Here is a 55,499-nt window from a genome sequence, read left to right as displayed (position 1 = left end):
CATAAAGATGGTCTCAGCCCCGGCCACCATGACCGTCAGGGAAGCCGTTGAGGCTTTTCTCAGGGGAGAACTGACCACCGCGGTCTTCGGACCAGAGGGTGGAATGGGGCCAGGCATGGGACGCGGTATGGGCGGCGGATACGGTCGCGGCATGGGTAGAGGAATGGGCCGTGGCAGAGGCGGTGGTATGGGAAGAGGTCGCGGCATGGGTGGTGGCAGAGGAGATGGATGGGGCGGTTGGTGATGGCCGCCATTACCATCCTTTTTGAAAACCACGCCGGCTGGAGGAAGGGTCTGATCGGCTATCATGGCTTTTCTGCCCTCATAGAGCACAACGGCCAGAGGGTTCTCGTAGATGCTGGCACGGACGGGAGGGTGCTTCTCAACAACATGGACCAGCTCGGTGTCGATCCGGACTCGATAGATGCCCTCTTCATAACCCACGGCCACTACGACCACACCGGGGGAATGGCCGAGCTACTCAAGGCTAGGAGCGAGCCGCTTGATGTCTATGCTCATCCAGGAATCTTCGCGAGGAGAATAGCCCTAAAGCCGAGACGGAGGGAGATAGGGATTCCCTTCAGGAAGGAAGAACTTGAAAGCCTCGGGGCAGTATTTCACCTAAGTGAAAAGCCCTTCGAGTTCCTTCCGGGCTTTATCTCCTCCGGGGAGATAGAGAGGAGAACCTGGGACAGGGCCGTTGGATACCTTGTTGAAGACGGAAAAGAAGTCAAAGACCCCGTTAAAGATGATATCGCACTTATACTCGACCTTGGAGATAGTTTGGCAGTTATAACGGGCTGCGGACACAGCGGGATACTCAACATAGCCCGGCATGCTATAGAGATTACGGGAAAGCCGATAAAGGCTCTGATCGGCGGCTTTCACCTGAGGGGAGCGCCTGAGCACCTTCTCAAAGATGCCGTTGATGGGCTTAAAGAGCTCGGCGTGGAGTGCCTATACGCGGGTCACTGCACGGGAATATATGAGTACGCCTACCTCAAGGGACACTTTGAGCTTGCGGAGCCTCTCTTTGTTGGGAAGGAGATTAAGGTATAGCTTTTTTACCTTAATAGAGTTAATATTCCTGGTGATGCAGGTGCTTGGTATAGACCTCTCTGGAAAGCTGGCCTTCACGACAGCCTCAAGTAAGGGCATAGGCTTCGGCGTTGCGAGGGTTCTGGCGAAGGCAGGGGCAGATGTAATACTCCTCTCGCGGAGCGAGGAGAACCTGAAGAGGGCAAAGGAGAAAATAAAAGCCGAGAGCGACGTTGAGGTGAGCTACATTGTGGCAGACCTCACCAAGAGAGAGGATCTTGAGAGAACCGTGAGGGAGCTCGGGGACATCGGTGATCCAGACATCTTTTTCTTCTCCACCGGCGGGCCAAAGCCCGGCTACTTCATGGAGATGGACATGGAGGACTGGGAAGGGGCTGTTAAGCTTCTCCTCTATCCGGCGGTCTATCTCACGAGGGCACTCGTTCCGGCTATGGAGCGGAAGGGCTTCGGGAGGGTAGTCTACTCCACAAGCGTGGCAATAAAGGAGCCGATACCGAACATCGCCCTAAGCAACGTGGTCAGAATCTCAATGGCAGGCCTGGTGAGAACGCTCGCGAAAGAGCTCGGGCCGAAGGGAATAACAGTCAACGGCATAATGCCCGGCATAATCCGGACGGACCGTATGATACAGCTCGCAAAGGACAGGGCCCAGAGGGAAGGCAAGACCGTTGAGGAGGCGCTCCAGGAGTACGCGAAGCCGATACCGCTCGGAAGGCTAGGAGAACCAGAAGAGATAGGCTACCTCGTGGCATTCCTCGCGAGCGACCTCGGGAGCTACATAAACGGTTCAATGATTCCCGTTGACGGCGGAAGGCTCAACTCGGTGTTCTGAGCTTGTTTTCTTGCTACCTTTTTCAGATGCTCTCTTTATCTTTCGTATCCCCCCTTCGCGAACGTGCACTCCTTTACGCAGACCGAGTACCAGAGTGCAGCACCACTTTATCATTTTACTGGCTGAAGGGAGGATTCAAGATCTTATGAGGGGTTCTTATTGAGCAGCAGAAGGATTAACCTTACCAAATTCGAAACCCTAAAATACCTTCAGAGTGTAAAATGAATAGGTGCCGTCTCATGGTTCGTATGATGCCCGATCAGATAACGGTAAAGCGCTCCGAAATGCTTGCGAAGGAGAAGAACGAGAGGTATCAGCGTGAAGCTGGGGAAGTTGGGGACTATTCAAAGCTCGAAACTGCTATAGCCCTCCTGCTCGGGATAATCGTCATCGGCTTTGTAATATTTGTGCTGAGCCACTACCTGTGAGTGCGGCTCACAAGATTTTAATCAGGCCTATTCAACTATCTAAGGGTGGACATATGGCTATTATGAGACTGTGGCACGGGCGCGTGCCGAGGGAGAAAGGAGACACCTACGAGCGCTTTTTGATAGGGCGAGCGGTTCCGGACTACAGCTCCGTCGATGGCCTTTTGAAGCTCTACTTCACGAGGAGGAGAAGGAGGCCCACTTTCTGCTTGTGACGATATGGGACTCTTGGGAATCCATCAAGAAGTTCGCGGGAGAAAACCCCGAACTGGTCAAGTACTACCCGGAGGACGACGAGTTCCTGCTTGAGAAGGAGAAGTATGTCCAGCACTACGAGATATTCTACGAGAAGTGAGCAAGCTTTTAATTTTTGAGTTCTAACTCTCTTTGGTGATGCGAATGAAAAGGTCACAGTTGTTGGTCGGGTTGATAGCTCCGCTCGTTGCTTATTCCGGCATTCTCACGGCGATCTACGTGAATCGCTCGTGGTGGAAGTTAACCGACAACGCGATAAGCGACCTCGGCAAGATAGGTCTCCCCCACAACTGGCTCCTCAACGTGCCGCTCGTTATAACGGCGGTGCTGGCCATATACTATGCCCTCGGCCTCCTTGATATGGCAGGGAACAGCATTGAAAAGGCTGGAATCTGGGTTCTCATAGCGGGCTTTGTCTTCTTAGCTCTGATAGGCCTCTTTCCTGAGGGTACTTTGCCCCATTATTACGTCAGCTGGGGCTTTTTCCTGACGGCAGGCTTTGGGCTTCTGATAGCTGGCATCGGCATGGGGCTTTCGGGGAACAGAAAAATGCTGTATTTCACGGTGGTTCTGTTCGTTCTAGCATGGGTTCTTGCTATCTGGGCCATGAGAACTTTCAAGGGCGTTGCGATACCAGAGTTCATCGGAGCGCTGGCGGTTACGGTCTGGCACTACGCAGTCCTTTCAAAGATCTGGGACAAAACCCGGTGAGTTCCCTCTTCTTTGTTCTCGTCCAGGGAAATTCAAGAAGGGAGATAAAGGAAGAAAAAGTGTTGTAAACTCAGAGCTGGAGAACCATCTGGGCGGGGTCTCGTATAGCTGGCCCGAGGCCGAGAATGTAGATGGCCAGATACCAGAAGCGCCTTTCTTCTTCGTCCGTCACGAGCTCCTTCAGGGCGTAATAGACCACAACGAGGATCAGGGTTATCCACGGGTAGTAGATGTAAGCACCGAACCAGTTGACGAGGTAATTTTCAATCCAGTGGACTTCACGGTAGCCGTAGAAGTGTATTGCAACAACCGTTGAAGCTATATCGTAGAAGTGGGCCAGAACCGGATACAGATAAAGCCTGTCAAAGGGTCTCCACTTGTAATACGCCAGCACAACCCCCCAGCTGACTGCGGTGTGGAGTAAGGTAAGCTCGTAGGGTTCCCAGCTTTTGGCGTGGGTCACGAGGAGGTAGTTTGCCCAGAGCGCCAGTATTGTGCCCCATGCAACGGTTATCTTGGGATACATTCCAAGCTTTGAATCGGCGTAGATTGCAGGCAGTATCAGGAAGAACGCCGTGAAGAAGATTCCGGGAGTGAGGATGAGCGGATGCTGGGGTAGGACTCCGCCGTCCACAAGCGCCCTCACAGTTGCGCCGAAAACGACCATCGGTGTAACGGCCCAGAAGAGCCTCTCGTCCACGGGTATCTTCAGCGGTTTGATTATCCATTTGTATGTGTAGATAACTCCCAGACCGAAGAGGAGTGCATATACAAAGGTATTAACCGCGTTGTAGCCACTCCTCGTGAACATCGGTTCCCAGAAATACCTGTAAAAGAAGTCAATTACAGCCCCTTCAACGCTCATTCTAACCACCGGACTTTGTTGAACTGGTGCTTTAAAGGACTTTTGGGCGCAACCTATAAATAGAACTTCCACCTAGTTTGATTGATGCCGGGCTTTTTCCAGCCAGCGATTGAAACCAGCGGGGTAAAACCCTTCGAGGACTTCCCGATGGAGTTCTCCGAGGGGACCATATCGGGGGTCATTTCCACAGATGAGTTAGCCTCGGTTTTATTCGTCCACTACCTTGCCGCCGGCTGTCCCGACGATAAAAAGGTCTACGTCGTTGCCCCTGGCAGGTTAGTTTCTCCAAAGACTCTCTCACTGCTCGGAACCGACCCGTCGAAGCTCCTCATAGGTAGCGTTTACTCTCCCGATGAACTCATCTCGGCGCTGGAGCTCGTTGAGGAGGGTTCTCTCCTCATCGTCGGGAACTTCCCTGCACTAAACCCGTCTTCCGAGACCGTCCTAGGGATAAGGAAGGTTGTGGACGATAAGGGTCTGATAGCTGTTCTCCACCATTCTCCTGTGGCTTTCAACGAGCTTGATCATCCCGGTGAGTTCACGCGCCTGTTCAAGCTCCCCGAAGTTCTCGATGCGCTTTTGATCCTGAGAACGAACTCGTACCGCGGCCACTACAGGCTCAACATGACCATATCAAAAGCTCCCCCTGAGTGGGTAAGCTCCCTCGGCGACCATTCAATACCAATTGACGGCCTCGTCAAGCCCCTCCTTGGTAAAGGTTGACGTGCCCGAAGCCGAGGACGTAGCGGGTGTAGAGCGCGAGGGCAAACCCCACCAGAAGGAGCGCGAGAACCGCGTAGTCTCTGGGCTTCATCTCAAGGTCCCTTAGGAAAGTCCTCTTCTTGCTCGCTCCGAAGGCCCTGCTCTCAAGGGCGATGCTCAGCTCATGGGCAGTCTTTAGGGAAGCGACGATCAGCGGAATCAGGACGGCGGTAATCTTCCGCATCCTGACCAGCAGGTTTCCCTTGTCAAGTTCAAGTCCCCTGCTCCTCTGGGCGTCCATTATGGTTCTGGCCAGCCAGTAGAGGGTTGGGATGTAGCGGAGGGCTATGGTCAAGGTCAGACCCAGCTCGTAGGGAAGGCCGAGCCTGACGAAGCCCAGGACGAGCTCCTTCTGCGTGGTCGTCATGAGGAGGAGGAACGTAACGAGCGCAAAGCCGAGAAGTCTCGCTGAGTACGCGATTCCGATGAAGAACCCCTCAAGGCGTGGTTTGTATATCACCGGCCAGAGAGCGAGGGTTATCAGGACTATCGGGAGGAGAGGCTTCAGAAGCCTGAACTGGTAGGAAAAGTCCGCACCGGCAAGCACCTTTCCGAGGATGAGGAGACCGATAAATAGAGCGAGAAGCAGGGTGGGCTGATTGAAGAGCATAAGGGTGATTATCCCGAGGAGCATCCCGATTATCTTGACCCTCGGGTCGAGGGAGTGCATGAAGCTCTCCTTCCTGATGTAGAACTGCCCGATCACACTTCCCCCCCCAGTCTCGCGAGGATTTCTTTAATACTCCTCACGAAGCCAAGGCCGAGTCTCTCTCCCAACTCAACCACCTCAGGCCTCTCAAGGCCATACTTCTCAACGTCAAAGGCCGTGAAAAACTCCTCGACCGGGCCGTCGAAGAGCTTCCGTCCCCTGTGGAGAAGGACAACCCTCCCAGCCAGTCTCACGACGAGGTCCATATCGTGGGTTATCAGGAGTATTCCGTGGCCGTTCTCATGGAGGGAGCGGATAACGTTCACCACTTCTTCCTCTGCCCTCGCGTCAAGTCCAGTAGTCGGCTCGTCAAGGATGAGGTATTTCGGCTTCATCGCAAGGACGCAGGCTATGGCCAATCTCTGCTTTTCGCCGCCGCTAAGGGAGTATGGCGTTCTCTCTTCAAACCCACTAAGGCCGACAGACCTCAGCGCCCACCTCACCCTCTCCTCAACTTCTTCTTCACTCAGATCAAGGTTTCTCGGGCCGAAGGCGACTTCATTGAAAACCGTCTCCTCAAAGAACATGTGCTCTGGGTTCTGGAAGACGTAGCCAACGAGCCTGCTGAGCTCGGCAACGGTGTGCTCCCTCGTATCGAGGCCGTCCACGAGAATTCTTCCCTTGGAAGGCTTGAGAAGGCCGTTAAAGTGCTTTGCGAGTGTTGTCTTTCCGCTTCCGTTTGGCCCGACGAGTGCCACTATTTCCTGTCCCATCTCAAAGTCTATGCCCCTGAGGACTTCCTTCCCGTTGTAGGCGAAGTGGACGTTTTCTGCTTCGATCATCGGAATAGAATTGAAGGGAGCGTTAAAAAGCTTTCAGGTAAATGTGAAGTTTTTTTAACATCCCGAAAACTGTGAATTAGGTGGCTAAAAATGAACGCACGTGAAGTTGCCTATGCTGGGATCTTTATAGCTTTCATGGCGGTGAGCGCCCAGATAAGCGTGAGTCTCGGCCCGGTTCCGCTAACGTTTCAGGTCTTCGCGGTTCTTCTTACAGGCCTTCTCCTCGGCCCCAGACTCGGGCTCCTGAGCGTCCTCTCCTACGACATAGCTGGGGCAGTCGGTCTTCCCGTCTTCGCGGGTTTCAGTGGGGGCATAACGCACCTCTACGGCCCGACGGGGGGATACCTCCTTGCCTTTCCGATAGCGGCGTTCCTTGCGGGCTACATCACCGAGAAAAGCCGAGAAAGTGTCCTGGGGATGGCCATAGGTTCCCTGGCAGGGATAACCGTTATCTATCTCCTTGGCTGGCTCCGCCTCGGCCTCTTTATGGGTGGAGACTTTGAAAAGGCCTTCCAACTGGGAGTGCTCCTTTTTGTGCCCCTTGATATCCTAAAAGCAGCCATAGCCGTTGGAATTGCAAAAACTGTCAGAAGAATGATTGAAGTGGGGTGATGGCTCAGCGATCTGCCATCGCGTCCTCAAGTATTTTTATCGCCCGCTTCTGGTGAAGCGCGGCCATCCTGAGATCAAAAAAGACGTACATCCTCTGAAAGTTCGCTATAACCGGGCCGTACCGGCCTGCGTCCTCGTAGTATGCCGACGCGGTGTCGTTCTGCATGGCTGCCATCCCGAGAGTTTCGTTGTCAATCCCTCTCTCCACAGCCTTGCCATAGAGCGAGTTGTATTCCTTAAGGTCCCGCTGGTACTGGGTGTAGTAATAGAAGCTGTAACGCATTATGTTAAATCCCCCTGGGGAGGCAGGCTTTTGCGGGGCTACTGTTGAATAACCAAGATTCTTAAGCACCATTTCCCTGTAGAACTCCAGCCATTCGGGGCCGTTTCTGGCTATGCTGTACTCAATCGTCAGGCCTGTAACCGAGACGTGCCCCTTTCCCAGCGTGTACACTGCGGTGCTGGGTCTACTGTACTCGGGCGTGCCGGTGGGCGCTTGGACGGTTATTATCTCTGCATCAGCGGGCAGGTTTGCAAAGTATCCGTGGCTTGCGTAGTTGCTGTGGAGGGTAATGTTGTCTGGCACCACGTAGTCAATGCTTGAATAGCTCTGGACTATCGTTACGTTTCTCGGCAACGGGGTCGTCCATACTCCGCCTCCCCATCCCCAGTTCGCGGCGTGAATCTCAAGAACCCTGCCGGCCCTCACGTAGTCCTCCAGCTTTCCTATTTGTGTCCCTATATCGTCGTAGAAGCTCTGGGGCTGGTCGTTCACGATGATTATCATGTCATAGGTCTTTACAAGTTCGTCGGTGGTCACATTCCCGAGTTCTGAACTCCCCATAACCCTGTAGGTTATGTTCATGCCGTCAAGAGTGCTCACAACGGAGGGGGAACCCCATGCGTCGGTATTCTTCAAAACCAGAACGCTGTATTCGTCCATGGGCTTTGCAGAAACCGGGGCAGGTCCCACGATCGCCATGATGCTGAAAATAACGAGTAGCGACAACACCACTCCAAAGAATTTGCTCATGCTATCATCTCCTCAAATCTTGGCAGAAATCGGGCAAAAATATCCTTCTTCCCGCTCTTAATTATGTATAGTCTCCAGACTACTTAAACGTTGTCCAAGGATATTGAAAATCTTGCAGGAGTGTGGCCTAAGGCCCGCTCAGTGTTTGTTCCGCGACTCTCATGTCCCAAAGTTCTCCTCGGCGAAGGCTCTATCTAACGAACTCTTCACCTTGAAGAAGCTGAGGGAAACCTTCGGGTTTTTCTTTATCAGCTCTTCAACTGGCACCGGTTGGAAATCAATGAACTCGGTGATAGAGCTAAGGGTTCGGTGTCCCTCGCTGAGCGCAGCTTCTATGGCCCCGCTAAGTGAATCTGGTTCATAGACGGCATGTGTGACTTCTGCGGTTCCGTCCTTCCAGACTGGAATAACTGCCTCGGGCTCGTCTTCAAGGTAAAGGCCGATGAGGTAGTTCACGAGAAATGGCTGTATGAGCGGCATGTTGCCTTCAGCTAGGAAGAAAGGCTCGCCAGGCATAGCCTTGAGGAGGGCTTCCATTTTATTTCTGGCCGAAACCGGAACGGGATTGGAGACGTGGATCGAGTAAGTCCTGAGCTTGTCCCTCCGAACTATGGTCAGAACCTCGTCAATCCTCTTGCTCATTCTGAGCCGCATCTCGGTGAGCTTTACAACTGGCTCGTCCTTTATTGGCATCGTGTAGTTCTCTCGGGGTTTTTCTGGAAAAGCTAGAATTACTGCCTTCATGCCCCCTCCTTGGGGATGTTCTTTAAAAGTCAATCGCCCGGTTCCCGGCGAAAACTTTAAATACCAAAAGTTACTAAAATATCGCCGAGGAAGAACGTGAGGAGGTGAGAGCATGGCGGAGATGATAATACCCTACCCACAGCTCCAGAAGATTCTCGAGAGGACCTGCGAGCTCGCGGTTATTAAGCCAAGGGCCGAGGAGATGATGGACATCGTTGAGAAGAAGCTCGCGGATCTCTTCGAAGTGGCCTACGAGAACGCGAAGGCCGAGAACTCCGAGACCATAAAGATGCGCCACATACCGATAACCAAGGGCTTCAAGAACAGCATGAACCTCTTCAGGGCGGTCATTGAGGACGAGGGCGTTGAAATAGAGCCGATAAGAAAGTACGTCCTCAAGAAGATACCCGGTGACAGGCCGCTTGAGGAAGACGTTGTGAACGAGCTTCCAATCATAGCCGGAACGCTCTTCGTGCTCGTTGGAAGGGTCATCAAGGCCCTCCACCCGGAGATAAAGAACGTCTATCCTGAGCACATTGAAGAGGCCAAGAAGGTACTGGATTATACGCTTTGAAGGGATTTCAATACACTCTTGCTTCTTTTAGCTCTTCTTCCAATTCCTCAGGATGGGTGAACCCTTCGGTCCTTGCTATCCTCTCGATTGAAAACCCAAGAAAGCCACGAAAGATGGTTAATTATTCCAAATAAGGATTGAACTTCCCGCAACATCTGGTCTCTTTGTGAGATCTGAATCATTCTTTATCTGCTGAAAAAGCTGTCAAAGCTTTAAAAAATTTATCCATAGTTGTTGGCTGCGAAAAACTTTTAACTCAAGTAACTCCCAGCTTGAGGGAGGTTGAATATGAAGAAAGCTATCATGCTTATTTTTATAGGTGTTCTCATGCTTTTGCTTTCTCCAATAGTATCGGCGGTTAGCGTTAACTGTCCGTCGAGTGTCCTCTACGGTCAGGATCTGGAATGCAAGATTGAATATGGAAATGACACCTACGAAGTTATGATGTTTCTGAATGGAAGATATATCTACTCCCAGGAGTTGGTTCCTAAGGTTAATCCTATCTTTCCAATTTCCTCAGATTACCTGATCTCCCACAGGAGGGAGGCTCTTGGCCCTGCCATGGGGGCAATGCCAAACTGGATAACCGCCTCAAAACCCCTAAACGTCTCCATCACAATGGTGGGCTTTGAATCTAAGGAGGAGTACACCTTCACTCAGTCTGTTGTCGTTAAAGTTCCGCCGAAAAAGATTTTACTAACAATACTATGGATGCTCCTCTCGTTTCTGCTTCTCTTCATGGATGGGTTTATCAAACATAACTCCGGAGGGGATTTAGCGTCATCTATTGCCGCTTCCGTTTTAGTATTTAGGGGTATTCAACCCGTTTATCTTTCCATTCCCCTTGTCTACCTTGATCTCGCCGTTGGCTGGAACGGAGGACTTGACGGAAGCGCAAGAGAACTCGCCACAAATCTGGTTGTGACTGGGAACTTAATTTCTCTTCTACTGCTAGAAACGGCATTTGCGCTTGGTTTGGTATTCAGCAAATACCCAAAGATTTCCTTCTTCACGGGAATCGGATGGACGGCTGGAATCCCCTTGGCGGTGTACTTTTATTTTACCAGCGAGTTTATCTGGGTCTCCGTCGTTTCTTTCTTGCTCTTAATCCCCGTTCTGATATTTATATGGCACTACTCCGAGTTCCCTTACTCAAAGTGTAGGAAAGTTCTAAACCGCTTTGAAAGTGCGTTTTTACCAGTTAATTCTGCTCTGCTTATGTTCTTCTACGTTTTATATGTTTCAAAGACTCCTGGGTAGTTCAAGTGATATTTTTTGCAACAGTTGGACTTTTTGTATATTCTGGGAAGATGGCCTTTGAAAAGGTTAGGAAGGCCAAGATGATGTTTGATGAGGACATAGCAAGGATCGGCAGAAGGAGTTATTCTCCTGAAGGCAGATTTAGGGTAGAAATTTGAGAATGCAGTTATGTTTCTCTGGTTGGCTATGATAGTTCTCGCATGACTCTCCTCAAAGGCATATTGCTTCTCAACGGCTAAGGAGGTTTGGGGGAAAGACTTGAGGAAAGGTAAAGAAAAACGGGAGGGTTTTTAACCCTTCAACCACCTCTCCATCCATCCAGCTATAAGTTCAAGCCTCCTAACCCTGTGCTTCGGCTTTCCTGAGCGGCTGAGGTCGTGGTTCTCGCCCGGGAAGAGGGCGAGCTCGACGGTTTTGCCGAGGTATTTCAGAGCCGTGAAGAACTGCAGGGCCTCCGGGAGCCAGCAGCGGTAGTCCTCCATGCTGTGGATTATGAGGAGCGGCGTTTCCACGTTGGGCGCGTACTTCAGCGGGCTCTTCTCCCAGTAGCCTTCGGTATTGTTCCACGGGTCGTCGCCTATCTGATCGGGCGCGAAGAAGTAGCCGATGTCGGTCGTTCCGAAGAAGCTCGTCCAGTTGGAGATGGAGCGCTGGGTCACCGCGGCCTTGAAGCGGTTGGTGTGGCCGACTATCCAGTTCGTCATGAAGCCGCCGTAGGAGCCGCCGGTAACGCCTATCCTTTTGGGATCAATGAAGTCGAACCTCTTCACAGCTTCATCTACAACTTCCATTATGTCCTGGTAATCCCTCTCGCCGTAGTGCTCCCTTATATCGGCGAACTCTTCACCATAGCCGTCGCTTCCCCTCGGGTTGGAGAAGATGACGACAAAGCCCTTAGCCGTTAGAACATGGAACTCGTGCATGAAGGCGTAGCCGTAGGCAGTTTTCGGCCCGCCGTGGATTTCTAGAACGGCTGGATACTTCTTGCCCGGTTCAAAGTTGATTGGCTTCATTACCCAGGCGTCTATCTCAACGCCGTCGCTGGCCTTGACCTTGAAGTGCTCCGGCTTCGAGAGGCTGTACTCCCTTATCCAGCCGTTGAAGTCGGTGACCTTCCTCTCCTTCCCGTCGCGGAGGACGTAGAGCTCAAGCGGTGTAACCGCGTCCTGGGCAGTGAAGGCTATGTAGTCGCCGATGGCGAAGCTCTCGACGCTCCTGTCTCCGCCGATGACGCGCTCGATCTTACCGTCGAGGTTGACGCGGAAGAGGTTAGCCCTCGGGCCGTCTGTGGCTATGTAATAAACCCAGCCGTCCTTAAAGACGAGTTCTGCCCTCTGAGAACCCCTTACATCGCTGTTGAGGGAGTTGTAAGCGGATCTATCGAGGTCTTTTGTGAGCTTCCTCATTTCTCCCGTCTCTGGGTTGTAGTGGTAGATGTGAGTGTTCGTTGGTATTCCACGCTCGCGCGTGTTGGCCTTGAGGATGAAGGTTCCGTCGTCGAGCGGGATGAAATCTGAGATGCTCCACTTGCCCGGCGTCAGCCTCTTTGCTTTCCTGCCTTCAAGGACGTAGAGGTCGCTCACCATCGGCTTCCTCTCGCGGTCTTCCTGGGCGGTGAAGTAGAGTTTTCCTTTGTGGAAGCGGATCTGGCCGACATCGAGGTTCTTCGGGGTGAGGCGCTTCTTCTTCCCGCTCTCAACATCAACGAGATATACCACGCTCCTCTTTCCGTAAACCCAGCCGACGCCGTTAAACCAGAATGGGAGCTCCTTGATAATGTGGACGTCGTCCTTGGGCTTCTTCTCGATGTCTATAGGAGTAACAACCGCTATGTCCTTCCCGTCCTCTGTGAAGCGGAGGTTTTTAATTCCGTACTTGAACTTAGCTAAAAGCCTCGCCTCGCCGCCGTCCGTGGGGATGAGGTAGAGCTCTGCCTCTTTGCTCTCCTTATCGCGCTTCGAAGTGAAGGCAACGAGCTTGCCATCCGGCGAGAAGCGCGGACTGGCGTCTTTCTTCCCTGAGGTGAAGGGCTTAACCTTCCTGCCGTCGTAGAGGTAGAGCCTTGAGAAGTAGTCGTCCTTCTCGAGGCTTATCTCAGTCACCTGAAAAACGAGCTTTCTCCTGAAGGCGTCTATGTTGCCCACAAGTTTGAATTTTCCGAGGTCTTTCTCAGTCAGACCTTTCGCCATTAGAACCACCGAATAAAGTTGAGCTTTTTCGTATAAAAGCTTAGCGTTTCGATAAATATCGAGAGTAGTTTCTCCCAACCTTTTTAAATCCCCCGCATCCTCTTCTTCCGGGAGGTGGCGGCCGTGACCGTCAAGGTCCGCTTTGATAAGGAAGTGAGGGAGTACGCTAAAGGCGAGAAGGTTAAGGATTCGGTTCTCAAGATCACCGAGACCGCTCTGGCTCAGGCCTTGGAAAAGTTCCACAGGAGAATGATTGTAATTGAGGGCGACACGCTGAAGAAGGCCGAGTTGGCCGGAATTCTCGCCGGTGCTTCCGCGAGAGTTCTCTCGGATATAGTCAGCGAACTTATTGAAAAACGCCTTAGGGATGAGAGCGAGGATAAAATCGAGGTTCTCTACGCCACGGATGCCCTCGGCGAGGAAACCTTTGGGAGGAAGCGCTATGAAGCGTTTAGAAAGCACTTTGACATCCTAGCAGGTTCCGAGGTGAACGTTACAGCTGTTACCTTCAAGCATACGAGAGAAATCCTGGGGAGAACCTATGATCTCCTCGTTCTGGACATGAGCTACGACTACTCGCCCAACGATCTGGGAAGGATCATCGAGACCGTCCGTGGCGGCGGTCTGATATTTATCCTCGCCCACCCGTTCGAGAAATGGAAGGACATGTGGACGGGATTCCACAAAAGCCTCGTCACGCCGCCGTACACTATAGAGGACGTCAAGAAGCGCTTCAACAGGAGGCTCATAAGGAAGTTCACCCAGCACGACGGGATATACATCATCACCGAGAACGGAAAGGCGAAGAAGAAGCCCAAGAAGAGCAAGAGTCAGGCGAAGATAAGAGCCAGAAAAGGGGTTGAAATTCCAGAGGAGACCCTCTTCCCGAGGGAGCTGTACGAGATGGCCCTCACAAGGGGACAGGTGGAGGTTCTCGAGGCCTTCGAGGAGCTTGTTGATAAGGAGGGAATGCTCGTCCTCACGGCAGATAGGGGCAGGGGTAAGAGCGTTTCCGTGGGAATAGCAGCGGTAGGCCTCGCCGTTGCCCTGAAGAAGAGGACGAGGATAGTGGTCACCGCTCCGGAGCTTGAGAACGTCCAGTCCCTCTTCAGGTTCGCCAAGAGGACTCTGGAAAAGCTTGGCTTCAAGCCCTATGTCGTCGAGGAGAAGGGCCTCATAACGGAGCTATACGCAAGGAAGATTGGACTGCGCTATTACCCACCTGCTGAGGGCTACAAGAAGAACGCTGACCTCTACATCCTCGACGAAGCAGCGGGAATCCACGTGCCCATACTCCACAAGTACCTCAACAAGCCCCGCGTTGTATATTCCTCAACGATCCACGGCTACGAGGGCGCTGGAAGGGGCTTCTCAGTAAAGTTCCTCAAGAAAGCCAGGGAGAAGCGCTCTTTCAAGGAGCTCCACATGGACGAGCCCATAAGGTACGCCTACGGTGATCCAATAGAGAAGTGGCTCTTCGACGTTCTCCTGCTCGATGCAGAGCCGGCCGAGCTGACGGAAGAGGACTATGAACTGATAAAGCGGAAGGAGGTCTATCTGGAGGAGCCGGACCTCGACGACTGGTTCGAGAACGATAGAGAAGACTTGAGGAACTTCGTTGGCATCTACATTTTAGCTCACTACCGCAACAGGCCGAGCGATGTGGCTCTGCTTGCTGACGCCCCACACCACGAGGCGAGGGTTCTCCGCCTTAAGAACGGCAAGATAGTCACTGCCATCCAGATAGCGAAGGAAGGCGGGATTCCAAAGAACGTCATCGACAAGATGGCCAAGGGCTACAAACCGCGTGGGAACATCATTCCAGATATGATGGTCAAGCACCACTACCTCAAGGAGTTCGCCAGGCTGAAAGGTTATAGAATAGTCAGGATTGCGACACACCCGGATGCCATGGACATGGGGCTCGGAAGCAAGGCCCTTGAACTCCTTGAGAAGGAAGCGAGAGAGAGGGGCCTCGACTGGATAGGTTCTGGCTTTGGAGCGAGTGAAGAACTCGTCCGCTTCTGGGTCAGGAACGGCTTCGCTGTTGTCCACCTCAGCCCGGCCAGAAACCCGGTTAGCGGTGAGTTTACTGCCATAGTCCTCAAGCCGATAAGCAAGAAGGCAAAGGAGCTCATCAAGAAGGCCAACGATGAGTTCAGGATCAGGTTTACTGAGTGGCTGGGAGACACCCACAGGGAGCTTGAGCCAGAGATAGCGCGCTGGCTCTTCGAGACGCCCTTTGGAGAGGCCGTTGACTATCCAATCCACCTGACGGAGATTCAGAAGAAGCGCCTCGATGCCTTCACGGGGAAAGTCCTCACCTACGACACGGTGGTTGACGCTGTAAAGCCGGTGGTAAAGCTCTACTTCCTCGACGGTTGGATGAAGCCCTACCTCGATGAGAGGCAGATAAAGCTCCTCATATACCGCGTTCTTCAGGCCCACAGCTGGGAGGAAACGGCGAAGCTCATAGACAGGACCGAGATGTTCACTATGATCGAGGTTAGGGACGTCATCAGGGGCCTCTGGTACTACTACAAGAGGCTCCTCACCTGAGGGTTTTAGCAATTTTTTTAACCTCTTTTAACTACTCCCGTTGGTTTGAAAATTACGGCGGTGTCAGCGATGCCCAGTGGATGGGAGAAGATAATCTCGATGACGAAGAGCGGAATGAGGATCATCGGACAGATGAAGCGAAAGGTCTCGAGGGGAAAGAGGATAGCGCTTCTCATAGACGGGCCGAACATTCTTAGGAAGGAGCTTGGGGTAAAGCTCGAGGACATTGCGGAAGCGCTCAGCGGGATCGGTGATATAAGGGTTGCCAAGGTCATTCTCAACCAGTACGCGCCTCAGGGGCTTATTGAGGCAGTCTCAAATCAGGGCTTCGAGCCAATCATCGTCTCCGGCGAGACCGGTGTAAAGCTCGCCGTCGAGGCCATGAAGGAGATATACAACCCCCACATAGACGTCATAGCCCTAGCCACAAGGAACGCGGAGTTTTTGCCCGTCATCCTGAAGGCGAAGGAGAAAGGAAAAGAGACCGTTGTCATCGGTGTTGAACCGGGCTTTTCAGCAGCCTTAAAGCACGCGGCGGACTACACAATCATTCTCGGCGGTGAAGAAGAATGAAGGAGCGGTTCTTCAAGATTCTGAGGCGGGAAGACGAGAAAAAAGAGGAAGAAGTTCCTAAGAAGACGATAGGGCTGATCATCGACGGGCCGAACATTCTTAGGAAGGAGTTTGGGATAAAGCTTGAGGATATCCTTGAGGCCCTCAAGAGGATTGGAAACGTGAGGGTTGCCAAGGTCATTCTCAACCAGTACGCGCCTCAGGGGCTCATTGAGGCAGTTGTAAACCAGGGGCTAGAGCCGGTCATCGTTGCCGGAGACACTGACGTCCGCGTTGCCATAGAGGCGATGGAGCTGATCTACAACTCGGACGTTGACGTCATAGCCCTTGCCTCAAGGGACGCTGACTTTCTCCCGATAATCATTGAGGCTAAGAGGCGAGGCAAGGAGACCGTTGTCATCGGCGTTGATCCAGGCTTTTCTGTAGCCCTGCAGAACGCGGCTGACTACGTCATTAAGATGGAAGGGAGAAAAGCCAAGGAAAGCAAAGAAGGGCAGGATTCCTAACTCTTTTTGTCTTAAAGTTCCCACATCTGCCCACAAACTTTTTTAAACAGTTCTATTATCCGGTTATTGGAGATGACAACTTGTTAATCTCTGGGGGGTGAGTGAATGAGGAAACTGGGGACATTGTTCGTGCTTGGAGTGGTCTTGGTGTCTCTCTTCGCGGCCTCCTCACCGGTCTCGGCTGAGGAGACGCTTACAGTTTACTCCTACGACAGCATCGAGCCGTGGATGAAGGAGATAATCCCTATCTTTGAGCAGAAGTATAACGTCAAAGTCCGCCTCGTGCTTTTCGGAGACGCTGGTGAGGTTCTCAGCAGGCTGATAATGGAGAAGGACAACCCGCAGGCCGACGTGGTAGTTGGCATAGACAACAGCTACCTCCAGAAAGCTATAAACGCCGGAATCCTCGTCCCCTACAAGCCGGAAAACGCCAAGTACATTCCTGACTGGATAATCAAGGACTTTGATCCTGAATTTTATCTGACTCCCTATGACTACGGTGCGATAGCGATCGTCTATAAGAAGAACGAGCTTCCTAACCCACCCAAGACCTTTGAGGAGCTCACAAAGCCCGAGTGGAAGGGCAAGCTCATCGTTGAGAACCCGCTGACTAGCTCCACCGGAATGGCCTTCCTTCTCTGGACAATTGCGGTCTATGGTGATAAGTGGCCCTACTACTGGGAGGCCCTAAAGAAAAACGACGTCATCGTCGTCAAGGGCTGGTCGGCAGGATGGGAGATGTGGGACAAGGGACAGGCCCCGCTCTTCGTCAGCTACGCAACCGATCCAGCCTACGACGCCTGCAACTACAACGACACCAGCATTGGAGCTGTGTTTCTCAACAACACGGCCTACGTGCAGATAGAGGGCGCGGGTATCGTAAAGGGAACGAAGCACCTGGAACTTGCAAAGGCCTTCATCAACTTCCTGATAAGCAAGGAGGCCCAGGAGAAGCTCCCGCTCAACCAGTGGATGTATCCGGTGAACAGCGAGGTCGAGCTTCCAGAGTGCTTCAGCTACGCCCTCGACGTTAGTAAGGCGAAAGTTGTCTCGATTCCCGCCGAAGAGCTGGCCGAGAACACAGACAAGTGGCTCAAGGAGTGGAGGGCCATAATGGTCGAGGGCAAGAGTGCCTCCGAGATTTCACCGACGACCACCTCCCAGGAGAAGTCCCAAACGGCAACCTCCAGTGAAAAGTCCGGCGGAATCTGCGGTCCAGCGCTCATCGTAGGACTTGCAATCGTCCCGCTCCTCCTCAGGAGGAGAGAGTGAGCTCATTCTTCTCCCTTTTCCAGACTATTTTCCCGTTTACCATTGTCAGTGCAACATCACTTCCCCTGGCTGAGTACACGAGCAGAGAATAGGGGTTCTCCTTCGGTTGGAACCATGACTTTCTGGCGTCTATCAGAAGGAGGTCTGAGAGGTACCCTTCCCTTATGAGACCGGCTTTAATCCCCAGCGCCCGCGCGCCTCCGACGGTTGCCATCTCGAAAATTTTTCTTGCTGGAATGGAATGTGCCTTTCTCTCGAGGAGGTTTGCGGAGAGACCAGAAGTCCTCATCTCGAGGAACATGTCCATTATGCCAACAGGGTTTGGAGAGTCGTTACCGAGAGCTATGCTCATACCTGCCTGAAGGACTCTGGAAAGGTTTATCGTCGTTCCTTCAAGCTTCACGTTGCTGGTCGGGCAGTGGACGAGTGTTGAACCGGTCGAGGCGAACATTCCAATTTCTTCATCGGTTAGGTAGACGCCGTGAACCCCAATCAGACGGTCGTTTAACGCCCCAGTCCACTTTAGATACTCCACCGGTTTTAGGCCGTAGCGGCTCTTAACCTCTTTCACTTCGGCCCTGCTCTGGGCGAGGTGAACATGAATTCTGGCGTTTGTTTCTTTCGACAGCTCGACTATTTCCTTCATAAGCTCCAGACTGACCGTGTTGGTCGCGTGTGGAGCGAGGGTAGGCGTTACGAGTTCACTCTTTCCCTGCCAGCGCCTGAAGAATTTGAATCCCTTCCCAGGATCGGCGTGCGGGAAATCTACCAGATCCATCACAGTCTGCCCTATAAAAGCCCGTATCCCTATCTTCTCGGCTTCCCGAGCTATTTCGTCGGCGAAAAAGTAGTGGTCGTTTATTGCCGTCGAGCCGTTCATAAGGGCTTCCATGATACCTATTCTGGCCCACTCTCTGATTTCGCTGGCAGTCCATTCAAGCTCCATAGGCCAGATTATCTTTTCCAGCCACTCCTCTGTGGGCATGTCCTCGCCAAGTCCCCTAAACCTCGCCATCGCCACGTGGGTGTGGGCGTTTATCAGGCCCGGAATTACAAAGAAGCCGTTCCCGCCGTAGACTTTATCTGGGCCGAACTTCCGGAGTTTTTCGGCGGGAACTACGGCGCGGATAGTATTCCCCTCTACTAGAACAGCATGGTTTTGAAGCACTTTTTCGGCATCAATGACGTCTCCGATGAGCGCGATCATTCTCTCACCATTTGTATGTCTGACAGTCAAGTAATTAAGCCTTTTGCCGTTTTGACATCCAAATTTCCAAAGGGTTTAAATTTAGGAGAGAAAAGCTATCCCCATGCCGCATTTGATAGAGATAAATTCCCGGATCGTGGCGCTCTCGCTCTGGTTCAATTGACGCTCTTCTCCTTAGCTCGAATATTAGTTAGTATTATAAACCTGCTTTCAAAGCCTCTGGAGGTGGTTAAAGGTGATCGATAAGGTTTACTGTGCTGATGTCACACCCGAAATGGAAGGAAAGAAGGTTAAGCTCGCTGGATGGGTCTACAGAAAGAGGGAAGTCGGAAAGAAGGTCTTTATAGTCCTCCGCGACTCAAGTGGAATTGTCCAGGTTGTCTTTTCAAAGGATCTGAACGAGGAGGTTTATAGGGAGGCCAAGAAGGTCGGAATCGAGTCGAGCGTTATCATCGAGGGAACGGTTAAGGCCGACCCCCGCGCGCCGACCGCTGCCGAAGTCCAGGGAGAGAAGCTCCAGATAATCCAGAACGTTGACTTCTTCCCGATAACCAAGGATGCGAGCGACGAGTTCCTCCTCGACGTCAGGCACCTCCACCTGCGCTCCCCCAAGGTAGCCGCGATAATGAAGGTCAAGGGCACGCTCATGCAAGCAGCAAGAGAATGGCTCCTCCAGGACGGCTGGTACGAGGTCTTCCCGCCGATCCTCGTCACCGGAGCAGTGGAGGGCGGAGCGACGCTCTTCAAGCTCAAGTACTTCGACAGGTACGCCTACCTCAGCCAGTCAGCCCAGCTCTACCTTGAGGCGGCAATCTTCGGCCTTGAGAAGGTCTGGTCGCTTACTCCGAGCTTCAGGGCCGAGAAGAGCAGGACGAGGAGACATTTAACCGAGTTCTGGCACCTCGAGCTTGAGGCTGCTTGGATGGACCTCTGGGACATTATGAAGGTCGAGGAAGAGCTCGTGAGCTACATGGTGCAGAGGACGCTCGAGCTGAGGAAGAAGGAGATCGAGCTCTACCGCAAGGACGACATCAAGACCCTCAAGAACGCCGTTCCACCGTTCCCGAGGATAAGCTATGACGAGGCCATAGACATACTCCAGAGCAAGGGCGTGAACATCGAATGGGGCGAGGACATGGGTGCCGACGAGGAGAGAGTATTGACGGAGGAGTTCGAGAGCCCGTTCTTTGTCTACGGCTATCCAAAGCACATCAAGGCCTTCTACATGAAGGAAGATCCTGAGGACCCGAGAAAGGTTCTCGCCGCTGATATGCTCGCGCCAGAGGGGTACGGCGAGATAATCGGAGGCTCCCAGCGTGAGGACAACTACGACAAGCTCGTGCAGAGGATCCTTGAGGAAGGTATGGACCCCAAGGACTACGAGTGGTACCTTGACCTCAGGAAGTACGGCAGCGTTCCTCACAGCGGCTTCGGCCTCGGTCTTGAGAGATTGGTAGCGTGGGTGCTCAAGCTCGACCACGTCCGCTGGGCAACGCTCTTCCCGAGAACGCCGAGTAGATTGTACCCGTGAGTTTTCCGGTGAAGACCTTAGGAAAATCTTGTCTTCTTTTTTCTTGTTCTTGTAGAGAAATTTTGAAGATATCGAAAGAAGCTTTTTCAAAACTCCAGATGTCTTTGTGAGAATTAGCAGTGAAACAGGGGGATTCTTCTTTAACTAGTCAAGTACTTTGGGTTATTTTTAACACCTTCTGAGCGTTATGTTGTGTGCAAACCCTTTTGAAATTGCAAAATTGTAAAGACAAGGCATACTAGTCAAAAACTTCCCACAAGCGCTTGTGCAAGCAATATGTCTGGGGGCGCGGGGGCGTTAGCCCCCCAGTGGAGTAAGAAAAAGAGGGCTGTGGGGCGAAGCCCCACTTCGGGGGGTTTGAGAGTACAGGAAACTTTGCCTAGCAAAGTTTCATCAAAGTTTGTAGTTCTTGTTTGACGGGGGCATTTTGGGCGGATTTTCCTTTTGAATACTGTCATGGATTGTGAATTCCATTTTTATTTGCTCGCTCTTTGTGAGTTTGCTTTTTTAATCGACGCCCGTAGGGCGTCAAGATGTTAGAAACTCCTTTTCAACAGTTCAAAACTCAGAGAATTCACTAATACTAGCTTGTGTATCGTGAAAATCCTCGTAGAAGGGCAATTCTAAGAAGAACCACGAACCTTGATCAAACTTCACGAGGAAGCTTTTGGGAAAAGCTTCACCAAAAGCTTGAATGTCCTCTTAAAATTGGCTGAGAATTGGGATTCTCATGACAAACTTGCAGGTGAATAAGGGTTTTCCTTTCGTTTTAACGCCCGAAGGGCGTTATACTGTGAGTAAACCCTTGAGAATTGCCAATTGATGATTGAGAATCACTGAAAAAACAGGACACTCAAAAGGACATTCCACCTTTGATGGAACTTTGCTCTGCAAAGTTTCTGTGGTGGGCCCGCGGGGATTCGAACCCCGGACCTCCACCTTGTAAGAGTTGGCATTGCATGCCATTCGCGAATTTGAACTTTGAAAATCCGCAAATTAATGATTCGGATGTTTATGGATTAGTTTTGGGTTATTGGAGGTCGGTGGGTGGAGATTCGAGTTCCAATCATTCGGGTGATTCGAGTGAACCACATATCCGCATATCCGGATCCGTAAACCACCTCCCTATTTCTATGGAATTTATAGAATTAAAGGGTGTGGGTGATCCGGGTATGAGTGGTTCGGATTCGGATAATGGTGGTACGGGTGCGAACCGCATAACCTCTGCCCCATTTAAACATGTAAATCGTAAATCCGTATCATCCATTAACCGTAACCACCTTAATAACATTAAGGTGAATGAAGTGGATATGGTGGGGGAGGGTGTTAAGGGGGTAGGTGATGGTGGAGGGCCGCACCGCATAGAATCCGCCCCCGTATCATCTGTAATCCGTAAATCCGTATCCCTTGTATCATCTGTAAACAATTCACTTATTAATGTCAATAAGGTGAATACGGATTATACGGTTAATATGGTTGATAAGGTGGTTAATGGTGTGGATGGTGGAGGAGGGTTTTATTTTATAAATTCAGTAGATATGGTGGTGGATTATTGGAGTGTAAGGGAGGAGTTTAAGCGGTGGCTGGAGCGTCGGGTGAGTAGGGCGGTTGCGAGGGACTACATTAGTGCTTTGGATAGGTTTGTGGGTAAGCGGATTATTCGGAGTCCTGTTGAGGTTGTCGAGATTCTTGAGGCCACGAACCATAATAATCGGTTTGTCAATGGTTTCCGTAATTTACTGAGCTTTCTTGAGATGAGGGAGCGGATTAATGCGGAGTTGTTGGTTAAGTTGCGGAGGGTGTTGAAGGTGAAGAAGAGTGGCGTGGATTTGTACGTGCCGACTGACAAGGAGGTTCGGTTCTGGTTTTCGAAGGTGAAGGGTAGGGAGGATGTTTGCCTTGCCTTCTTATTGACTGCTTTTGGTGGGGTGAGGATTGCGGAGGCGGTTAAGGTTTTGCGGGAGTTTGATAGGAGAATGTTGAAGATTGAGGGGGTGAATGGGAAGGAAATCGCTTACTATGAGCTGAATTGGGTTCGTGGGTTTAAGAGGTCGAATGTGGTTTTCATGCCGGTTTGGTTGGCTCGGGGGTTGCGGAGGTTGGATACGAGTTATGATAGGGTGCGGTCGTATGCGGGTAAGCGTGGTGCTCCGATGAAGTATTTGCGGAAGTGGTTCATTAACAAGATGATGGAGTTTGGTGTGCCCGAGGTTGTCATCAAGTATATGGTTGGGCATAGTTTGCAGGGTGACATTATGGGGTTGCATTATTTGAATTTGCTTAATCAGGCGAAGCGGGAGTATGCGAGGGTTGTGAACAAGTTGGAGAGCACATTATTTCCGGGTGGGAGGCCAGAAATTTGATAATGCTAATGGGTTCACTAACAGAGGGTAAGGTGGTGGATACAGAATCGCGAGGATTCAAGTTGGGGGATGAAGAGAAGGGGTGGGCTGGCATGATTGGGGCTTAAAGTTAAGTGGGATAGCGGAAAATAACACAGGGTGGATAGGGGAAAGGAGTTTGATGGGGTGAGTCGGGTATGAGGCTTGATAAGGCCGGGCTTTTGTTTGTAGTTATTGGCGCGTATTTTATTTTCAGTCGGGAGGGATTCATGGCGTTCCTTTTCATGTTGGCGGTGTTCTTGATTATTTACGTGTTGTTCAAGTCAATTTATGAGTTCGTTTCGGGTTTGGTTGAGTGAAGGCCCGGTTATAATGAGAGACATGGGCTGTGAAATGAGAGGGTTATTTCAGAGGGTACGAGTAGATAGTGGGTTCCAAGTGCGAGCAATTTCGGTTAAAAATCAGGGTATGTGCGAGCACTGAATGCCTAAAAATCATAGGGTAGTGCGAGCATTATTTTGTGAGGTGGGAGGAGAAAGGATGGAATGAAGCAATTTTATAATAATAGGGTTAAATGAAAAGGATTTGGGGGTATTATGTGAGGTAAGACGCTGGTTCTGAAAAGTTTATACAGATGGCCAGATCGGTGTTTAAGTTCAGAATCACGGGGGGCTTATTGCAGATTTGTTAGTGGATGGGCCGGGGATACTCAGGAAACCTAGAGTGACATTATAGGGGATGCTATGGACGGGACGTGTGAAGATTAGGTTGTTACGGTAAATCATAGTCGGGCCAATTAATATACGACACTTTTTTGTATGGGGAATACGTAGATACGTAAAGGAGATGGGAATGAGGACGCCCAAAGATGAAGAAAATTTGGGGGATTAGAAGAAAATCATGGGAGACATTAAGCGGGGGTGTGGACGGATATGAAACGGCGGATTAGTCAGAGTAAAAGTAAGGATGGGTTTATATATCCCTTATTACGGTTGCCGAGAGAATTTGGATGGTTAATTGGAAAAGAAGTTGAGATTGAGTTAAGGGAAGTTGATGGGAGGCGGGCCCTCGTTTTATACGTGGATGGAGATGAGAACCCTGGGGTTGTACAACCAAACAGAAAAGTTGTACAACCAACTAATGATTCAAACGGTTTAAAGGGTCGTATAGGGGAATTGGGAGAAGGAGTACAGAGTTTAGAGGGGTTAGTCTTTAGAAAGGGTTCCATGCAAGATTTTGAGCGGTTGTGGTGGGCCCGCGGGGATTCGAACCCCGGACCTCCACCTTGTAAGGGTGGCGTCATAACCGTCTAGACCACGGGCCCGCCCGGAATAGGAAAACGGAGAGGGTTTATAATTTTTTCTACTTTTCCACTCCCCTCCTCACCTTTACGGCCAGTCCCTGCTGGAATATTTTCAGCTCCTCGCCGTTGAGGAGAGTCTGTCCCGTTGCGAGAAGTTCATCGTTCCCGTTAACCACGAGGACCTCGTCATAGGGCCTTATGTTCGGGTCTGCATCAACCACGAACTTCGCGAAGACGTTCCTCCCCCTCCTTGCGAACGGTTCTGCATCTTCATCAACTACAACACGCATCCTCGGGAACGGAAGGACTTCATGGAGTCTCTTCGCACCTTCAATGCCAAGCGTCAGCAGACCGTCCTCCGCTCTGAAGGTAGCGAGGTGCTTGCCCTGGGCCTTTACCTGCCTTGGCATCCCAGTCTTCCTTGAGAGCTCGACAAAGGCGTCCTTGAAAGCCTCGCCAGCTCCCTCGCCGAACTGGTACTCGGCAACCGCCATAACGTACTTCCTGGCCTCGCCCTTCTCGGGCTTCTCAACGGTGAAGTCCCCCTCGCCCTCACTCTGGGCGAACGGGTAGCTGAGCGAGAGATACCTTGGAACCTCACCGAAGATCGGGTGGCTGATGGTTTCGGGAAACTTTGCCCTAACGCGCTCCGCTCTCTCCCTGGCGCGCTCAACGATTGGCCACCTCATTGCTTCTTCGCTGACCTTGAAGAAGGCGCTGGCTTTTGTTACCGGCTCGTTCTTCTCAAGGTACTCTCTGTACTCGAGCAGCCTCTTGTAAGCCGCGTAGAGTTTGGGGTGAGAGCGGGCCCTCTCATCCACGAGGCGCCACAGCTCGCCCTCCTTTATAGCTTGCTTAACCCTGTTGAGTTCCTCCCTTATGACCCAGAGGTTGTGAATGGCCAGAAGCCTCGTCCTCTCTTCCTTCGGCATCTCGCGGAGCTCCTGTGGCGTGTAGCGGGAACACACGGGACAGGAGCACGGGAAGTACTCGAGCTCTTCCAGCCTCTTTGTCCCCTCGGGCGTCATGTAGCGGTCGTCCTTGGCGTAGAGGGCATAGCTAGCCGAATCGAAGAGGTCTATCCCCATCGCAACGGCCAAAGCAAAAATCATCGGATGGCCGGCACCGAAGAGGTGAACCGGCCTGTCCGGTCTGAGGCCCTGCTTCGACGCTATGACAACGTCCACCAGGTCTTTGTAGCGGTAGCTCTCCATCAGCGGGACTACGGCACCAATCGGGTGTATCTCGAAGTTCATCTTGCTGAGTTCTCTCGCGGCGTGCGTCCTGAGGTCTGGGTAGGTTGATCCCTGCACCGCGGCGTTCATAGCTATCTCCTTGATCTCCTCGGCTTCCTTCGCTCTCTCCAGTGTTATCCTCAGATCTTCTTCCGCTTTCTCCCTCGGCGCGTCCGGTGGAGTGGGAATGTCAAGGAAAGTCCCTATATCAACTCCTATCCTGTGTTGGAACTCCACTATCTCCCTGTTGGTTACCTCAACCCCGCCGTAGCGCATGAGCTGAAATGAGCCCGAGTCAACCTCAATTATCCCATCGTAGTCGAGGAGTTTGTGTATCCCAACTTCAAGCGCCTTCTCCCTAAGCTCTGGAGTCTTGTATATTATATAGGAGTTCGTGATTATCATCCCAAAGCCCATCTCTATGAGCTCCTTCGGTGTCACGATCAGCTGTTTCGGGTTGATGACAGGCATTATCGCGGGAGTCTCTATGGTCTTCCCGTTTACGGTTAGCTTCCCGATCCTACCAGAGGCGTCGCGCGCCTTGACTTCAAACCTGAAACCGATCATTTTTCTCACCTCTCTTAAGTTGAAGCGGGCCTTTAAAAAGGTTCAAAAGGAAGAGAACAGGCTAACGAGGATAAAAGCGAGAACACCGGAAGCCGTTGGAGCCGTAACCCAGCCGCGCAGAATACCTTTCAGGGCCTTTTTGTTGAGTTTCTCGCCCTTGTACAGGCTCACACCAGATATTGCGCCGACGATAGCCTGTCCAGAGCTGACAGGGATTCCGAAAAGGTTGGCCAGGGTAACGGCCAAGGCCGCGCCCATCTGGGCCGAAAACCCCGAAGTCGGGCCTAGTGGGGCCAGGTCCCTTCCCACAGTCATCATAACTTCATAGCTGAACGTCAGCGCCCCAATTCCAAGGGCAATTGCGAGGAGACCCTTAACCCCCGATCCTCCGTCTGCCAGTCCTATCACGTTGGCGAGCTCGTTTGCCCCGAGGTTGAAGGAGGCGTAGGCCGAGGCGGTAAAGGCGAGCCACTTCTGTGTCAGCTCAAGAAGTCCGAGGTGCTTTATCCTGTTGAGGAGGTGCTTGTACGGGATGTATGTCCCTACGGCCAGAACTCCAGCTAGGGCGGGAGAGATGATCCAGGTTAGCACTATCTTTCCAACAACGGGCCAGTCCACTGGAAGGCCCTCCGCGAGGGTAGCCCCAACGAGGGCCCCTATTATTGCCTGAGTGGTGGATATGGGGTTTCCCCAGAGGCTGGCCAATGTTACGGTAATGGCAGCGCTGAATAAGACGAGTCCAATGGTTACTGGTTCCATGCCCCTGGCTAACCCACTCACGGTGTTGGAGACCCCCGAACCACCGAGAAATGCCCCAATGAACACGAAGACTCCTATTAAGAGTACTGCCCTCTTGAAGCCCAGTATCCCGGAGCCCACGGCGGTTCCAACTGCCTTTGCGCTGTCGTTCGCGCCTATCGCCCAAGCCATGAAGACCGCTGTCGCTATCAGCATCATAAGCATCCCTATAGTCTATTGTGTCTATATAGTTTATGTAGCACAGAAGAGTGCATTTGTTTAAAAGTTTTTTGGATAAGCTCTGAGGATAGGAGTTCTGGAGCGTGCCTTCGGGATTAATCCACTGTTGGCGTGGGCTACAGCTTTCCAAGGATTAATCTGAAGTACCCGTAGAGGTGCAACACCAGGTAGAAACCCGCCCAGAACCATAGATAAACCGGAAACACAAGGGCAGTTAGAAGTCTTCCCCCCTCAACGAGAACGGGTATTAGCATTGTAAATGCCTCAAAGCCCCACCAGAGTGCAAATGCTTCCCAGTAACCGAAGAACGGCAGGAAAACGGGTACCACAACGTCGAGGAGTGCTATGAAGTCGCCCAGCAGAAGGAAACCCCATTCTTTCGTGAATCCTCCTCCTATGTTCTTGAGATCACCCAGAAACCATCTCTTCCTCTGGTACCAGAGTGTTCTGATGTCTTTGGGCATCTCCGTCCATACTCGCGCTTTTGGCGCGTAGACGACCTTTCCAAAGTTTTTGATTGCCTTTGTCGTCGCGTAGTCCTCAACCCGGTCTTCCACGAAGCCGCCGATTCTCTCAAGAGCATCCTTTCTGAACGCCGAGATTGGCCCCGGAGCGACGCTCAGGTCTTCAAGCTCCTTTGCCCTCCTGAAGGTCGCTATCCTTAGGTGCTCAACGTCCTGCACTCTCTCAAGAAAAGAGTTCCCGAAAATTCTCACCTGGCCTCCAACCCCAAGAACGTCTTCCGAGTAAAACCTTCTGACAAGCTCCCTAACGGCGTTCCTCTCAAGCACACTGTCGGCGTCGGTGGTTACTATTATTTCCCCAGTTGCTCTGGACAGTCCAAAGTTAAGGGCCTTCGCCTTCCCACCGTGTTCGATTCGAAAAACCCTAAACCTCGGGTCTTTGATGGATGAAGCCACATCGTACGTGTTATCCTCGCTCCCATCGTCCACGAATATAACTTCAAAATCAGGATACTCCTGTGTGAGGGCAGCCTCTATTGCCCTTTTACACCGTCCACCTTCGTTGTAGGCGGGAATTATTATGGAGACTCTAGGAATCCGGTCTGTAGTTACATAATTCCTGAAAAGACTGATTATGTAATTAATGAAAAAGTAGCCGTCCCAGAGGAAGATGATTGCCAGCGCGGTTAGGAGCAGGAGGTGCATGTGTAGTGGTTAGGGAGGGAACTTTTAATCGTTGCCTAAGCTAAGCACGGGCTTCCTGCCCAGCCTGTACTTCACGACGTAGCGGCCGTGTTCAAAGTTATCTTCAACTGCCTCAAGAACCTCAACCGGTTCAAGCTCAAGGCCGAACTCCATGGCCTCCCATTTTATGTCATCAAAGTAGTCGTAAAGCCCGCAGGTGGCGCAGAAGGAGCCCTCAAACTCTATTATCACTTCGTCTCCTTCAATTGAGAGAATCCTCGCGTTTGCCTCGCTCCCGTGGAGCCTGTTGAACTCCGCTAGGACTTTCTTCACCTTCTCTCTCACGTCCATCCTCCCACCATATCCGGTTCTGAGATACCACTTAAAAAGTTTGTTAGACTAACCGAATAGTTTAAAAATCCAAGTCAGAGATGGAGAACGATGAGCGGGATAAGGTGGGCCGAAAGGGAGTACAGTGACGAGGAGATATACTCCATCCTGAGCGAGCCGGTTAGGGAGTGGTTCAAGCAGAAGTTCGGCACTTTCACTCCGCCCCAGCGCTACGCAGTCCTCGAAATCCACAGGGGAGAGAACGTGCTCATCTCTTCGCCAACCGGTTCTGGGAAGACCCTATCAGCATTTCTCTCCGCCATAAACGAGCTTATCCTTCTTGGAGAGGAAGGCAAGCTTGAGGATAAAATCTACGTCCTCTACGTCTCACCCCTCCGCGCCCTGAACAACGACATCAAGAGGAACCTTGAAGGACCTTTGGCGGAGATAAAGAAAGTTGCTAAGGAGCTCGGCTATGAGCTACCCGATATAAGGGTCGGGATAAGGACGAGCGACACGTCGAGCTACGAGAAGAGCAAGATGGTGAAGAAGCCGCCCCACATCCTAATAACAACCCCCGAAAGCCTTGCCATAGCTTTAAACGCCCCAAAGTTCAGCGAGAGGTTGAAGACTGTTAAGTACGTCATCATCGACGAGGTTCACGCGCTCGCTGAAAACAAGCGCGGCTCTCACCTCGCGCTGAGCGTTGAAAGGCTCCAGGAGATGGCCGATAACGAGTTCGTGAGGATCGGCCTGAGCGCGACGATTCACCCCCTTGAGGAGGTTACCAAGTTCGTCTTCGGCTTCAACGACGATGGAACCCCAAGACCGGGCCTCATAGTGGATGTATCCTTCGCCAAGCAGACTGAAATAAAAGTTGAGAGCGTTGTGGAAGACCTCATCTACACCGATGCTGGAACGCTCAGTGACGCCCTCTACAACCGCCTGGCGGAGCTCATAAGGGAGCACAGGACGACGCTTATCTTTACCAACACGAGGAGCGGTGCCGAAAGGGTCGCCTTTAACCTGAAGAAGCGTTTTCCAGAGTTTGAAGGATTGATAGAGGCACACCACTCAAGCCTTTCTAGGGAGGTTCGCCTGGACGTCGAGGAAAAGCTGAAGAGGGGAGAGCTGAAGGCGGTTGTCACCTCGACGAGCCTTGAGCTCGGGATTGATATTGGTACAATTGACCTCGTTGTCCTTATCGGATCGCCAAAGAGCGTTAACAGGGCCCTTCAAAGAATAGGTAGAGCGGGCCACAGGCTTCATGACGTCAGTAAAGGAGTTATCCTCGCCCTTGACAGGGACGACCTCGTTGAGGTGACTGTTTTAGCGCACAACGCGAGGAACAGAAGGCTCGACAGGATCAGAATCCCGAAGAACCCGCTGGATGTCCTCGTCCAGCACATCGTTGGGATGGCCCTCTACAAGGTCTGGGAGGTCGAAGAGGCTTACCGTCTGGTTAGAAGGGCCTATCCCTTCCATGAGCTTCCATTCGAGGATTTCATGAGCGTCTTAAAATACCTTTCCGGCGGCTACGAGGGGCTGGAAGACAGAAAGGTCTACGCCAAAATCTGGCTGGAAGATGGGAAGTTCGGAAGAAGGGGTAAGATGACGAGGGCGATCTATTACATGAACGTCGGTACTATTCCGGACGAGGCGAAGATTAGGGTTTACACGATGGACAAGCAGATGATTGGGACGGTTGAGGAGGAGTTCGCCGAGAGGCTAATGCCGGGCGATATCTTCGTCTTAGCCGGAAGAACCTACGAGTTCGTGAAGAGTAGGGGCAACAAGATATACGTCGTTCCACGCGAGGGGGCAAAGCCAACAATCCCCGCCTGGTTCTCGGAGATGCTCCCGCTGAGCTTTGACCTTGCCCTCGACGTCCAGCGCTTCAGGAGGGAAGTGAAGGGTATTCTCAACAGGAGGGACGCCATCAGGAGGCTGATGAGAAAGTACGGAATAGACGAGAGGGCGGCCAAGGCTATAATAGCCTACTTCCGCGAGCAGGAAAGGTATTCAACCGTCCCCGACGATGAGACGGTTCTGGTGGAGGAAGTTGAGAAGGAGAATACTTACGAATACTTCTTCCATACACTGATAGGTAGGAGGGCAAACGACGCCCTCAGCAGGGCCTTCGCCTACGCTGTAAGCCGGTGGAAAGGGGTGAACGTCGGCATAGCCCTCAACGACAACGGCTTCCTCCTGAGGGTTCCAAAGGAGGCGAGGCTGAGCGAGGCCGAAGTTAAGGAGCTCTTCCAGCTTGAAGACCTTAGGGAGATACTAAAGAGGGCTCTGGACAACACGGAGCTTTTGAAGAGGCGCTTCAGGCATGTGGCGAACAGGGGCTTCCTTATCCTGAGGAGGTACGTGGGGAGGAAGAAGAGGCTCGGCAGACAGCAGGTCATAGCGGTTTCGCTCCTCAAAGTCCTCAAGGAGCACTACCCAGACTTCCCGCTCCTGAAGGAGGTTTACAGGGAGATCATGGAGGACAAGATGGACGTTGAAAATGCAGAGCTCTTCTTGAGCTGGGTGAGGGGGGGAAAGATTAAGGTCGTCTTTGAGAGGAACGAGCTTCCGAGTCCCTTCGCCTTCAACCTCGAGGCGATAGGTTCGAGCGATGTCGTTCTGATGGAGGACAGGAGAGAGATGATAAAGGCCCTCCACAGGAAGATAATGGCTCTAATAGGGAAGAACGCCACTTGATTGGGCTTTTTAACCGTTCAAAACGCTTAAGATGCCCTAATGATTTTTCTGACTTTATTTGCTTTGCCTGTGTAAAAATGTGTTCCGGATTATACCACTTTTCACCGTCGGTGAAAACAAGCCTTAAGTATTTTACAGCCATAAAATTGTTGGGTGGCAAAGATGAAGGTGAAAGTCGGGATAAACGGTTATGGGACAATAGGGAAGAGGGTTGCTTACGCCGTCTCCAAGCAGGACGACATGGAGCTCATCGGCGTAACCAAGACGAAGCCCGATTTCGAGGCTTATCTGGCGAGGGAAAGTGGCATTCCGGTCTATGCTGCAAGTGAGGAATTCCTGCCGAGATTCGAGAAGGCCAGCTTTGAGGTCGCTGGAACGCTCAACGATCTCCTCGAGGAAGTTGACGTCATCGTTGACGCCACTCCCGGTGGAATGGGAGCCAAGAACAAGGCCCTCTACGAGAAGGCCGGCATCAAGGCCGTTTTCCAGGGCGGGGAGAAGGCAGAAGTTGCTCAAGTATCATTCGTGGCCCAGGCCAACTACGAAAAGGCCCTCGGGAAGGACTACGTTCGCGTCGTCTCCTGCAACACGACGGGATTAACGAGAACACTCTCAGCCCTTCAAGAGTACATCGACTACGTCTATGCCGTCATGATTAGGAGGGCTGCAGACCCGAACGACTCGAAGAGGGGCCCGATCAACGCAATAAAGCCCACGGTTGAGGTTCCTTCACACCACGGGCCGGACGTCCAGACGGTAATCCCAATAAACATCGAGACGATGGCCTTCGTCGTGCCCACTACACTCATGCACGTCCACAGCGTCATGATTGAACTCAAGAAGCCGATAACGAGGGAGGATGTGATTGAGGTCTTCGAGAACACAACGAGGGTTCTCCTCTTTGAGAAGGAGAAGGGCTTTGAGAGCACGGCCCAGCTCATTGAGTTCGCAAGGGATCTCCACCGCGAGTGGAACAACCTGTATGAAATAGCGGTCTGGAAGGAAAGCATAAGCGTGAAGGGCAACAGGCTCTTCTACATCCAAGCGGTTCACCAGGAGAGCGACGTCGTTCCAGAGAACGTGGATTCGATAAGGGCGATGTTTGAGATAGCCGACAAGTGGGAGAGCATAAAGAAGACGAACAAGAGCCTTGGGATTTTGAAGTGATCAAATTCCCAGCTTTTTCTTTATCTCTTCAACGCTCAGCCCCTTAACTAACAAATCCTTCTCCCTACTCGTTTCCCCTCTGACTATACTGACCTCTCCTCCGAGAAGCTTCGAGAAGAACTTCACGACCTCCTTGTTGGCCTTGCCCTCAACTGGCGGTGCCGCTATCCTGACCTTCAACCTTCCGCGCCACTCATCCACTTCCTCAACCGCGTTCTTCTTTGCCTTCGGCTGGACGTAAATCAGGAGTAGAACCCCGTCCTTTGTCTCCTTGATGAACTTTCCCATTTCAATCCCCCCACTCATACTTCCAGATTATTTCCGGCGGGAATTTATCCCGCTTAAGCTTTTCGAGTATACTCCGGGCAACCTGATAAGCGAACTCGAAGGTTTTCCTGTCTATCAGCCCGTAGTTGAGCGCCATCTCAAGCTCGTCTTCGTCGAGAAGAAAAACCTCCCCGTTCGGGAAGACAAAAATATCTAGGAACAGGTCGAGCATCTCTATCGTGTCTCCATAGCGCCTTGTGTAGGCCAAAACATCAACGTAAAGTCCCTTGAAGTTTCCGTTCTCATCGTAAACTTTGAGGGTGTCGTAGTTTTTCCGATGAATGCAAAGTACACCATCTTATAGCCGTTGTCTATGACCTTAACGCCGTTTACAAAGAGGGGCACCAGCATACCTGAGAATTCCGATTTTGCAACGACTACCTCCCCAAGGTCAGCGATAACTTCGTCTTCTCTCTCAAGCACCCTGTTTGGAATGCGTTTGTAGATGAGGTGGATGTGCTCATATTTAAGGGAAACTCAGAATTAATTAAAACGATTTTTGTCCCCCTATTGTGATAAATGTTGATCAGTTCAATTCATGATACTGCTTCGGAGACAGTGTTATGAGGAAACCCTCCCAAGTTCCCTTTCTATCGTCGATATTTCCTCATCGAGGACGTCTCTAATCCTCTTCAGAAGTTCTAGGTACTCCACGACGGTTTCCCTGCGCATCTGTCTCGTCTTTCCGACCTCTTCAAGTTTTTTCTTCAGAGCCTCGTGGTATTCAACTGCAGTGTAGAGTATCCTGAGGGTGAGGTTGTTGGATGTTTTGAGGTACTCCCATCCCTTATCTGTGAGCCTGTACTTAATGCGCCTCACCCTGCCTCGGTACTCCTCTCTTGGCTCCAGCAGGCCTTCCTCGACCATCTTATTCAGGATCGTATAGAGATTGCTGTGGCTGGGCTTCCAGAGGCCTATTGCGAGCTTTTCGAGCTCCTTCAGGATTTCGTAGCCATGGGCTTCTCCCTTAAGGCCGACGATGACTAGAATGATGTCCTTCAGCGGTACCGTGAATAGGCCCTTTATTATCCTCCTTTCAACGTCGGTTTTTCTCTCCATCGGCATCACCTTTGTTCAAATATTTGACCAAAACCCTTATAAATGCTTCTCCCAACGACATGTCGAAAATTAACATGTTTAGAATCTTCATGTTGATAGTTGTCATGGGTGGTGGAAATGAGCTGGAACGACTGGGTTGTGAAGCACGCAAAGGCCCTCGTTGTGCTCTGGATCCTGGTGGTGATCCTTACGGCACCCTTGGCCTACAGACTGAACGACATAACTAACTACAGCATGGATCAGTTCCTGCCGAAGGACGTTGAGTCGGTTAAGACCATGGATACGCTCAAAGAGGAGTTCCCGAGCTTTTCAACAAGCGAGAACCAGACGTACGTGATAATACATGGGATCAACGTTAACGACCCAAAAACGAGGGAAGCCTACGAGAGGTTCAAAGCAGAAGCCGAGCCCTACGGCGACAACTTCACCTCATACTACGATGCGCTTGATCTTCTTCACAACGAGTCGTACAACATCACCTTGAACATAACAAAGACTGCTGCTAACTTGAGCGGGATACTCTACGATTCTGCCGTAAACGGCAGTAACACCTACAGGATGCTCCTTCTCGGAATTGAGAACCTCACAAATCAGGTAGAGATACTCAACGAGACCCTTCCAGAGCTGGCCGATGCTTACCTCCAGCTTGAGACCAATTTGACTGTCCTCTACAACCAGACAATCCAGCTAAAGGAAGCACTCAACGAAACTGACATGGCCTACGTTCAGCTCCACAATAATCTAACCAAGGCCAGCGTTCAGCTTAGGCAGTTGAACTCTACAATAGCCACGCTCAACGTCAAGCTCTACAACCTCAGCGATTCCTATGCTGGGGCTTACCTCGGAGCTATGGGGGTTTACGAGGCTCTGGCAACCAAGACGAACGCCTATCAGACAGGCAACCTCAATCCACAGACGGCTCAGGCTGTTGCCTCTCAGCTCGGTGTTCCAGTGGAGTTTGTTTATGCCGTCTTCAATGCGACTTATCCAGTTTATCACGCCTATGGGCCGGGTGCGATAACTGATGGACTCCTCGCCAACGTTACTGCGGGAATAATCTTAAACACCACCACTGATCCGCTTGAGAAGAGTCTTGTTAAGGCTTATTCCTACGCCTTCTATTCAGGAGTCATTGCCTTTGACAGGGCACACGGAAGCAACTATGTCCTCCTGGAAAGTGGCGAGAGCGCCAGAACTACCGTTATCGAGATAGCTGAAAATGCCCTTCAGGATACTCCTGAGGTCATTGCAAAGGCTGGCGGAGCTTACACAGTCCCGGGATTCGGCAAAGTTTCAGCGGAAGTACTGGCAAAGGTTCTCAATGTAGCAATCGGGCTGGGAAGAAATCCTGAGCCGAAAGCCGTTGAAGACGCCACGGTTAATGTTGCAAAGGTTATCCTAGCTGGAAACCCACTGCTCTCGATCCCAAACGCTGATTACATTCTAAAAACCCTCCTCGTAAGAGGCCCGACGAAGGAACTTGAGGAGAGCATTCTCACTAATGCGTTGGCCAAAAAGCTCCCATATGTTCAGAAAGAAATGGCCGGGCCGATAGCCAAGGCTGTGGTAACCTTCGATCCAAAGGCAGAAGGAGTGCTATACCAGAACTCCAGCGCCCTAAAAGAGACAACCGTTTCTCTTCTAAGCGAGATACTGAAGGAGAAGGGTATTGAACTCCCGAACGATGTTCTCTTGAAGATCTACGACTCAAACGGTAACATCGAACCTATAGTGAGGGAGATATTGATTGAAGAGACCGCAAAGCAGGTAAAGGACGAGGAGAAGGCGGAAGTAATAGTCAGCGTTGTTATCGAGCATGCCGATGAACTTGCAAAGGGGGATAACGTTAAGGAAGCCGTTAAAGAGGTCATCATAAAGCTCGCTGGCAATCTGCCGATTGATGTTGAGAGGGTAGTCAACGAAATATACTCGGGCAAGAGCGCCCGGGAGATAGCGCTGGAACTCTACACCGATGGAGTTAACGAGAAGCTCAATGAAGTAGACGCTCCGAAAGAGGTTAAGGACGCCCTCAGGGACCTCCTCCTTGCAGTTGCCGAGAACTATCCAATGAGCGAAACTGAAATAGAGGAGCTAACGAAGAAAAAGGTGGCCGAACTGATTGACAGATTCATGGAAGACACTGAAAGCAAACTCGGAATGAGGGTTGACTCAGCTAAACTTGCTGAGATAGCGTTCAAATTCAAGGACAACCCGGAGAAAATAGGCAGGGAAGACGTTGCGCCCATCGAGAGGGACGTTTACACAGCCCTCTACAATAAGGCCAAGCTCTACATCAACATGCTCAAGAGCGACGACAACAGGACTATGCTGGTTATCTTCGTACCCAAGGCCCTCAAAGGCATAAGTGACCTGGAGAAGCAGAGCAAGTTCCAGTACGAGAACTCGCTCAAGGCGAAGAAGATTGCGCTAAGGGAGTTCGGAAAGCTCTCGCCATCGGTTGAGGTCTATATAACAGGAACGCCAATTCAGACCTACGAAATGATAAAGTACGGCAAGGAGGACAACGACAAGACCACCAAGTTCAGCGTCCTTGGAGCGTTCATAGTCCTGCTTATTCTCATGGGTGTAGCCCTTTTGGCGACTCTGCTACCCTTCACAGGTGTCGCAACGGCCACCCTAACTGCCCTTGGAATCCTCTACCTACTCGCTAAGGGCGACGTGCTCAACGTCGGCAGCTGGGCGCAGATGCTGACAGTAACTACTGCCCTTGGTCTTGGAATTGACTACTCGACCTACTATCTCCACAGGTTTAGGGAGTATCTTGCTGAAGGCTACGACCACAACAAGGCCGCTAGCGAGGCTCTAAAGAGGGCCAAGGATGCCGTTCTGGCGAGTGCTTCAACTGACATCATTGCCTTTGCCAGCTTTGTCCTCGCCTACGAATTCCCAATATTCAAGACGATGGGCATCATAGCTCCTCTCGCGGTAATAGTCGTCCTCCTGGCTAGTCTGACCTTCATACCGGCTATAACGGTTCTCATCGGCGACAAGCCGATCTTCTGGTGGCCAAGGCACATCAAGCACCACCTTGAGAACATCGACCTTCACGAGAGGAGCAGGATAGCCGAGTGGGCCGTGAAGCACGCAAAGATTGTGACCTTCATAGCGCTCCTCATAGCGGTTCCGGCAGCGTACAACTTCGTCAACTTTAACGGAACCCACGACATCAAGCTATTCATCCCAAAGGACAGCGAGACCTACCACTTCCTTCAGCTCAGCGAGGACACTGTTGGAGCGGGAGTTACCTCCCCGACATACGTCGTTATTGACCTCGGACACCCGGTGAGCGACGGCGACCTCGCAAAGATAAATGCGCTGGTAGACAGGATATCAAAGGTAAAGGGCGTCAGGTACGTTTACACAGTCACCCAGCCGTTTGGAGAGAGAATTAACAACGCGACCCTCGATGAGCTGACTAAGTTTGAAGGAGACCGCTACCTCTCAAAAGACAGGCACAAGGTTCTCATCCAGGTCACCGGCGAGTACGGCGCAACCGACGATCGCTCGAAGGAGATGGTCAAGGAGATAAGGAGCATCGTTAAAGATGAGGAGAGCTCAGGAAAGATAAAAGACGGAATGGTCGGAGGAAACACTGCTCTAGCCCTCGACCTCAGCAACCTCATCAACGACGTCTTCTGGCACAGGATATTCCCGGTGGCGCTACTCCTGATGTTCCTGTCGCTAATCCCGACCCTCAAGGGACTTCCAGCAGTCATAACAACCATGGGCACGATAGCCGTCGGAGTGCTTCTCAGCATCGGCGTCTCCAGCTGGCTCTTCGAGAAGGTCTTCGGGCAGCAGGTGATGTGGTTCCTGCCCATGCTCGTCTTCATCGTGCTCATGGGAGTTGGCATTGACTACAACAGCTTCTACCTGGTAAAGGCCAGGGACGAGTTCGAGCGCAGGAAGCCCGAGGAGGCATTGGTAGTCGCTGCGGGAACCATGGACACGCTCGTCGTTGGTCTTGCGGCAGTACTCGCGGCCACCTATGGCTCGCTGATGACGGGAGCGACGTGGGGTATAAGAGAGATAGGCTTTGCCCTCGCCCTTGGGGTGCTCCTCACGGCAACAGCGGCTGTCTACTTCATCGGTCCGGCGACCATGGCTCTCTTTGGAGAAAAGGCCTGGTGGCCGCTGTTCAAGAACCACAGTAGAAACACCGCTGAGAGGAAGAAAGAGTGACCTCCTCTTTCTTTTTTGCGTTTTTTCTTGATTTTCTAAGCACATTCGACAGACTTTTAAACGCTGAACTTTAGCTTTTAACATGGGCATCTACGAGATGCTAGCACTCATTGCCCTCGGCTACGTCCTAAAAAAGCTGGTTAGAAACGAGAAGCCATTCCAGCTGATAAACCTGTTTTCGACGAGGATCCTCCTCACACTTTTTGTCTTTGGAAACGTTGCGAGCAAGGACTTGGCATATCTGATCAGCATTAGAACTGTCTTTGTTTACGTGTTCCTCATTATAGCCCTTAGTCTCAGCCTTTCGTACATTTATGCACGGTTCTTCGTAGAGGACGATGCCTGGCGCGGGGCTTTGATGGTTCTTTCCACCTATCCAAACACGGCCGCGATGGGGTTCCCGGTGGCGAGCCTCTTTTTGGATGATATAACGCCCGCGATACTCTACTCAACGACGAACTCCCTCGTGATGCTCCCCATAGCGACTTTCATAGCCGCCCACTACTCCAGCGGTAAGGCCTCTGTAAAGAAGAGCCTCATCAGGGCAATCCAGTTCCCGCCAACCGCTGCAAACCTCTTGGCGCTAGTGTTGGTTTTCATCGGTATACGCCTACCCGACTGGTTTTTGAACCCGGTGAAAGAGATCGGGTGGTGGAGCATTCCCCTCCTCCTCATATACTTTGGCTCGATAATCAACCTTAAGGAGTTCCGGCTGAGGCATCTTGTCGAGGTCGGCCTCTTTAGGAGTGTGATTCCGTTCTTCTTCGTTCTCCTCACGCTCAGAAACGCTCCTCCAGAGATGTTTTACTCAGTCCTCGTCGAGTCAGCGATGCCTCCAGCCATAATGGCAAACGTTATACTCTCCCATTACGGGTTGAAGGCTGAAGAGGGAATTGGAGTGACTGTGGTGCTGACGCTGATTACCCTTATCTTCTTCATAACTCTGAAGGCCCTTGGGTTCTGACCGATGCCCTTTTCAACCCTTAAGGAGACTTCTAACGGTGATAACATGGAGCGCGTCGTCGAGATTCTGAAGGAGATACTTGAGATACCGTCCCCAACAGGCTACACAAAGGAAGTTATGGAACACATTGAGAGAAAGCTCAACGAGGCAGGGATTAAGACCTACTACACCAACAAAGGTGCCCTGATAGCGGGCAACCACCCAGAGCCTGAACTCGTGATGGCGGCCCACGTTGATACGCTCGGTGCTATGGTGAAGGGCATCCTCCCCGATGGACACCTGAGCTTCACGAGGGTAGGTGGCCTTCTCCTTCCTGCCTTTGAGGGAGAGTACTGCACGATAATCACCCGCTCAGGAAAGCGCTACCGTGGAACCCTTCTACTCAAGAATCCGAGCGTTCATGTGAACAAAGAGGCAGGAAAGAAGGAGAGAACAGAGGAGAACATGTACATCCGCCTCGATGCAGAGGTGGAGAAGAAAGAAGACACCGAAAAGCTCGGCATAAGGCCAGGAGATTTCATTGCCTTCGACCCGAAGTTCGAGTACGTGAACGGCTTCGTCAAGGCCCACTTCTTGGACGACAAGGCGAGCGTGGCAGTGCTAATTGACCTCATGCTCGACCTCGGCGCCGAGACCCTTGAAAAGCTCCCTGTGGCGTTCTTCTTCTCGCCGTACGAGGAGGTTGGCCACGGCGGTTCGGCGGGCTACCCCAGGAGCACGAAGGAACTCCTAGTCGTTGACATGGGCGTCGTTGGTGAGGGTGTGGTTGGGAAGGAGACGGCCGTCTCAATAGCCGCCAAAGATTCAAGCGGCCCCTACGACTACGAGATGACGACCAAACTAATCGAACTTGCCGAGAATAGGGGAATCCCCTACACAGTGGACGTCTTCCCATACTACGGCTCAGACGGAAGCGCGGCCTTGAGGGCAGGCTGGGACTTCAGGGTTGCTCTTATCGGCCAGGGAGTTCACGCCAGCCACGGTATGGAGAGAACGCACGTTAAGGGAATGCTCGCCACGAAGGAGCTGATAAGGGCCTATATAGAGGAGAAGTTCCTCTGAGGACTCTCTGCAATCTTTTTATCCCATTTGCCGAAAAGCTTAAATTGATTCCTAACAGAATCATTCTCATGAGAATCATTCCCAGAAGAATTGAAATGAAAACCCTAAGATATCCCGGCTGGAAGATGCTCTATGGGCGCAGAAAAACCGGGAAGAGCTTTATAGCCAGCAGGTTCTTGTATCACGACCTCTACTACTTTGTACAGCGAGATGGAGCCATCCTTGAGAGGAGGAGCGGTGCAAGGTTATCATATCATGAACTGCTGAAAGAGCTATCCAAGAACCTTGGAAAGAAAACAATCGTTATTGATGAGTTCCATAGACTTCCCGAAGAGTTTCTTGATTTCCTGCATGCAAACGCTGGAAGGGGTGAGAGCGATCTAATTCTCCTCACGTCAACGCTCTGGCTCTCACTGCGGCTTCTCTCCAAAAAGGAAAGCCCCATACTTGGGATAGTGCTTCCGATAAAAATTGGGCTTATCGATGAGAGAGAAGTTATCATCGAGCTTTCAAAGGAAGTAAGTGGAAAAGAGCTTGTGGAAGCTTCCACATATCTTAGAGAACCTATGCTTGTTCCCCTTTACAAGCCACCACTGAGGGAGTTCATGGCTCAATACCTGTACTCATCAGGGCCGGTCGTTGAAGATTTAATCGGCGAGGCTTTCACTGAAGAAGAAATCCTGTTTTCTGAGGTTTATCGAGCGATTCTTCACGCAGTAGCGGATGGAAAGTCAAAGAGCGGCGAGATAGCAAGCTACCTGCTGTCCCAGGGACTTCTTGACTCACCGTCAAGCATCCAGAAGTACCTCAAAGTTCTCTCCACAATGGACATCATACGGAAAGTGCCCATCTTCCGAAAACGCAGGAGGTTTAGCTACTCCATAGCATCCCCCCTGCTGGATTTGCACTTCTACCTCAGCTCCAAGTACGCGTACACCGAGCTGGAGACCCCACTTGAGTTCATAAGGAATGCCGTTAATGAGAAAGTCCCAAGACACGTTGAAAAATACATCGAGAACCTGCTGGGAAAGGTATACGGGCTCAGGCCAGTTAGAATCGAAGAACCTGACCTTGAAGTGGACGTAGCCCTTCAGGGCTTCAAGCGTCTTGAGCTAGTGGGGGAAGTGAAATGGAAGAGCAGGGTAAAGAGAGAGGAAGTTTGGAAAATCGAGGAAAAGCTTTCAAGGTTCAACTGTAGAAAAGTGCTCGTCGTTCCCGATGAAAGCGTCCTTGAGTCAGAGCCAAAAACCGTTGAAGTGCTCACCCCGGAGGATCTCCTGACTCTCGCCCAGGAAAGCCTGAGAAAGGAGCTCGGAGAAGAATGAAGCTTTCTCACTCCCCCATAAGCTTCTCTATGAGCTTTGCCTTCTCCTGGGCCTTCCGGAGGTGCTCAACCGTTACCTTGGTGTATATCTGGGTCGTTGAGAGGTTTGAGTGGCCGAGAAGCTCCTGTATGGCCCTTATATCCACCCCTTCCTCAAGGAGGTGTGTCGCGAAGCTGTGGCGGAGCTTGTGTGGTGTTACCTCAACTCCGGCTTTCTGGCCGTAGCGCTTGAGGAGGTACCACACGTTCCTTGTTGAGAGCTTGTCCTTCCTTCTTCTCCTCTCCTCGACTAGGAGATACTCACTGTTGTCTGACCGGCTCTCGAGGTAGGCTCTTATCTCGTCGGCGAGGTACTTCGGGATCGGCACAACCCTGTCCTTCGCTCCCTTTCCGCCCCTCACCACTATCAGTCCCCTGTCAATGTCAACGTCATCCTTTTTGAGGTTGCACAGCTCGCTGACCCTCAATCCAGCGCCGTAGAGGAGGAGAACGATGAGCCTGTCCCGTTTCCTTGTTGGCGGTATAACAGAGAGAAGCCGCTTAACCTCTTCCCTAGTTAGGGCTTTCGGCAGGCTCCTCGGGACTTTGGGAGGCTTCAGCCTCTCGGCTTCATCGTCAATGCCCTCAAACCGGAAGTAGGCCCTCAACGCCTGGACGACGAGGTTGAGGCTCCTGTTAGAGTAGCCGTTTCTTCGAAGGTGGGCAAGAAATCGGAGGGCGGAGCGGGCGTTCAGATCGCCGCCCCACTCAAGGTATCGCCTAACGTAGTAGGTGTACATCCTAATGGTATGAGGGCTTTTACCCTCAAGGTCCAGGTAGGTCCCGAACTCGTCAATTACCTCGTTCGGCTCACTCATTGTCCATACCCTTCAGGAGCCTCTCCAGCTCTTCCGGCTTCACCTCGGGGTTTTCAACTATGTTCTCGGTTTCCGGCTCCACGGGTTTTGGCTCTGAGGGGGAGGCTATTGGCTCCGCTTTGGGCTTTTCGCTTTCAAGCTCATCCTTGACCGCGAGGCTGAGGTAAACAGTCCTGAGGAGCTCTTCTATCAGGGCATCCTCCTCGGCAAAGATGTAGCCTTGGCCGACTATTATCTTTCCGTTCAGGCCGAGCTTCTCGACTGCCAGTGCAAGGATCCTTTCGTCGGGCACGGGCTCTGCCGGGAAGAGGTTCTTCCAGGCGTCCTCTATCTTCACGGGCCTGGCTCTCTTTTCAAGGAGCTCTTTAAGGCCTTCGTTCTCGCTGGTCAGCCTCTTATACTCTGAGTAGAGCTCGTCGTACTTCTTCTGAAGCTCCTCGTGCTCGTTATAGAGGGCCTCGTACTCGTTGGCAAGCTCGTCGTACCTGCCCTTGATATCGAGGAGCTGCTTCCTGAGCTCCATATACTCCGGGAGAACCTGAAGGCTCTTGAGGCCGGCCCTTACCAGGGTATTTTTGAGCTCCTTCCTGACGAGCTCAACGTCAACGTGCTCAAGGTCGTGGCCGAGCGGGAGCTTCATTCTTTCAATGTGGCCGACCATTTCACCGAGCTCGTTGAACAGCCTCTCAGCAAGCTCCCTTCCCACTCTGTCCGCGTCGGTCGCTATGATGAGCAGGTCAGCACCAGCCGCGGCGCTCTTCGCTATCTCAACGTTGGTAGTCGGGATTATCGCTGATATCGTGATGTTGTACTCGCTTCCAAGGGCGAGACCCTGGAGGGCCTTGCTTACGACCTCCACGTCGCTCGCACCCTCTACTAGAATCCTTACGTCGACTATCGCCATCCTTACCACCTAAACTCATCTTGGACATCGGGTTTAAAACCGTTCTCATACTTCAACCTCAAGCTCGGGCCTTTCGAGGACGATTTTTCCATCGGGCAGGAGTGAGATGCTGAGGGCGTGGATTTCAACGCCCGCTTTTCTGGCCTCTTTGAGGAGCCTCGCTATCTCGGGATCGCCTTTCTCGTAGGGTCTGAACTTCTCAACACCCGGCATTGCGCCGATGAAGAATATCATGGCCCTCTTTCCAGCTTTCGACAGCTCGATGAGCTCCCTTATGTGTCTCTGCCCCCTCGTTGATGGACAGTCAGGGTACATTGCGTATTCCCCTTTCTCGCCGCCTCTAAGGACTGCGCTCTTCATCTCGGCGTAGACATCACCGCCGGGGCATTCAAAGAGGTAGTCGAGGCGGGAGCTTCCGACTTTGATCTCCTTCTTCTTTATGGAGCAGTCCTTCAACCAGGGAACCAGGCCGAGTTCGACGGCCTTCTCAAAGGCCTTTGCCTGCGTTCTGGTGTCGATGACTGCTCCTTTACCCTCTTCATCTTCGAATGCTACTAAAACAAAGTCCGTCTTCCCCCCTTCCTTCGGAACGCAGAAGGCTTTTCTGCCAGGGATCATAAACTCTTCTAATCTTCCAGTGTTCGTTACTAATGCTTTCCTGGTCTCACCGTTTATCTCGACTAGAGCAACGAAGCGGTTGAGACGCTTAAGGAACGTGCACGGGATGACTTTAAGGGTGAGCAGTACGGGTTTTGCCATGAGTAAACCTACATCGAAAGACGTTTTTAAACCTTGGTGACAAAAAGGAACGGTGGTTCAATGATACCCGTGATACCCGAGGAGTTCATCAAATACGCCTTCGAGGAGAGGGTGGCTGGAATAAGAAAGCTCGCCGAGAGGAAGTTCGACCCCTCAGTTTTGCTCGGCTTCACAAGGCACAACCCGGCGATAATAACCTGTGGAGGGGCCGGACCGAACGGGTCGATCAAGGGTATTGGCTTCATTCACGAAGAGGAATATCTAGAAGAGACCCTCCAGAAGCTCCGCGAGGAGCTGAAAAGGCCCTATAACCCCAGAGAAGCCCTCAACTTTCTCCTCAACGAGATATACGTGAGAGAGAAGATAGACTTCACCAAGCTGGTATCCCTTGAGCTGGCCAAAAAGCACACGTGGGCGAACGTCACGGGGGGAAGCAGGGAGGCGACGGTGCTCTTCTTTACCCCACCAAGCACTTCCTATGAAGTCCGGTGTGAGGTTGAAGTTCACGAAGGTGATGAAGTTTGGGAGTACACAAACGCTGTCCACGACGTCTTCCACAGACCGAAGAAGCCGAGGAACTGGAGCAGGACACCGGCTTACCTCTTCAAAATTAAGGAGATCTACGACAACGGCGAGAGGGCGATGGGGGTAAGGATTTATCCATGAGGTGCAAGATTCAAGCGCAAACTTTTTATCCAGTTACTGGATAATCCAGTTGGTGGATAATAATGAAGTTCTACGACAGGGAAAGCGAGATGGCCTCCCTTGAGAAGGCCCTGGAAGCCTCCCGCTCAAGGCTCGTGGTGGTTGTGATAACCGGCAGGAGGAGGGTAGGTAAGACAAGACTTGTGCGGGAGTTCTTTAAGAGAAACGGCGTGAAGTTCCTGGACTTTTTCGTTGGCGTTAAAAGCGAGAGGCTTCTGATGGAAGATTTTTCCGAGGAGATACGGGAGAAGCTCGGTTACTCCCCAGAATTCACCACTTTCCGCGACCTTCTTCAGTATCTGGAGCGGATAAGCCTGGAGGCAGTTTTCCTCGACGAGTTCCAGAACGTCCTCAGGATCAACCCGTCAATGGCGTTCGAGCTCCAGAGGTTCATAGACAGAAACGCGGAGAAGCCGCTCCTCATTGTGCTCTCGGGCTCATACCTAGGCATGATGAAGAAGCTCTTCGCCTCGCGGAAGGCACCGCTCTACGGGCGGAGTTCAGTCTTCATGGAGCTCAGGCCCCTAAGGCCCTCCCACGTTTTCAGAATGCTCGGGGATATGGGGGTTGAGGAGGCTGAAAGTAAGGTGGCCTTTTATTCCCTCTTTGGCGGTGTGCCCAAATACTACGAACTCCTGGAACTGCTCGGTGAGGACGAACCCCTAGAGCTCCTCACGAGGGCCGTTGAATACTCCACGTTCATTGTTTCCGAGGGAGAAGGGCTTTTGATGGACGAGTTCGGAAAGGGCTACAGAACATACTTCTCAATCCTTCGGGCGATAGCAGAGGGGAAGAACAGGCTCGTCGAGATAGCCAACGCCCTGGGGATGAAGCCGGGGAGCGTCTCCAAGTACCTCGAAGCTCTTCAAGACTACTACGGTCTCATCGAGCGTGAAAAACCTATCCTCGGTGGCAGACGCTCCCGCTACGTTATAAGCGACCCATTCATGAACGTCTGGTTTTCCCTCATCGAGCCGCAGAGGAAAAACATCGAAGCTGGAGACATTAAGGTGTTTAGAAGGTTCCTGGAGGGAAGGCTCGAGGGCTTCCTGGGAAGGGCCTTCGAGAGAACCCTGAGGGACATCCTCCACGAGCTCAATGGAAAGATGCTGACTTTTGAGGAAATGGGCCCACAGTGGGGCAGAAACTACGAGATAGATCTCGTTGCCGTAAACAGGGAGAAAAAAGAGGCTACTTTCATAGAGGCTAAGTGGAGCAGAGATGTTGATGGCCCCAGAGAGATTGGAAAACTAGTCGCTAAGTCCCAGCTAGTTCCGTGGAAAGGCGAGAGGCGCTACCTGCTCGTGGCAAAGGGCTTTAGAAGAAAATGTGATGACTGCATAACAGTTGATGAACTGCTCTCCCACCTAAACCCTTAAATATTCTGGGCGCCACCTTTAGATGGAAATCTAAACGGAGGCGGTTGCTATGGTTGACTACGAACTGCTCAAGAAGATAGTTGAGGCCCCTGGTGTGTCGGGTTTTGAGTTTCTCGGCGTCAGGGACGTAGTTATAGAGGCCTTCAAGCCCTACGTGGACGAGATAAAGGTTGACAAGCTCGGCAACGTCATAGCCCACAAGAAGGGGAATGGGCCAAAGGTTATGCTCGCGGCACACATGGATCAGATCGGCCTCATGGTGAATCACATTGAGAAGAATGGATTCCTCCGCGTCGTCCCGGTCGGCGGCGTTGACCCGAGGACTCTCATAGCCCAGCGCTTCAAGGTCTGGATCGACAAAGGTAAGTTCATCTATGGAGTCGGTGGAAGCGTTCCACCTCACATCCAGAAGCCAGAAGACAGGAACAAGGCCCCTACATGGGACCAGGTCTTCATTGACATCGGCGCCGAGAGCAAGGAAGAGGCCGAGGAGATGGGTGTCAGAGTGGGAACCATAATCACCTGGGATGGCAGACTTGAGAGGCTCGGAAAGCACAGGCTTGTCAGCATAGCTTTCGACGACAGGATAGCTGTCTACACCCTCGTTAAAGCGGCTCAGGAACTCGGCGAGACCGATGCGGACATCTACTTTGTCGCCACCGTCCAGGAAGAAGTCGGACTCAGGGGTGCAAGGGTCTCGGCCTTCGGCATTAATCCGGACTACGGCTTCGCCATTGACGTTACCATAGCGGCCGACGTTCCCGGAACGCCGGAGCACAAGCAGGTCACCCAGCTCGGAAAGGGTACCGCCATCAAGATAATGGACCGCTCGGTCATCTGCCACCCGACAATAGTTAGGTGGATGGAGGAGCTCGCCAAGAAGTACGAGATACCCTACCAGTGGGACATTCTCCTCGGCGGCGGAACCGATGCCGGAGCAATTCACCTCAATAAGGCAGGTGTCCCGACGGGAGCAATCAGCGTCCCGGCACGCTACATCCACTCCAACGCTGAGGTCGTTGACGAGCGCGATGTTGACGCTGGAGTCAAGCTGATGGTCAAGGTTCTCGAACACATCGAGGAGCTTGAGCTTTGAGCTTTCCCTGTTCCCCAAATTTTTATAAACCCCTTCTTCGAGTCTTGATTTCGATATGGAATCAGGAATATTCAAAGCCGAGGCTAGATTTTCATGGGAAGCCTTGAAGAGGATAACATCAAGGCCAGACATCCTCATAGGTTCCCTGCCGTTTCCCGGGTCGCTTGATGGAAAAACTGTCTCAATACGCATCCCTGGAAGGGTGTTCGGTTTCGAATTCTCCGGAAGCTTTGAGATGACGTACGCCGATAAAACCGCAACGTACATAATGAAGTCCCCTCTGGGGCTTCTAATAGTCACCATTCAGCTCGGGGAGAAGTTTCTGGTTTGTAGGGCCTCGGCAGACCTAAATGAGAGATTCCTGCGGAAAAAGCTTCTTAAAATTGCGGAGGGCTTTGGGAGGACTGTCCTGGCGTTTTCTGAGAGCTACGAGAGAGTTATACCAAAAATAAGGCAGGAACACAGCAAGATCGTGGCATCTGACCTGAAACCTGGAGATTTGATTCATCTGGCCAGATACGTCCGTTTCTTTGGAGGAAAAGACACTTTCGAGATCATCGGAACCGGGAAGGGGGAAATCAAAATTAAGGTGAAAGGCGGAGATCTCGAAGGGATCGAGTTCAGAGAAGATGGAACTCTAGCAATAGTGGAAATCAAAAAGCCTCTTCTCGACGTTTCGGAGGATGAACTTTCAGACCTCGGCATCGGAGGGCGATACGTCTTCAACGTTCTCTGGGGCTGAGTTTTCGGGATGAATTTCAGCGATCACCTGATTTTTCTTGTTGAAGAGTACATCCCTGTTCCTCCACAGCTCGAAGGCCAGAAACGTGATTCCCATAATGACACCAAGGATTATGTAGGGCGTTTTACTCGGAAGTGGCAGACCGCGGTGCCAGTTGTGGAGCAGGTAGTTCTGGTAGAGGAACAGATAGCCGAGCCACGCTATCAGCACTGCCTCCACGATGTACTCTGCTATTTTCTCCCACCGCTCCTTCATCTTCATCACGGCAAAGGTTAAAACCGGCCGGTTAAAACCCTTTCCCATGAGTGAGTACTTTCCCTACGAGAAGCTCAGACCTAACCAAAAAGAGTTCATAGACCTCATCAGCGAGGCCGTCAAGAACGGCGAGAATGCGATAGTCGAAGCTCCAACGGGCTTTGGAAAGACGATCAGCGTTCTTGCCGGTGTTCTTCCCTTTGCCAAAGAGTACGGCTACAAGGTTCTCTATCTTGCCAGAACCCACAGGCAGATGGACAGGGTTATTGAAGAGCTGAAGGCCATCCACCGAAAAAAGCCCGTCTCTGGCGTCGAGCTTAGGAGCAGGAAGGAGCTGTGCCTTCACACCTACCTCAAGCAGTTCACCACCGATGCATACAACGCCATGGTCGTCTGTAAAAACCTGAAGAAGCTCGGGAAGTGTCCCTTCTATGAGAACGAGAAGAAGAAAAAGGCCGAGTTTGAGGAAGTCATACGGTTTTTCCTGACCGAACCGAGTCATCCGGCTGAGATCCTCAACTACGCCGAGACTCTTGAGCTGTGTCCCTACGACCTCACCAAGAGAATAGCGGAGAAAGCCGACGTAATAGTGGCCAGCTACCTCTACGCCCTAAGTCCAAGCATAAGGGAGAGCCTGATAAGCTCCCTCGGCGTTGATTACTCCGACCTTATTGTCATCTTTGACGAGGCTCACAACCTCCCAGACCAGGCAATCTCGGCATTGAGCGACAGGTTGAGCATACACACGATAAACAGGGCAATAAAGGAGGCCGACGAGTACAGGGAACACGAGATAGCTAACTTCCTGAGCATTCTTGGGAAGGGGATTGAGAAGCTGTACTCGGAAAAGCTGGCAGAAAGGGACGTAGAAGAGGCCCCAGTACAGCCAGAGCTGGTGTTTGCTCGCGTTGTTGATATTCTTGGGATAAACGAACGCTGGCTCGTGAAGACTCTCAATGAGATGGTTTCCGTTGGAGATACCATACGGGAAGACCGCATAGAGAAGGGCAAGCCCCCGAGGAGTTACGTCGGCAGGGTCGGAGAGTTTCTCCTGCTGTGGCTCTCCCTCATCGGTAGAGACGACTACCTCTTCCTGATGACGCGGGAAAAGGGTATGAGCCTCGAGCTCGTTGCCCTCGACCCATCACGGGCGCTGGCCTTCATAAAAGACGTCCAGAGTGCGATATTCATGTCCGGAACTCTCACGCCACTTGAGGCCTTCAGGGATGTTATGGGCATTGAGAACGCCCGGATGAAGAAGTTCCCAAGGATGGTGAAGAGGGAGAACGCCCAGGTGCTCGTTGCCAAAGACGTCTCGACGAGGGGAGACGAGCGCTCGCTCCAGGCTTACAGGAAGATGGTGGAGTACATAGTCGAGGCGGTAAAACTTATTCCCAAGAACGTCGGCGTCTTTACGGCCTCTTACGAGGTTCTTCAGGGCCTCCTCTCGGCCAACCTCGACGTCAAGCTTGAAGAAACCGGGAAAGCAGTTTTCATAGAACAGCAGGGCGCCTCTTCGAGGGACAACGACCTCATGATAGCTCAGTTTAAGGCCCACGCGAAGGGCAACGGCGCTGTTCTCCTCGGGGTGATGGGTGGCAGGAACAGCGAGGGGCAGGATTATTCTGGCGACGAGATGAACGGCGTTGTCCTTGTCGGAATCCCCTATGCGAGGCCGACGCCGAGAGTTCAGGCTCAAATAAGGTACTTCGAGAAGAAGTTTCCCGGAAAGGGCAGGTATTACGGCTACTATCTTCCCGCACATAGAAAGCTCGTCCAGGCTGCCGGGAGGGTTCACCGCTCCGCTGAGGAGAAGGGGAGCATTGTAATCCTCGACTACCGCGTCCTCTGGAGGAGCATAAGGAAGGATTTGCCAGACTGGATGACAGAAACTATGAAGGCCGTAACGCTCCCGACGATGAGACTCTACCTCAAAAGGTTCTGGTCTAACGGACGGTGAATTCCTTCTCTACCCTGACTCTCGCCCCGTTCACGTAGGCGTGCTTGACTACCCTGTACCTGCCGGGAGGAAGCTCAAGGGGGAGCTTCTGCTCGATCGTCTCACCCGGTATGAGTACGATCCTCTTCCTCAGGAATACGATCCCCGGGTCAAGCTTCTGCCAGTAGCCTATGTACTCGTAAAGCTCCACCTCGTTGTCTATCTCGACCTTCGTGGTGTTCGGGTTTGTTACCCAGAGAATAAGCTCGCCCTTTCGCTGCTTCACTTGTATCTCAAGCTCGACCTCTGGAGGAGAACCGTAGGGTATAATCCCAACGCTGTCCTTGGATGGGACTTTAATTATCTTCATCGGAACAGAATACGCACTTTTCTAGAAAAGGTTTTCGCAAGAAATAGTTGAGGTACCTGAGCAGGGCTTCGGAAGGAAAAAGCAATCAGTGCATTTGCTTTAATATCCTGCATCCTGTCTAGGGATAGTAGCTTTTAGAAAAAAGCTCCACCAAAAGCTTGAATGTCTTCTTGGAGTTGGCTTGATGCAGTTGGATTCTCTTTCTTGATGAATGGGCGGAGAGCTGTGGGTTTCTTCTTTTTAACGCTCGAAGAGCGTTATATTGCGAGCAAACCCCTCGAAAACAGCCAATTGAAGTGAGAGAATCCTAGAAAACATGGCAATTCAAAAAGGACATTCGTTTTTTGATGAAACTTTGCTGGGCAAAGTTTCATCAAAGTTTGTGGTTCTTGTTTAACGGGTTGTTTTGGGCGGATTTTCCTTTTGAATGCTGTCTTGGGTTGTGAATTCTGCTTTTAGTGGGCTTTTCATCTGCGAGTTTGCTTTGTAATGGACGCCCATAGGGCGTCAAGGAGAGAAAACTCCTTTTAGAAGGCTAAAATTGGGAAATTCACTAATGTTTAGCTTGAGTATCCTGAGAATCCTTGTAGTGAAGCAATTCTAAGAAGAACCACGAACCTTGATCAAACTTCGCGCAGGCGAAGTTTGTAATGGTGCCGGGGCGGGGCTTTGAACCCCGGACCTCTCGGTTTCTCAGGCTCCCCCGAAGGGGAGCGGCCCTATGAGCCGAGCGCTCTGACCAGGCTAAGCTACCCCGGCACTTCCCGAGCGCCCGGGATATACCTCAAGGAGGGCATTTTTAAATCTTTCGGCATCACCAGTAGTCGCCGTACGCGTACTGCCACGTGAGCCTTCTCTTGATGACCTTTCCGTAGTAGTAGCCTATAGCGATGCCCGCCAGCAGGCCCCCAAGGTGGGCGTATGCATTGACCCCAGGAAGGACGCTGTTTATTAGGAACAGGAAGAAGGCGTTCATCAGGGCCCCCTGCATGTTTCCACCGACGACGCCGCTTATCGTTATCAGTGCTCCGACTATTCCGAAGAGAGCACCGCTGGCTCCCGCGCTGATGGTCATTGGGGGCATGAGAAAGAGCGTCAGGACGTTTCCGACAAGCCCAGAGACAATGTATGTCAGTACTACCCTCTTCGGGCCGAGGACCCTCTCAAGCTGTCTCCCCATCGTCAGGAGAAAGTACATATTGAAGAAGATATGGATTATGTTGACGTGCACGAACATTGCCGTGAAGAGCTGCCACCAGTAGCCGTAGTTGAGAACCGCGTAGTTCCACTGACCGAGGAAGGCAAGAACTCCGCCCTTTATGCTCAGAAAGTTCCCGCCGCTCAACAGTGCCTCGACTACGTAAACGGCGACGTTGATTAGGAAGAGCGTGAAGGTTGCCCTCCCGTAGCGGTGGAAGTAGCGCTCAAGGCTCATCCTTCATCGCCTCCAGGATGGTGTTCAGGAGCCTCTCGTTTGCGACCGCTATTATGTTGGTCTTCTCCGCTGCGCTGAGCTTGACTTTAAACTCTCTTCCCCCCTCATCCGTTACTATTCCACCTGCTTCCCTCACGAGGAGGACTCCGGCTGCAACGTCCGTCGGCCTAACGTAGTTCCTAATGTCAAAGACTCCGTCAAGGGAGCCCCTCGCGACGTAGGCAAGCTCCACTGCTATCGCCCCGAGCACGCGGACTCTCTTCACCTTCCTCACGAGACCGAGGCATCTTCCCCGGGTGTAGAAGCTCAGGGCTTCCTTTTCAGGTTCTGGCTCGTTCACCCTCATCCTCTCTCCGTTGAGGTACGCACCTTTCCCGGGCTTTGCCTCATAGAAGTTCTTTGGCAGGAACTCGTAGATCGCTCCGTAGACCGGTTTCTTCCCCTTGAAGACTCCCATGCTGAAGGCGAAGATTGGTATCCCAGCAGAGAAGTTGTAAGAGCCGTCCAGAGGGTCGACGACAACTGTGTAGTCGCTCCCGTTGTCAACCGTCCCGACCTCTTCGCTGACGACGTTCACTCCAAGGGGGACGAGCCTTTTGAGTATGAGGTCTTCGGCGACCTTGTCCACGTATTTTGTCACGTCTCCGCTCACGTTAGTACCGACGTTCTCGCCGGCTTTTTTTGTCCCAAAGAGCGGCATTATTTTCTCTTCAAGCTCCTTGGCGGTATTCAGCGCTATCTCACTCCAGTTGAACTCCATAATATCACCCCAGTAAGGTTATAAGCAGGTTTCTCGTCCCGGGTCCAAAACCGAGGACGAATATTACCAGTTTGACGAAATTTATCAGTTCGGGGTCTTCATCTTCCATCATCCGGTCGAGTATGTAAACGACTGGAATCAAAACCAGCAGTTTTTCCAGATACATTACTGCAGGTGTGCCCGTTAGGTCTATGAGCGTCCTTGCGAGGACGTGCTGCTCCCAGAAGCCGAAGAACTGGATTCCAACAAAGGTCGTGGTCGCGTCGTAGAAGTGGGTGTAGAACAGCACTTTGTTGTCGGCTATCAGTTTGAACTTCTTTGCTAGAGCCCAGATAAAGGCCTCGGAGACAGCAAGGCTCGGAATGAAGTACTTGAAGTACTCCCACCTGGCAGAGAGCTTTCCCCAGTTGATGATGATTATGAAAACCAGCCCTCCCACGAGCACCCAGCCGAAGTCGCGGTATATCGGGTAGAGCCTCTCATCCGGGCCCAGATGTCTCCACACCGCAAAGAGGGAAGCTATCGCAAAGGCCGCTATGACGAAGTAGCCGCCCGGGCTGACCGTCAGGTAAGTCCTCGGAAGCAGGCCCTTATCTGTTATGGCCCTCATCAGAGGGCCGAGGACTATGTAGGGCACCAGGGCAAGGAAAAAGCGCTCGTCTACTTTTATCCCCATCCTCTTAAGCATCTTGTAGAGGAGAAGAACCATTACCCCAAGGATTATCGCGTAGACGAGAGTATTAACGGGGTTGTAGCCCTGGTTGTATTTTATCGGCTCCACGAAATACCTGTAAAAAAACTCCTCAACTCCCATTCGACCACCGTAGGGAGTTTTCCGATAGCCTTAAAGCTTTTCCCACCAATAGTTTTTCGGCGATAAAAATGGAGAGAAGGATTCATCTCATGCAGCTCCCAAGGGAGGTACTGCTGGGCGAGAACCTCACTGGAGAAGTTGTTAGCGTTGCCAAGAGGATAGGCCTTACTGGAAAGGCGCTCGTTATCTACGGCCCAAAAACGAAGGAAATTGCTGGAAATGATGTGGAAGATGCGATAAAATCCGCGTATGACGTTAGCTCCCTCACCATCAGGAAGGGTGCAACGATGGAGGAAGTCGGGAGGACTATTGAAAAGATCAAGGATGAAGGTATCAGCTGGGTGATAGCCGTTGGCGGCGGGAGCATAATAGATGTCGCCAAGCTCGCCTCTTTCAAAACGGGCGTTCCCTTTATAAGCTTTCCAACAACTGCTTCTCACGACGGCATAGCGAGTGCAAACGCCTCTATAAAGGATCTCGGTTCAAAAACCTCGGTAAAGGCCGTTCCACCAGTTGCCGTCATTGCAGATGTCAAGGTTATTAAAACGGCCCCCTACCGCTATTTAGCGGCCGGTGTTGGCGACACGATAAGCAACCTTACCGCCGTAAGGGACTGGCAGCTTGCCCACAGGATAAAAGGTGAGTACTACAGCGAGTACGCCGCATCCCTCTCACTCATGAGTGCCAAGATGGTGATGAGGAACGCCGATATAATCCGCCTCGGAAACGAGGAGTCCGTCAGGAAGGTCATCAAGGCGCTTATCTCCACCGGTGTGGCCATGAGTATAGCCGGCTCGTCAAGACCAGCAAGCGGTGCAGAGCACCTATTCAGCCACGCCCTAGACATGCTCCTCGACAAGCCCGCCCTCCATGGTGAGCAGACGGGCGTTGGGACGATAATTATGGCATACCTCCACGGTATGAAATGGGAGCGCGTTAGGGAAACCTTAAAGAGGGTCGGCGCACCTACAAACGCATACGAACTTGGGATTGATCCCGAGGTTATAATCGAGGCGCTCACCATAGCCCACACCATAAGGCCCGAGCGCTACACCATCCTCGGAAAGGACGGTTTAACTCGGGAGGCCGCTGAAAAGGCCGCTAAAATCACGGGAGTTATATGATCATCCATCAGGAGGTGTTGAAAGTGGCCATAATCACGTTAGTTGGGGAAAAGCTCGCAAAACCGGGAGTTGAGTTCATATTCTACGGCCCGGCCGAGCCGTGCAAGACCTGCAAGCTCGCAGGCGTTTGTGTCGGCAACCTTGAACCTGGAAGGCGCTACAAGATTCTCAGGGTAAGGAGTATGCCTTCCCACTCCTGCCCGCTGCACGAGGGAAAGGTCAGGGTAGTGGAAGTAGTCGAGCCGAGCATAGAGGTGGCAATAGAGCCCAGGCTGGCGGTAGTGGGGTCAGTGATAACGCTGAAGCTCGAGGACTGCCCCGACCTGGACAAAAGGGACCTTTTCAGACCGGAAGGGCTCTTTGACGGAGACAGCGTGAAGATAATCGAAATAACGGGAGAAGTCGAGTGCAACGGCAAGACCTACAAGATAGCCAAGGTCATGAGGAAGAAGAATTGAAGCACCTCTTTTCTTACATCTTTTTGATTTGAAAAATAAAGAGGCAAAAAGTACTTCAGTTCCACGTCTCGGCTATGACGTCGTGCTTGTGAATGCTCTCGTTGCTGATAACCTTCACGTGGATTTTGCCTTTGAATTTCTTCTTCGCCTTTGCGAATATCTCCCTGGCAACGTCCTCAACGAACTTCGGGTTTCTGTACATTCCTTGAACTACGGCGTTCTCGTCCACTGTCTTCAGGAGAGTGTAAGTCGGATGGCTGAAGGAGCTTTCGACGACGTCTATCATCTCTTCGAGCGGGATTTCCTCCTCAAAGGGTGCCCTTATCTCCAGCTCGCCGATGGCCCTCTGGATGTGGGTTTTGCCGTTGTTGTTCGCCATGGCGTGCGGGCAGGCCGTGTTCCCTACCACCCTGACGCGCAGAACCTTCTCGAAGGAGCCGTCCTCGTTCTTTATGACGCCTACCTCAACGTCGTAGGGCTCGTAGCTCGTCTTTTTGCTGGCCGGAGTGATCCTCGGGATGATGAGGTGAGTCTTGATCCAGACCTCAGCCCTCTTGTGCGGGTGCTTTCCTTCGAGCCGCCCTATGACGCACTTTCCAAGCTCCTCTAGGGAGCTGTGGACTTTTGCAACTTCTTCCTCGACAGCTTCGCTCATAGCCTCGGTTATGCTCTCCACGAGCCTGCTCATGTGGATGCCCTTCTTCTCCGCTGGCACGTCGAT

At 51.9% G+C, this 55,499-nt stretch carries 54 protein-coding genes, 2 tRNA genes and 1 pseudogene (2 of these 57 running past the window's edge); 32 read left to right on the top strand and 25 right to left on the bottom strand.

Annotated features, from left to right (window positions below; all coding sequences use genetic code 11):
• The 7 genes from A0127_RS01390 to A0127_RS01365 form a co-directional block, all read left to right on the top strand.
• Positions 1–244, top strand: partial view of a NifB/NifX family molybdenum-iron cluster-binding protein gene (locus A0127_RS01390; RefSeq protein ID WP_062386985.1) — the end only. 257 nt of this gene lie to the left of the window's left edge; the window shows 244 of its 501 coding nt (coding positions 258–501); the start codon falls outside the window, past its left edge; its stop codon occupies positions 242–244.
• On the top strand, positions 244–1,059 hold the full coding sequence (locus A0127_RS01385) for an MBL fold metallo-hydrolase (protein ID WP_082781370.1): 816 nt from the start codon (positions 244–246) through the stop codon (positions 1,057–1,059). Before A0127_RS01390 ends, A0127_RS01385 begins: the two co-directional genes overlap by 1 nt.
• Positions 1,060–1,099: 40 nt before the next feature.
• Entirely contained in the window at positions 1,100–1,891 is a 792-nt protein-coding gene (locus A0127_RS01380) for an SDR family oxidoreductase (protein ID WP_062386982.1), read from the top strand.
• A 239-nt stretch (positions 1,892–2,130) separates the two neighbouring features.
• A complete protein-coding gene (locus A0127_RS01375) occupies positions 2,131–2,319 on the top strand; it encodes a hypothetical protein (RefSeq protein WP_062386979.1) in 189 nt (62 codons plus the stop codon).
• 53 nt (positions 2,320–2,372) lie between these two features.
• Complete coding sequence (locus A0127_RS10660) at positions 2,373–2,534, top strand: hypothetical protein (protein WP_231855782.1); 162 nt, start codon at positions 2,373–2,375, stop codon at positions 2,532–2,534.
• Positions 2,531–2,674, top strand: a complete 144-nt coding sequence (locus A0127_RS10655) for a hypothetical protein (RefSeq protein WP_231855781.1) — start codon at positions 2,531–2,533, stop codon at positions 2,672–2,674. The genes A0127_RS10660 and A0127_RS10655 overlap by 4 nt, the downstream gene beginning before the upstream one ends.
• A 38-nt stretch (positions 2,675–2,712) precedes the next feature.
• The gene (locus A0127_RS01365; protein WP_331710459.1) at positions 2,713–3,285 is read left to right on the top strand and encodes a DUF998 domain-containing protein; all 573 of its coding nucleotides are present in this window, start codon (positions 2,713–2,715) and stop codon (positions 3,283–3,285) included.
• A gap of 70 nt (positions 3,286–3,355) precedes the next feature.
• On the opposite strand, the gene A0127_RS01360 is transcribed toward A0127_RS01365, so the two are convergent.
• Positions 3,356–4,150, bottom strand: a complete 795-nt coding sequence (locus A0127_RS01360; RefSeq protein ID WP_062386972.1) for a DUF63 family protein — start codon at positions 4,148–4,150, stop codon at positions 3,356–3,358.
• An 84-nt stretch (positions 4,151–4,234) separates the two neighbouring features.
• Here A0127_RS01360 and A0127_RS01355 point away from each other — a divergent pair, with 84 nt between their 5' ends.
• Positions 4,235–4,873 (top strand): hypothetical protein, encoded by a 639-nt coding sequence (locus tag A0127_RS01355; RefSeq protein ID WP_062386969.1) that lies wholly within the window; start codon positions 4,235–4,237, stop codon positions 4,871–4,873.
• Here the strand turns inward: A0127_RS01355 and A0127_RS01350 are convergent.
• Both A0127_RS01350 and A0127_RS01345 read right to left on the bottom strand, forming a co-directional pair.
• Positions 4,848–5,618 (bottom strand): energy-coupling factor transporter transmembrane component T family protein, encoded by a 771-nt coding sequence (locus tag A0127_RS01350; RefSeq protein ID WP_062386965.1) that lies wholly within the window; start codon positions 5,616–5,618, stop codon positions 4,848–4,850. The genes A0127_RS01355 and A0127_RS01350 overlap by 26 nt on opposite strands.
• Positions 5,615–6,403 carry an energy-coupling factor ABC transporter ATP-binding protein gene (locus A0127_RS01345; protein WP_062386962.1) on the bottom strand — a complete coding sequence of 263 codons (789 nt, stop codon included), beginning with the start codon at positions 6,401–6,403 and terminating at the stop codon, positions 5,615–5,617. Before A0127_RS01345 ends, A0127_RS01350 begins: the two co-directional genes overlap by 4 nt.
• Before the next feature lie 90 nt (positions 6,404–6,493).
• On the opposite strand from A0127_RS01345, the gene A0127_RS01340 reads away from it, so the two are divergent.
• On the top strand, positions 6,494–7,015 hold the full coding sequence (locus A0127_RS01340) for a biotin transporter BioY (RefSeq protein ID WP_062386958.1): 522 nt from the start codon (positions 6,494–6,496) through the stop codon (positions 7,013–7,015).
• 4 nt (positions 7,016–7,019) lie between these two features.
• Here the strand turns inward: A0127_RS01340 and A0127_RS01335 are convergent, their stop codons facing one another.
• Together A0127_RS01335 and mobA are read right to left on the bottom strand one after the other, a co-directional pair.
• Positions 7,020–7,997 (bottom strand): pyrolysin, encoded by a 978-nt coding sequence (locus A0127_RS01335; RefSeq protein ID WP_231855813.1) that lies wholly within the window; start codon positions 7,995–7,997, stop codon positions 7,020–7,022.
• A 210-nt stretch (positions 7,998–8,207) separates the two neighbouring features.
• Entirely contained in the window at positions 8,208–8,792 is a 585-nt protein-coding gene (mobA, locus tag A0127_RS01330) for a molybdenum cofactor guanylyltransferase (RefSeq protein WP_062386952.1), read from the bottom strand.
• Between the two features lie 112 nt (positions 8,793–8,904).
• Between mobA and A0127_RS01325 the strand changes: the two genes are divergently transcribed.
• The 3 genes from A0127_RS01325 to A0127_RS10645 all read left to right on the top strand — a co-directional run bounded on the left by A0127_RS01325 (position 8,905) and on the right by A0127_RS10645 (position 10,784).
• The gene (locus tag A0127_RS01325) at positions 8,905–9,366 is read left to right on the top strand and encodes a DUF1931 family protein (RefSeq protein WP_062386948.1); all 462 of its coding nucleotides are present in this window, start codon (positions 8,905–8,907) and stop codon (positions 9,364–9,366) included.
• 288 nt (positions 9,367–9,654) lie between these two features.
• Positions 9,655–10,626 (top strand): hypothetical protein, encoded by a 972-nt coding sequence (locus A0127_RS10650; RefSeq protein ID WP_231855780.1) that lies wholly within the window; start codon positions 9,655–9,657, stop codon positions 10,624–10,626.
• Between the two features lie 5 nt (positions 10,627–10,631).
• Complete coding sequence (locus A0127_RS10645) at positions 10,632–10,784, top strand: hypothetical protein (protein ID WP_231855779.1); 153 nt, start codon at positions 10,632–10,634, stop codon at positions 10,782–10,784.
• A gap of 132 nt (positions 10,785–10,916) precedes the next feature.
• Here A0127_RS10645 and A0127_RS01315 read toward each other — a convergent pair whose 3' ends face one another.
• On the bottom strand, positions 10,917–12,815 hold the full coding sequence (locus A0127_RS01315) for a S9 family peptidase (protein WP_062386945.1): 1,899 nt from the start codon (positions 12,813–12,815) through the stop codon (positions 10,917–10,919).
• A 123-nt stretch (positions 12,816–12,938) separates the two neighbouring features.
• Between A0127_RS01315 and A0127_RS01310 the strand changes: the two genes are divergently transcribed.
• The 4 genes from A0127_RS01310 to A0127_RS01295 all read left to right on the top strand — a co-directional run bounded on the left by A0127_RS01310 (position 12,939) and on the right by A0127_RS01295 (position 17,725).
• Complete coding sequence (locus tag A0127_RS01310; RefSeq protein ID WP_062386942.1) at positions 12,939–15,374, top strand: tRNA(Met) cytidine acetyltransferase TmcA; 2,436 nt, start codon at positions 12,939–12,941, stop codon at positions 15,372–15,374.
• Positions 15,375–15,443: 69 nt separating this feature from the next.
• Positions 15,444–15,947 (top strand): TIGR00288 family NYN domain-containing protein, encoded by a 504-nt coding sequence (locus tag A0127_RS01305; RefSeq protein ID WP_062386938.1) that lies wholly within the window; start codon positions 15,444–15,446, stop codon positions 15,945–15,947.
• Positions 15,944–16,453 (top strand): TIGR00288 family NYN domain-containing protein, encoded by a 510-nt coding sequence (locus A0127_RS01300; RefSeq protein WP_062386934.1) that lies wholly within the window; start codon positions 15,944–15,946, stop codon positions 16,451–16,453. The genes A0127_RS01305 and A0127_RS01300 overlap by 4 nt, the downstream gene beginning before the upstream one ends.
• A gap of 105 nt (positions 16,454–16,558) precedes the next feature.
• Complete coding sequence (locus tag A0127_RS01295) at positions 16,559–17,725, top strand: thiamine ABC transporter substrate-binding protein (protein ID WP_062386931.1); 1,167 nt, start codon at positions 16,559–16,561, stop codon at positions 17,723–17,725.
• Here the strand turns inward: A0127_RS01295 and A0127_RS01290 are convergent.
• Complete coding sequence (locus A0127_RS01290; RefSeq protein WP_062386928.1) at positions 17,709–18,932, bottom strand: amidohydrolase family protein; 1,224 nt, start codon at positions 18,930–18,932, stop codon at positions 17,709–17,711. The genes A0127_RS01295 and A0127_RS01290 overlap by 17 nt on opposite strands.
• 235 nt (positions 18,933–19,167) lie before the next feature.
• Here A0127_RS01290 and asnS point away from each other — a divergent pair, with 235 nt between their 5' ends.
• The 3 genes from asnS (at position 19,168) to A0127_RS10460 (ending at position 23,164) form a co-directional block, all read left to right on the top strand.
• Positions 19,168–20,463 carry an asparagine--tRNA ligase gene (gene asnS, locus A0127_RS01285; RefSeq protein WP_062386925.1) on the top strand — a complete coding sequence of 432 codons (1,296 nt, stop codon included), beginning with the start codon at positions 19,168–19,170 and terminating at the stop codon, positions 20,461–20,463.
• Between the two features lie 1,310 nt (positions 20,464–21,773).
• Positions 21,774–22,826: an integrase gene (locus A0127_RS01280; RefSeq protein WP_231855812.1), complete on the top strand. Its 1,053-nt coding sequence runs from the start codon at positions 21,774–21,776 to the stop codon at positions 22,824–22,826.
• Between the two features lie 176 nt (positions 22,827–23,002).
• A complete protein-coding gene (locus tag A0127_RS10460; protein WP_156471135.1) occupies positions 23,003–23,164 on the top strand; it encodes a hypothetical protein in 162 nt (53 codons plus the stop codon).
• Between the two features lie 888 nt (positions 23,165–24,052).
• Here A0127_RS10460 and A0127_RS01275 read toward each other — a convergent pair.
• The 5 genes from A0127_RS01275 to A0127_RS01255 form a co-directional block, all read right to left on the bottom strand.
• Positions 24,053–24,129: transfer RNA gene (locus A0127_RS01275), tRNA-Val, on the bottom strand.
• A 38-nt stretch (positions 24,130–24,167) separates the two neighbouring features.
• Positions 24,168–25,910 carry a tRNA guanosine(15) transglycosylase TgtA gene (gene tgtA / locus A0127_RS01270; protein WP_062386919.1) on the bottom strand — a complete coding sequence of 581 codons (1,743 nt, stop codon included), beginning with the start codon at positions 25,908–25,910 and terminating at the stop codon, positions 24,168–24,170.
• A 42-nt stretch (positions 25,911–25,952) separates the two neighbouring features.
• Positions 25,953–26,873 carry an inorganic phosphate transporter gene (locus tag A0127_RS01265; RefSeq protein WP_062386917.1) on the bottom strand — a complete coding sequence of 307 codons (921 nt, stop codon included), beginning with the start codon at positions 26,871–26,873 and terminating at the stop codon, positions 25,953–25,955.
• Positions 26,874–27,004: 131 nt separating this feature from the next.
• A complete protein-coding gene (locus A0127_RS01260) occupies positions 27,005–28,057 on the bottom strand; it encodes a glycosyltransferase (RefSeq protein WP_062386914.1) in 1,053 nt (350 codons plus the stop codon).
• 24 nt (positions 28,058–28,081) lie between these two features.
• Positions 28,082–28,387, bottom strand: coding sequence for a hypothetical protein (locus A0127_RS01255; RefSeq protein WP_054841035.1), 306 nt, complete (start codon positions 28,385–28,387; stop codon positions 28,082–28,084).
• 90 nt (positions 28,388–28,477) lie between these two features.
• On the opposite strand from A0127_RS01255, the gene A0127_RS01250 reads away from it, so the two are divergent.
• Together A0127_RS01250 and A0127_RS01245 are read left to right on the top strand one after the other, a co-directional pair.
• Positions 28,478–31,075 (top strand): ATP-dependent helicase, encoded by a 2,598-nt coding sequence (locus A0127_RS01250; RefSeq protein ID WP_062386912.1) that lies wholly within the window; start codon positions 28,478–28,480, stop codon positions 31,073–31,075.
• A gap of 162 nt (positions 31,076–31,237) precedes the next feature.
• Positions 31,238–32,242, top strand: coding sequence for a phosphorylating glyceraldehyde-3-phosphate dehydrogenase (locus A0127_RS01245; RefSeq protein ID WP_062386910.1), 1,005 nt, complete (start codon positions 31,238–31,240; stop codon positions 32,240–32,242).
• On the opposite strand, the gene A0127_RS01240 is transcribed toward A0127_RS01245, so the two are convergent.
• The 3 genes and pseudogenes from A0127_RS01240 to A0127_RS01230 form a co-directional block, all read right to left on the bottom strand.
• Positions 32,243–32,530, bottom strand: a complete 288-nt coding sequence (locus tag A0127_RS01240; protein WP_062386908.1) for a DUF167 domain-containing protein — start codon at positions 32,528–32,530, stop codon at positions 32,243–32,245.
• Position 32,531: 1 nt separating this feature from the next.
• A pseudogene (locus tag A0127_RS01235) lies at positions 32,532–33,025 on the bottom strand (DUF402 domain-containing protein).
• A 105-nt stretch (positions 33,026–33,130) separates the two neighbouring features.
• Positions 33,131–33,628, bottom strand: coding sequence for a PadR family transcriptional regulator (locus tag A0127_RS01230; protein ID WP_054841034.1), 498 nt, complete (start codon positions 33,626–33,628; stop codon positions 33,131–33,133).
• A gap of 117 nt (positions 33,629–33,745) precedes the next feature.
• Between A0127_RS01230 and A0127_RS01225 the strand changes: the two genes are divergently transcribed.
• The 4 genes from A0127_RS01225 (at position 33,746) to A0127_RS01210 (ending at position 41,182) form a co-directional block, all read left to right on the top strand.
• A complete protein-coding gene (locus A0127_RS01225) occupies positions 33,746–37,831 on the top strand; it encodes an MMPL family transporter (RefSeq protein ID WP_062386904.1) in 4,086 nt (1,361 codons plus the stop codon).
• An 82-nt stretch (positions 37,832–37,913) separates the two neighbouring features.
• On the top strand, positions 37,914–38,795 hold the full coding sequence (locus A0127_RS01220) for an AEC family transporter (protein ID WP_062386900.1): 882 nt from the start codon (positions 37,914–37,916) through the stop codon (positions 38,793–38,795).
• A gap of 45 nt (positions 38,796–38,840) precedes the next feature.
• On the top strand, positions 38,841–39,857 hold the full coding sequence (locus A0127_RS01215; protein ID WP_062386897.1) for a M42 family metallopeptidase: 1,017 nt from the start codon (positions 38,841–38,843) through the stop codon (positions 39,855–39,857).
• 68 nt (positions 39,858–39,925) lie between these two features.
• Positions 39,926–41,182, top strand: a complete 1,257-nt coding sequence (locus A0127_RS01210) for an ATP-binding protein (RefSeq protein WP_062386894.1) — start codon at positions 39,926–39,928, stop codon at positions 41,180–41,182.
• 7 nt (positions 41,183–41,189) lie between these two features.
• Here the strand turns inward: A0127_RS01210 and xerA are convergent, their stop codons facing one another.
• Genes xerA through sfsA form a run of 3 tightly spaced genes read right to left on the bottom strand, consistent with a single transcriptional unit; the run spans position 41,190 to position 43,701 of the window.
• On the bottom strand, positions 41,190–42,038 hold the full coding sequence (xerA, locus tag A0127_RS01205) for a site-specific tyrosine recombinase/integron integrase (RefSeq protein ID WP_062386890.1): 849 nt from the start codon (positions 42,036–42,038) through the stop codon (positions 41,190–41,192).
• The gene (locus A0127_RS01200) at positions 42,031–42,942 is read right to left on the bottom strand and encodes a toprim domain-containing protein (RefSeq protein ID WP_062386887.1); all 912 of its coding nucleotides are present in this window, start codon (positions 42,940–42,942) and stop codon (positions 42,031–42,033) included. Before A0127_RS01200 ends, xerA begins: the two co-directional genes overlap by 8 nt.
• Before the next feature lie 45 nt (positions 42,943–42,987).
• Positions 42,988–43,701, bottom strand: a complete 714-nt coding sequence (sfsA, locus tag A0127_RS01195) for a DNA/RNA nuclease SfsA (RefSeq protein ID WP_062386884.1) — start codon at positions 43,699–43,701, stop codon at positions 42,988–42,990.
• Positions 43,702–43,761: 60 nt separating this feature from the next.
• Here sfsA and A0127_RS01190 point away from each other — a divergent pair, with 60 nt between their 5' ends.
• The 4 genes from A0127_RS01190 (at position 43,762) to A0127_RS01175 (ending at position 47,623) form a co-directional block, all read left to right on the top strand.
• Positions 43,762–44,367, top strand: coding sequence for a hypothetical protein (locus A0127_RS01190; protein WP_197463590.1), 606 nt, complete (start codon positions 43,762–43,764; stop codon positions 44,365–44,367).
• A 62-nt stretch (positions 44,368–44,429) separates the two neighbouring features.
• Positions 44,430–45,785, top strand: coding sequence for an ATP-binding protein (locus A0127_RS01185; protein WP_062386881.1), 1,356 nt, complete (start codon positions 44,430–44,432; stop codon positions 45,783–45,785).
• A 49-nt stretch (positions 45,786–45,834) separates the two neighbouring features.
• Positions 45,835–46,881 carry a M42 family metallopeptidase gene (locus A0127_RS01180; protein WP_062386878.1) on the top strand — a complete coding sequence of 349 codons (1,047 nt, stop codon included), beginning with the start codon at positions 45,835–45,837 and terminating at the stop codon, positions 46,879–46,881.
• A 55-nt stretch (positions 46,882–46,936) separates the two neighbouring features.
• Positions 46,937–47,623: a hypothetical protein gene (locus tag A0127_RS01175; protein ID WP_062386873.1), complete on the top strand. Its 687-nt coding sequence runs from the start codon at positions 46,937–46,939 to the stop codon at positions 47,621–47,623.
• On the opposite strand, the gene A0127_RS01170 is transcribed toward A0127_RS01175, so the two are convergent.
• Complete coding sequence (locus A0127_RS01170; RefSeq protein WP_197463589.1) at positions 47,573–47,887, bottom strand: hypothetical protein; 315 nt, start codon at positions 47,885–47,887, stop codon at positions 47,573–47,575. The genes A0127_RS01175 and A0127_RS01170 overlap by 51 nt on opposite strands.
• 37 nt (positions 47,888–47,924) lie before the next feature.
• Between A0127_RS01170 and A0127_RS01165 the strand changes: the two genes are divergently transcribed.
• Positions 47,925–49,838 (top strand): helicase C-terminal domain-containing protein, encoded by a 1,914-nt coding sequence (locus A0127_RS01165; protein ID WP_062386869.1) that lies wholly within the window; start codon positions 47,925–47,927, stop codon positions 49,836–49,838.
• Here the strand turns inward: A0127_RS01165 and A0127_RS01160 are convergent.
• From A0127_RS01160 to A0127_RS01140, 5 genes are all read right to left on the bottom strand, one after another.
• Complete coding sequence (locus tag A0127_RS01160; protein ID WP_062386865.1) at positions 49,825–50,187, bottom strand: immunoglobulin-like domain-containing protein; 363 nt, start codon at positions 50,185–50,187, stop codon at positions 49,825–49,827. The genes A0127_RS01165 and A0127_RS01160 overlap by 14 nt on opposite strands.
• A 651-nt stretch (positions 50,188–50,838) precedes the next feature.
• A tRNA-Met gene (locus A0127_RS01155) sits at positions 50,839–50,946 on the bottom strand.
• A 55-nt stretch (positions 50,947–51,001) separates the two neighbouring features.
• Positions 51,002–51,622 (bottom strand): rhomboid family intramembrane serine protease, encoded by a 621-nt coding sequence (locus A0127_RS01150; protein ID WP_062386861.1) that lies wholly within the window; start codon positions 51,620–51,622, stop codon positions 51,002–51,004.
• The gene (locus tag A0127_RS01145) at positions 51,612–52,382 is read right to left on the bottom strand and encodes a bifunctional fructose-bisphosphatase/inositol-phosphate phosphatase (RefSeq protein ID WP_062386858.1); all 771 of its coding nucleotides are present in this window, start codon (positions 52,380–52,382) and stop codon (positions 51,612–51,614) included. The genes A0127_RS01150 and A0127_RS01145 overlap by 11 nt, the downstream gene beginning before the upstream one ends.
• Positions 52,383–52,386: 4 nt before the next feature.
• Positions 52,387–53,196 carry a DUF63 family protein gene (locus A0127_RS01140; RefSeq protein WP_062386854.1) on the bottom strand — a complete coding sequence of 270 codons (810 nt, stop codon included), beginning with the start codon at positions 53,194–53,196 and terminating at the stop codon, positions 52,387–52,389.
• Between the two features lie 68 nt (positions 53,197–53,264).
• On the opposite strand from A0127_RS01140, the gene A0127_RS01135 reads away from it, so the two are divergent.
• Together A0127_RS01135 and A0127_RS01130 are read left to right on the top strand one after the other, a co-directional pair.
• Entirely contained in the window at positions 53,265–54,320 is a 1,056-nt protein-coding gene (locus A0127_RS01135; protein ID WP_197463588.1) for an NAD(P)-dependent glycerol-1-phosphate dehydrogenase, read from the top strand.
• Positions 54,317–54,778: a UPF0179 family protein gene (locus A0127_RS01130; RefSeq protein WP_197463587.1), complete on the top strand. Its 462-nt coding sequence runs from the start codon at positions 54,317–54,319 to the stop codon at positions 54,776–54,778. Before A0127_RS01135 ends, A0127_RS01130 begins: the two co-directional genes overlap by 4 nt.
• 55 nt (positions 54,779–54,833) lie before the next feature.
• Here A0127_RS01130 and A0127_RS01125 read toward each other — a convergent pair whose 3' ends face one another.
• A protein-coding gene (locus tag A0127_RS01125; protein ID WP_054841029.1) for a GTP cyclohydrolase IV crosses the window boundary here: on the bottom strand, positions 54,834–55,499 show its 3' portion. Its footprint extends 138 nt past the window's final position; the window shows 666 of its 804 coding nt (coding positions 139–804); its start codon lies off the right edge, out of view; it ends in the stop codon at positions 54,834–54,836.

It is taken from the genome of Thermococcus peptonophilus (assembly GCF_001592435.1).
Taxonomy (GTDB): Archaea; Methanobacteriota_B; Thermococci; order Thermococcales; family Thermococcaceae; genus Thermococcus; species Thermococcus peptonophilus.
Note: the sequence above shows the minus strand (reverse complement) of the source record. Positions and strands in the feature narration are given on the sequence as shown.

Excerpts from the sequence above, each read along its gene's own strand:
- A0127_RS01325 (WP_062386948.1), top strand. The coding sequence starts at position 8,905 with ATGGCGGAGATGATAATACCCTACCCACAGCTCCAGAAGATTCTCGAG.
- mobA (WP_062386952.1), bottom strand. The coding sequence starts at position 8,792 with ATGAAGGCAGTAATTCTAGCTTTTCCAGAAAAACCCCGAGAGAACTAC.
- A0127_RS01290 (WP_062386928.1), bottom strand. The coding sequence starts at position 18,932 with ATGATCGCGCTCATCGGAGACGTCATTGATGCCGAAAAAGTGCTTCAA.
- A0127_RS01250 (WP_062386912.1), top strand. The coding sequence starts at position 28,478 with ATGAGCGGGATAAGGTGGGCCGAAAGGGAGTACAGTGACGAGGAGATA.
- A0127_RS01260 (WP_062386914.1), bottom strand. The coding sequence starts at position 28,057 with ATGCACCTCCTGCTCCTAACCGCGCTGGCAATCATCTTCCTCTGGGAC.
- A0127_RS01385 (WP_082781370.1), top strand. The coding sequence starts at position 244 with ATGGCCGCCATTACCATCCTTTTTGAAAACCACGCCGGCTGGAGGAAG.
- A0127_RS01280 (WP_231855812.1), top strand. The coding sequence starts at position 21,774 with ATGGTGGGGGAGGGTGTTAAGGGGGTAGGTGATGGTGGAGGGCCGCAC.
- A0127_RS01295 (WP_062386931.1), top strand. The coding sequence starts at position 16,559 with ATGAGGAAACTGGGGACATTGTTCGTGCTTGGAGTGGTCTTGGTGTCT.
- A0127_RS01340 (WP_062386958.1), top strand. The coding sequence starts at position 6,494 with ATGAACGCACGTGAAGTTGCCTATGCTGGGATCTTTATAGCTTTCATG.
- A0127_RS01305 (WP_062386938.1), top strand. The coding sequence starts at position 15,444 with ATGCCCAGTGGATGGGAGAAGATAATCTCGATGACGAAGAGCGGAATG.
- A0127_RS01315 (WP_062386945.1), bottom strand. The coding sequence starts at position 12,815 with ATGGCGAAAGGTCTGACTGAGAAAGACCTCGGAAAATTCAAACTTGTG.
- A0127_RS01345 (WP_062386962.1), bottom strand. The coding sequence starts at position 6,403 with ATGATCGAAGCAGAAAACGTCCACTTCGCCTACAACGGGAAGGAAGTC.
- A0127_RS01175 (WP_062386873.1), top strand. The coding sequence starts at position 46,937 with ATGGAATCAGGAATATTCAAAGCCGAGGCTAGATTTTCATGGGAAGCC.
- A0127_RS01190 (WP_197463590.1), top strand. The coding sequence starts at position 43,762 with ATGATACCCGTGATACCCGAGGAGTTCATCAAATACGCCTTCGAGGAG.
- A0127_RS01245 (WP_062386910.1), top strand. The coding sequence starts at position 31,238 with ATGAAGGTGAAAGTCGGGATAAACGGTTATGGGACAATAGGGAAGAGG.
- A0127_RS10460 (WP_156471135.1), top strand. The coding sequence starts at position 23,003 with ATGAGGCTTGATAAGGCCGGGCTTTTGTTTGTAGTTATTGGCGCGTAT.
- A0127_RS10660 (WP_231855782.1), top strand. The coding sequence starts at position 2,373 with ATGGCTATTATGAGACTGTGGCACGGGCGCGTGCCGAGGGAGAAAGGA.
- A0127_RS01140 (WP_062386854.1), bottom strand. The coding sequence starts at position 53,196 with ATGGGAGTTGAGGAGTTTTTTTACAGGTATTTCGTGGAGCCGATAAAA.
- A0127_RS01225 (WP_062386904.1), top strand. The coding sequence starts at position 33,746 with ATGAGCTGGAACGACTGGGTTGTGAAGCACGCAAAGGCCCTCGTTGTG.
- A0127_RS01180 (WP_062386878.1), top strand. The coding sequence starts at position 45,835 with ATGGTTGACTACGAACTGCTCAAGAAGATAGTTGAGGCCCCTGGTGTG.
- A0127_RS01165 (WP_062386869.1), top strand. The coding sequence starts at position 47,925 with ATGAGTGAGTACTTTCCCTACGAGAAGCTCAGACCTAACCAAAAAGAG.
- xerA (WP_062386890.1), bottom strand. The coding sequence starts at position 42,038 with ATGAGTGAGCCGAACGAGGTAATTGACGAGTTCGGGACCTACCTGGAC.
- A0127_RS01265 (WP_062386917.1), bottom strand. The coding sequence starts at position 26,873 with ATGCTTATGATGCTGATAGCGACAGCGGTCTTCATGGCTTGGGCGATA.
- A0127_RS01200 (WP_062386887.1), bottom strand. The coding sequence starts at position 42,942 with ATGGCGATAGTCGACGTAAGGATTCTAGTAGAGGGTGCGAGCGACGTG.
- A0127_RS01130 (WP_197463587.1), top strand. The coding sequence starts at position 54,317 with ATGATCATCCATCAGGAGGTGTTGAAAGTGGCCATAATCACGTTAGTT.
- A0127_RS01355 (WP_062386969.1), top strand. The coding sequence starts at position 4,235 with ATGCCGGGCTTTTTCCAGCCAGCGATTGAAACCAGCGGGGTAAAACCC.
- tgtA (WP_062386919.1), bottom strand. The coding sequence starts at position 25,910 with ATGATCGGTTTCAGGTTTGAAGTCAAGGCGCGCGACGCCTCTGGTAGG.
- A0127_RS01335 (WP_231855813.1), bottom strand. The coding sequence starts at position 7,997 with ATGGCGATCGTGGGACCTGCCCCGGTTTCTGCAAAGCCCATGGACGAA.
- A0127_RS01150 (WP_062386861.1), bottom strand. The coding sequence starts at position 51,622 with ATGAGCCTTGAGCGCTACTTCCACCGCTACGGGAGGGCAACCTTCACG.
- A0127_RS01210 (WP_062386894.1), top strand. The coding sequence starts at position 39,926 with ATGAGAATCATTCCCAGAAGAATTGAAATGAAAACCCTAAGATATCCC.
- A0127_RS01230 (WP_054841034.1), bottom strand. The coding sequence starts at position 33,628 with ATGGAGAGAAAAACCGACGTTGAAAGGAGGATAATAAAGGGCCTATTC.
- A0127_RS01360 (WP_062386972.1), bottom strand. The coding sequence starts at position 4,150 with ATGAGCGTTGAAGGGGCTGTAATTGACTTCTTTTACAGGTATTTCTGG.
- A0127_RS01135 (WP_197463588.1), top strand. The coding sequence starts at position 53,265 with ATGGAGAGAAGGATTCATCTCATGCAGCTCCCAAGGGAGGTACTGCTG.
- A0127_RS01240 (WP_062386908.1), bottom strand. The coding sequence starts at position 32,530 with ATGGGAAAGTTCATCAAGGAGACAAAGGACGGGGTTCTACTCCTGATT.
- sfsA (WP_062386884.1), bottom strand. The coding sequence starts at position 43,701 with ATGGCAAAACCCGTACTGCTCACCCTTAAAGTCATCCCGTGCACGTTC.
- A0127_RS01255 (WP_054841035.1), bottom strand. The coding sequence starts at position 28,387 with ATGGACGTGAGAGAGAAGGTGAAGAAAGTCCTAGCGGAGTTCAACAGG.
- A0127_RS01160 (WP_062386865.1), bottom strand. The coding sequence starts at position 50,187 with ATGAAGATAATTAAAGTCCCATCCAAGGACAGCGTTGGGATTATACCC.
- A0127_RS01185 (WP_062386881.1), top strand. The coding sequence starts at position 44,430 with ATGAAGTTCTACGACAGGGAAAGCGAGATGGCCTCCCTTGAGAAGGCC.
- A0127_RS01215 (WP_062386897.1), top strand. The coding sequence starts at position 38,841 with ATGGAGCGCGTCGTCGAGATTCTGAAGGAGATACTTGAGATACCGTCC.
- A0127_RS10650 (WP_231855780.1), top strand. The coding sequence starts at position 9,655 with ATGAAGAAAGCTATCATGCTTATTTTTATAGGTGTTCTCATGCTTTTG.
- A0127_RS01145 (WP_062386858.1), bottom strand. The coding sequence starts at position 52,382 with ATGGAGTTCAACTGGAGTGAGATAGCGCTGAATACCGCCAAGGAGCTT.
- A0127_RS01375 (WP_062386979.1), top strand. The coding sequence starts at position 2,131 with ATGGTTCGTATGATGCCCGATCAGATAACGGTAAAGCGCTCCGAAATG.
- A0127_RS01365 (WP_331710459.1), top strand. The coding sequence starts at position 2,713 with ATGCGAATGAAAAGGTCACAGTTGTTGGTCGGGTTGATAGCTCCGCTC.
- A0127_RS01300 (WP_062386934.1), top strand. The coding sequence starts at position 15,944 with ATGAAGGAGCGGTTCTTCAAGATTCTGAGGCGGGAAGACGAGAAAAAA.
- A0127_RS01220 (WP_062386900.1), top strand. The coding sequence starts at position 37,914 with ATGGGCATCTACGAGATGCTAGCACTCATTGCCCTCGGCTACGTCCTA.